The sequence below is a fragment of the Pseudohoeflea suaedae genome, from assembly GCF_004354915.1.
Taxonomy (GTDB): domain Bacteria; phylum Pseudomonadota; class Alphaproteobacteria; order Rhizobiales; family Rhizobiaceae; genus Pseudohoeflea; species Pseudohoeflea suaedae.
This window is the reverse complement of sequence record NZ_SMSI01000003.1, coordinates 417,517-474,868: the sequence shown is the minus strand read 5'-3', so window position 1 is coordinate 474,868 and position 57,352 is coordinate 417,517. Positions and strand designations below refer to the sequence as shown.

General features: G+C 61.7%; 49 protein-coding genes, 1 tRNA gene and 1 pseudogene (1 of these 51 cut by a window edge). 15 read left to right on the top strand and 36 right to left on the bottom strand.

Annotation, left to right across the window (positions count from 1 at the left end; all coding sequences use genetic code 11):
- Positions 1-45: 45 nt before the first annotated feature.
- From E2A64_RS15825 to E2A64_RS15780, 10 genes are all read right to left on the bottom strand, one after another.
- Positions 46-1,557 (bottom strand): pyridoxal-phosphate dependent enzyme, encoded by a 1,512-nt coding sequence (locus E2A64_RS15825; RefSeq protein ID WP_133285457.1) that lies wholly within the window; start codon positions 1,555-1,557, stop codon positions 46-48.
- 105 nt (positions 1,558-1,662) lie between these two features.
- Complete coding sequence (gene cofH, locus E2A64_RS15820; protein ID WP_133285456.1) at positions 1,663-4,083, bottom strand: 5-amino-6-(D-ribitylamino)uracil--L-tyrosine 4-hydroxyphenyl transferase CofH; 2,421 nt, start codon at positions 4,081-4,083, stop codon at positions 1,663-1,665.
- Positions 4,080-4,766 carry a 2-phospho-L-lactate guanylyltransferase gene (gene cofC / locus E2A64_RS15815; RefSeq protein ID WP_133285455.1) on the bottom strand — a complete coding sequence of 229 codons (687 nt, stop codon included), beginning with the start codon at positions 4,764-4,766 and terminating at the stop codon, positions 4,080-4,082. Before cofC ends, cofH begins: the two co-directional genes overlap by 4 nt.
- Positions 4,763-5,752 (bottom strand): 2-phospho-L-lactate transferase, encoded by a 990-nt coding sequence (gene cofD / locus E2A64_RS15810; protein WP_133285454.1) that lies wholly within the window; start codon positions 5,750-5,752, stop codon positions 4,763-4,765. Before cofD ends, cofC begins: the two co-directional genes overlap by 4 nt.
- Positions 5,749-6,519, bottom strand: a complete 771-nt coding sequence (gene cofE, locus E2A64_RS15805; RefSeq protein ID WP_133285453.1) for a coenzyme F420-0:L-glutamate ligase — start codon at positions 6,517-6,519, stop codon at positions 5,749-5,751. The genes cofD and cofE overlap by 4 nt, the downstream gene beginning before the upstream one ends.
- Positions 6,520-6,523: 4 nt before the next feature.
- The gene (npdG, locus tag E2A64_RS15800) at positions 6,524-7,189 is read right to left on the bottom strand and encodes an NADPH-dependent F420 reductase (protein WP_133285452.1); all 666 of its coding nucleotides are present in this window, start codon (positions 7,187-7,189) and stop codon (positions 6,524-6,526) included.
- A 142-nt stretch (positions 7,190-7,331) separates the two neighbouring features.
- Positions 7,332-8,048: an ABC transporter ATP-binding protein gene (locus tag E2A64_RS15795; RefSeq protein WP_133285451.1), complete on the bottom strand. Its 717-nt coding sequence runs from the start codon at positions 8,046-8,048 to the stop codon at positions 7,332-7,334.
- Positions 8,041-8,841 (bottom strand): ABC transporter ATP-binding protein, encoded by an 801-nt coding sequence (locus E2A64_RS15790; RefSeq protein WP_133285450.1) that lies wholly within the window; start codon positions 8,839-8,841, stop codon positions 8,041-8,043. The genes E2A64_RS15795 and E2A64_RS15790 overlap by 8 nt, the downstream gene beginning before the upstream one ends.
- Positions 8,841-9,920 (bottom strand): branched-chain amino acid ABC transporter permease, encoded by a 1,080-nt coding sequence (locus tag E2A64_RS15785; RefSeq protein ID WP_133285449.1) that lies wholly within the window; start codon positions 9,918-9,920, stop codon positions 8,841-8,843. The genes E2A64_RS15790 and E2A64_RS15785 overlap by 1 nt, the downstream gene beginning before the upstream one ends.
- On the bottom strand, positions 9,917-10,789 hold the full coding sequence (locus tag E2A64_RS15780; RefSeq protein WP_133285448.1) for a branched-chain amino acid ABC transporter permease: 873 nt from the start codon (positions 10,787-10,789) through the stop codon (positions 9,917-9,919). Before E2A64_RS15780 ends, E2A64_RS15785 begins: the two co-directional genes overlap by 4 nt.
- A 507-nt stretch (positions 10,790-11,296) precedes the next feature.
- Here E2A64_RS15780 and E2A64_RS15775 point away from each other — a divergent pair.
- Positions 11,297-11,788 carry an Lrp/AsnC family transcriptional regulator gene (locus tag E2A64_RS15775; RefSeq protein ID WP_133285447.1) on the top strand — a complete coding sequence of 164 codons (492 nt, stop codon included), beginning with the start codon at positions 11,297-11,299 and terminating at the stop codon, positions 11,786-11,788.
- 54 nt (positions 11,789-11,842) lie between these two features.
- Here the strand turns inward: E2A64_RS15775 and E2A64_RS15770 are convergent, their stop codons facing one another.
- Positions 11,843-12,997: an ABC transporter substrate-binding protein gene (locus E2A64_RS15770; protein WP_428977493.1), complete on the bottom strand. Its 1,155-nt coding sequence runs from the start codon at positions 12,995-12,997 to the stop codon at positions 11,843-11,845.
- Between the two features lie 265 nt (positions 12,998-13,262).
- On the opposite strand from E2A64_RS15770, the gene pyrC reads away from it, so the two are divergent.
- Positions 13,263-14,300: a dihydroorotase gene (pyrC, locus tag E2A64_RS15765; protein ID WP_133285534.1), complete on the top strand. Its 1,038-nt coding sequence runs from the start codon at positions 13,263-13,265 to the stop codon at positions 14,298-14,300.
- A 328-nt stretch (positions 14,301-14,628) separates the two neighbouring features.
- On the opposite strand, the pseudogene E2A64_RS18070 reads toward pyrC, so the two are convergent.
- The 11 genes and pseudogenes from E2A64_RS18070 to E2A64_RS15715 all read right to left on the bottom strand — a co-directional run.
- Positions 14,629-14,983 (bottom strand): annotated as a pseudogene (locus tag E2A64_RS18070) (IS3 family transposase); the annotation flags it as partial.
- Between the two features lie 208 nt (positions 14,984-15,191).
- Positions 15,192-16,706 carry a siroheme synthase CysG gene (gene cysG / locus E2A64_RS15760; RefSeq protein WP_133285445.1) on the bottom strand — a complete coding sequence of 505 codons (1,515 nt, stop codon included), beginning with the start codon at positions 16,704-16,706 and terminating at the stop codon, positions 15,192-15,194.
- Complete coding sequence (locus E2A64_RS15755; protein WP_133285444.1) at positions 16,678-19,335, bottom strand: nitrate reductase; 2,658 nt, start codon at positions 19,333-19,335, stop codon at positions 16,678-16,680. Before E2A64_RS15755 ends, cysG begins: the two co-directional genes overlap by 29 nt.
- Positions 19,336-19,340: 5 nt before the next feature.
- Positions 19,341-19,673, bottom strand: a complete 333-nt coding sequence (gene nirD, locus E2A64_RS15750; RefSeq protein ID WP_133285443.1) for a nitrite reductase small subunit NirD — start codon at positions 19,671-19,673, stop codon at positions 19,341-19,343.
- A 9-nt stretch (positions 19,674-19,682) separates the two neighbouring features.
- Entirely contained in the window at positions 19,683-22,139 is a 2,457-nt protein-coding gene (gene nirB, locus E2A64_RS15745) for a nitrite reductase large subunit NirB (protein WP_133285442.1), read from the bottom strand.
- 5 nt (positions 22,140-22,144) lie between these two features.
- On the bottom strand, positions 22,145-23,923 hold the full coding sequence (locus tag E2A64_RS15740; protein ID WP_133285441.1) for an ABC transporter ATP-binding protein: 1,779 nt from the start codon (positions 23,921-23,923) through the stop codon (positions 22,145-22,147).
- A 23-nt stretch (positions 23,924-23,946) separates the two neighbouring features.
- A complete protein-coding gene (locus tag E2A64_RS15735) occupies positions 23,947-25,032 on the bottom strand; it encodes an ABC transporter permease (protein WP_133285440.1) in 1,086 nt (361 codons plus the stop codon).
- A gap of 109 nt (positions 25,033-25,141) precedes the next feature.
- Positions 25,142-26,482, bottom strand: a complete 1,341-nt coding sequence (locus E2A64_RS15730) for a CmpA/NrtA family ABC transporter substrate-binding protein (RefSeq protein WP_244598332.1) — start codon at positions 26,480-26,482, stop codon at positions 25,142-25,144.
- A 353-nt stretch (positions 26,483-26,835) separates the two neighbouring features.
- Complete coding sequence (locus tag E2A64_RS15725; protein WP_133285438.1) at positions 26,836-28,017, bottom strand: CmpA/NrtA family ABC transporter substrate-binding protein; 1,182 nt, start codon at positions 28,015-28,017, stop codon at positions 26,836-26,838.
- The gene (locus tag E2A64_RS15720) at positions 28,014-28,622 is read right to left on the bottom strand and encodes an ANTAR domain-containing response regulator (RefSeq protein WP_133285437.1); all 609 of its coding nucleotides are present in this window, start codon (positions 28,620-28,622) and stop codon (positions 28,014-28,016) included. Before E2A64_RS15720 ends, E2A64_RS15725 begins: the two co-directional genes overlap by 4 nt.
- 481 nt (positions 28,623-29,103) lie before the next feature.
- Positions 29,104-29,180 (bottom strand) — tRNA-Met (locus tag E2A64_RS15715).
- 273 nt (positions 29,181-29,453) lie between these two features.
- Between E2A64_RS15715 and E2A64_RS15710 the strand changes: the two genes are divergently transcribed.
- Positions 29,454-30,431, top strand: a complete 978-nt coding sequence (locus E2A64_RS15710; protein WP_133285436.1) for a Gfo/Idh/MocA family protein — start codon at positions 29,454-29,456, stop codon at positions 30,429-30,431.
- 195 nt (positions 30,432-30,626) lie between these two features.
- Positions 30,627-31,721: an AAA family ATPase gene (locus E2A64_RS15705; RefSeq protein ID WP_133285435.1), complete on the top strand. Its 1,095-nt coding sequence runs from the start codon at positions 30,627-30,629 to the stop codon at positions 31,719-31,721.
- Positions 31,722-31,762: 41 nt separating this feature from the next.
- Here E2A64_RS15705 and rpoH read toward each other — a convergent pair whose 3' ends face one another.
- On the bottom strand, positions 31,763-32,674 hold the full coding sequence (rpoH, locus tag E2A64_RS15700; RefSeq protein WP_133285434.1) for an RNA polymerase sigma factor RpoH: 912 nt from the start codon (positions 32,672-32,674) through the stop codon (positions 31,763-31,765).
- A 388-nt stretch (positions 32,675-33,062) separates the two neighbouring features.
- On the opposite strand from rpoH, the gene E2A64_RS15695 reads away from it, so the two are divergent.
- From E2A64_RS15695 to E2A64_RS15685, 3 genes are all read left to right on the top strand, one after another.
- Positions 33,063-33,797 carry a class I SAM-dependent methyltransferase gene (locus E2A64_RS15695; protein ID WP_133285433.1) on the top strand — a complete coding sequence of 245 codons (735 nt, stop codon included), beginning with the start codon at positions 33,063-33,065 and terminating at the stop codon, positions 33,795-33,797.
- A gap of 2 nt (positions 33,798-33,799) precedes the next feature.
- Complete coding sequence (locus tag E2A64_RS15690; protein WP_133285432.1) at positions 33,800-34,375, top strand: alpha-ketoglutarate-dependent dioxygenase AlkB; 576 nt, start codon at positions 33,800-33,802, stop codon at positions 34,373-34,375.
- A gap of 103 nt (positions 34,376-34,478) precedes the next feature.
- A complete protein-coding gene (locus E2A64_RS15685; protein WP_206662460.1) occupies positions 34,479-35,687 on the top strand; it encodes a cation:proton antiporter in 1,209 nt (402 codons plus the stop codon).
- A 5-nt stretch (positions 35,688-35,692) separates the two neighbouring features.
- On the opposite strand, the gene E2A64_RS15680 is transcribed toward E2A64_RS15685, so the two are convergent.
- Positions 35,693-36,571: a bile acid:sodium symporter family protein gene (locus tag E2A64_RS15680; protein WP_206662459.1), complete on the bottom strand. Its 879-nt coding sequence runs from the start codon at positions 36,569-36,571 to the stop codon at positions 35,693-35,695.
- A gap of 301 nt (positions 36,572-36,872) precedes the next feature.
- Positions 36,873-37,919, bottom strand: a complete 1,047-nt coding sequence (locus E2A64_RS15675; protein ID WP_133285430.1) for an RluA family pseudouridine synthase — start codon at positions 37,917-37,919, stop codon at positions 36,873-36,875.
- A 29-nt stretch (positions 37,920-37,948) separates the two neighbouring features.
- Here E2A64_RS15675 and E2A64_RS15670 point away from each other — a divergent pair, with 29 nt between their 5' ends.
- A complete protein-coding gene (locus E2A64_RS15670; RefSeq protein WP_133285429.1) occupies positions 37,949-38,338 on the top strand; it encodes a DUF6476 family protein in 390 nt (129 codons plus the stop codon).
- Between the two features lie 3 nt (positions 38,339-38,341).
- Positions 38,342-39,175: a TrmH family RNA methyltransferase gene (locus E2A64_RS15665; protein ID WP_244598320.1), complete on the top strand. Its 834-nt coding sequence runs from the start codon at positions 38,342-38,344 to the stop codon at positions 39,173-39,175.
- Positions 39,176-39,197: 22 nt separating this feature from the next.
- Here E2A64_RS15665 and E2A64_RS15660 read toward each other — a convergent pair whose 3' ends face one another.
- Entirely contained in the window at positions 39,198-40,556 is a 1,359-nt protein-coding gene (locus E2A64_RS15660) for a coiled-coil domain-containing protein (RefSeq protein WP_133285428.1), read from the bottom strand.
- Between the two features lie 146 nt (positions 40,557-40,702).
- Complete coding sequence (locus E2A64_RS15655; protein ID WP_133285427.1) at positions 40,703-41,287, bottom strand: DUF1134 domain-containing protein; 585 nt, start codon at positions 41,285-41,287, stop codon at positions 40,703-40,705.
- Between the two features lie 237 nt (positions 41,288-41,524).
- Between E2A64_RS15655 and chpT the strand changes: the two genes are divergently transcribed.
- Both chpT and E2A64_RS15645 read left to right on the top strand, forming a co-directional pair.
- On the top strand, positions 41,525-42,166 hold the full coding sequence (gene chpT, locus E2A64_RS15650; protein WP_133285426.1) for a histidine phosphotransferase ChpT: 642 nt from the start codon (positions 41,525-41,527) through the stop codon (positions 42,164-42,166).
- Positions 42,167-42,328: 162 nt separating this feature from the next.
- Positions 42,329-42,694 (top strand): response regulator, encoded by a 366-nt coding sequence (locus tag E2A64_RS15645; RefSeq protein WP_244598319.1) that lies wholly within the window; start codon positions 42,329-42,331, stop codon positions 42,692-42,694.
- Between the two features lie 108 nt (positions 42,695-42,802).
- Here E2A64_RS15645 and ctrA read toward each other — a convergent pair whose 3' ends face one another.
- A complete protein-coding gene (gene ctrA / locus E2A64_RS15640) occupies positions 42,803-43,504 on the bottom strand; it encodes a response regulator transcription factor CtrA (protein WP_133285425.1) in 702 nt (233 codons plus the stop codon).
- Between the two features lie 441 nt (positions 43,505-43,945).
- On the opposite strand from ctrA, the gene E2A64_RS15635 reads away from it, so the two are divergent.
- Both E2A64_RS15635 and E2A64_RS15630 read left to right on the top strand, forming a co-directional pair.
- Entirely contained in the window at positions 43,946-44,296 is a 351-nt protein-coding gene (locus tag E2A64_RS15635) for a flagellar export protein FliJ (protein WP_133285424.1), read from the top strand.
- A gap of 199 nt (positions 44,297-44,495) precedes the next feature.
- Complete coding sequence (locus E2A64_RS15630; protein WP_133285423.1) at positions 44,496-44,969, top strand: paraquat-inducible protein A; 474 nt, start codon at positions 44,496-44,498, stop codon at positions 44,967-44,969.
- A gap of 180 nt (positions 44,970-45,149) precedes the next feature.
- On the opposite strand, the gene sciP is transcribed toward E2A64_RS15630, so the two are convergent.
- Positions 45,150-45,425 carry a CtrA inhibitor SciP gene (gene sciP / locus E2A64_RS15625; RefSeq protein ID WP_133285422.1) on the bottom strand — a complete coding sequence of 92 codons (276 nt, stop codon included), beginning with the start codon at positions 45,423-45,425 and terminating at the stop codon, positions 45,150-45,152.
- A 225-nt stretch (positions 45,426-45,650) separates the two neighbouring features.
- Here sciP and mnmA point away from each other — a divergent pair, with 225 nt between their 5' ends.
- The gene (gene mnmA, locus E2A64_RS15620) at positions 45,651-46,859 is read left to right on the top strand and encodes a tRNA 2-thiouridine(34) synthase MnmA (RefSeq protein ID WP_133285421.1); all 1,209 of its coding nucleotides are present in this window, start codon (positions 45,651-45,653) and stop codon (positions 46,857-46,859) included.
- Between the two features lie 51 nt (positions 46,860-46,910).
- On the opposite strand, the gene E2A64_RS15615 is transcribed toward mnmA, so the two are convergent.
- Together E2A64_RS15615 and E2A64_RS15610 are read right to left on the bottom strand one after the other, a co-directional pair.
- Positions 46,911-48,779, bottom strand: a complete 1,869-nt coding sequence (locus tag E2A64_RS15615) for a hypothetical protein (protein ID WP_133285420.1) — start codon at positions 48,777-48,779, stop codon at positions 46,911-46,913.
- 53 nt (positions 48,780-48,832) lie between these two features.
- Entirely contained in the window at positions 48,833-50,131 is a 1,299-nt protein-coding gene (locus tag E2A64_RS15610) for an adenylosuccinate synthase (RefSeq protein WP_133285419.1), read from the bottom strand.
- Positions 50,132-50,383: 252 nt separating this feature from the next.
- On the opposite strand from E2A64_RS15610, the gene E2A64_RS15605 reads away from it, so the two are divergent.
- Complete coding sequence (locus E2A64_RS15605) at positions 50,384-51,268, top strand: DMT family transporter (protein WP_133285418.1); 885 nt, start codon at positions 50,384-50,386, stop codon at positions 51,266-51,268.
- 84 nt (positions 51,269-51,352) lie between these two features.
- Here E2A64_RS15605 and serA read toward each other — a convergent pair whose 3' ends face one another.
- The 5 genes from serA to glmM all read right to left on the bottom strand — a co-directional run.
- Positions 51,353-52,948, bottom strand: a complete 1,596-nt coding sequence (serA, locus tag E2A64_RS15600; RefSeq protein ID WP_133285417.1) for a phosphoglycerate dehydrogenase — start codon at positions 52,946-52,948, stop codon at positions 51,353-51,355.
- A 69-nt stretch (positions 52,949-53,017) separates the two neighbouring features.
- The gene (locus E2A64_RS15595; RefSeq protein ID WP_133285416.1) at positions 53,018-54,193 is read right to left on the bottom strand and encodes a phosphoserine transaminase; all 1,176 of its coding nucleotides are present in this window, start codon (positions 54,191-54,193) and stop codon (positions 53,018-53,020) included.
- Positions 54,194-54,355: 162 nt separating this feature from the next.
- Positions 54,356-55,201 carry an outer membrane protein gene (locus E2A64_RS15590; RefSeq protein WP_133285415.1) on the bottom strand — a complete coding sequence of 282 codons (846 nt, stop codon included), beginning with the start codon at positions 55,199-55,201 and terminating at the stop codon, positions 54,356-54,358.
- A 187-nt stretch (positions 55,202-55,388) separates the two neighbouring features.
- Positions 55,389-56,270: an outer membrane protein gene (locus E2A64_RS15585; protein ID WP_244598318.1), complete on the bottom strand. Its 882-nt coding sequence runs from the start codon at positions 56,268-56,270 to the stop codon at positions 55,389-55,391.
- 550 nt (positions 56,271-56,820) lie between these two features.
- Positions 56,821-57,352 carry the 3' end of a phosphoglucosamine mutase gene (gene glmM, locus E2A64_RS15580; RefSeq protein WP_133285413.1) on the bottom strand. 821 nt of this gene lie beyond the right edge of the window, so only the last 532 of its 1,353 coding nucleotides appear in the window; its start codon lies beyond the right edge, outside the window; its stop codon occupies positions 56,821-56,823.

Genomic DNA, 57,352 nt, shown 5'->3' with positions numbered 1-57,352 from the left:
CAAGCACAAACTTTCTCCTTCTCAACAGCGGACAGACGCCACCGTTCAGTTCAATTGGACCTCTGCATTGAAGTCGGAAATCATCGCGTCCCAGAGGGGGGCCGAAGCGGCCACGCCCTTCCAGAAGGCCTGATCCTTGCGGGCGTCGAAATCCTCGACATCCACGCCCTGCTGCTCCACCCAGGTGTAGTAGCCGAGGTTGAAGATGCGCCGGCGGTCGGGCTGGCCGAGTTCCAGAACGTGTTCCGGCGTCAACTCGGCCAGATCGCTCAGGAACACCCTGTCCGCTTCCGCGGGCCCGAAACCTTCCGGGAATAACTTCTGCCGGGCACCGTCTGCCTCCGTGGCGTAAAGCCGGGCACTGTCGGTGGCGATGGTCATCACCACGTCGTCGGGACCGTAATTCATGTAGCGGGCAAGCTTGATGGCCGCAGCGATATTGGCGAAGCCGGAAATCCCGATCTCCGAAAAAATCTCGAGCGCTTCCGCATCGAGCCCGGTGTGGCGGCGAACGGCCGCACGCCCTTCCTCTGTGGAAAAGAGAAGGTTGAGCCGGTCGGTGACCCGGTCCGAAATCCCGATGACGAAATCCATGTTCATCACGTTCTGGATCAACGGAACATGCTTGTCGCCAATGCCCTGGATGTTGTGCTCGCCATAGCCGTTCTCGAGCATGGTCGGACATTCCAGCGCCTCGACCGCGGCAATTCGCGTGCCATAGCGCTCCTTGAGCCTGTCGCCGGCAGCGATCGTTCCCGCCGACCCTGTGGCCGAGACGAAGGCTGCAAGCCGCGTCTTCTCCGTCATGCCCGGCATCGATGTAAAAACCCGCTCGCAGGCGCGGCCGGTGCAGACATTGTGGGCCATGTAATTGGAGAACGACGAGAACTGGTTGAGGATCACGTTTTGCGCCTCACGCGCCAGCTCGGCGCATTTGTCGTAGATTTCCTTGACGTTGCTCTCGGTCCCGACCGTGCGCACGATATGCGATGGATCGGCAACCCAGCGCCCGAGCCAATCGTAGCGCTCGCGGCTCATTCCCTCAGGCAGCACGGCCACGCCGTCGCAGCCGAGAATGCGGGAAATCGCAACCCCGCCGCGGCAGTAATTTCCCGTCGAGGGCCAGACCGCGCGATGATGGGTGGGGTCAAACTGCCCCGTGAGCAAGCGACATACGAGTCCGGCATAGGCGGGAAGCACCTTGTGGGCGCCGATCATCGGAAAGCGAGAGCCGAGAAGCACGACGATCGGAGCATCGACCCCGGTGAGCGCCTTTGGCAGGGTGACGCTTTGCGGGATTTCCACCCGCGACTTGCGGTCCGCGCCGTTGAACCAGTGGACGCGCCACAGATTGGCGGCATCCGCGGTATCGGGATCGGTGACCGCCAGGCGCTCGGCGACACCCTCCGGCAGGGGCGCTTCGCCGGCCAGCTGCGCGAATGTCGGCAGCAAGGTGCCGCGCTCCCGGGCGCGCCCGACTGCTGCTGCGCGAGCCCGGGCGTCGACCAGCTCCGCCTTCTCCAGAATTCCCGAACCTGCTCCGTCCACGCCACTCATTCCAATCGTCCGTGTCACTATTCAAAATCAAAGTATGATTATCATACTAACAATAGTATGTCTACAAGATGGAATGAATCATCGACATCATCGGCGTGATGCTCCTCAGCGCGCGTTTTCGGTGTGAACGAGCCTTGATGCGCTCTCGGTGCGGATACCCGCGGCAAACGCCGTCGTCCGCCGCTCCGCCGGGGCGTTGTCGTAGAGCGTGGTGCGAAGACGGGGCAGCCGGCCGGTCGAGACGATGATCCGCTCCATCTCCTGAGGGGTCATCTCCTGGCCGAAGCTCGCACCGGCGGAGCGGGAGATGCTCTCGTCCATCAGCGTGCCGCCGAGGTCGTTGACGCCGGCATCGAGGCAGTGCCGCACGCCGTCCGGCCCAAGCTTGACCCAGGAGGCCTGGATGTTGGTGATGTGCGGGTGCAGCACCAGGCGCGCGACGGCATGCATGAGGATCGTCTCGCGGAAGGTCGGACCGGGCCGCGACCGACCCTTGAGATAGATCGGCGCCTCCATGTGGACGAACGGCAGCGGCACGAATTCGGTAAAGCCGCCTGTCTCGATCTGGAGATCGCGGACCCGGACCAGATGGCGGGCCCAGTGATCGTAGCGATCCACATGGCCGAACATGATCGTCGCGGTCGAACGCAGTTTCAGTGCGTGCGCTGCCCGCATCACCTCGATCCATTCGCGAGTGTTGATCTTGTCGGAACAAAGGATGGCGCGCACCTCGTCGTCCAGCACTTCCGCTGCGGTTCCGGGCAGGCTCTTGAGCCCCGCATCCTTCAGCCGCGCAAGAAATTCGGGCACACTGATGCCCAGCGTCTGCGCACCCTGGGTGACCTCGAGCGGTGAGAAGGCATGAAGGTGCATGTTGGGTTGAGCCCCGGCGACGGCCTCGCAGATGTCGAGATATTTCTGCCCCGTATAGGCGGGATGGATACCTCCCTGCATGCAGACTTCGGTCGCGCCGCGGTCCCACGCCTCGCGCACCCGGCCCGCAATCTCGTCCATCCCGATATCATAGGGCCGGCCGCGCAGGTTCTCACTCAGCTTGCCCTTCGAGAATGCGCAGAACTGGCACTTGAAGTAGCAGATGTTGGTATAGTTGATGTTGCGGGTAACCACATAGCTCACGACATCCCCGTTGACGCGCCGGCGCAACTCGTCGGCGGCCCGGCAGACGGCCGAAAACTCGTCGCCGCGGGCCCTGAAGAGATGGACGATGTCATCGGTGTCGAGCAGCTGGCCGTTGTCCACGCGACCGAGGATTGCCTGCAATCGCGCGCTCGCCTGGACGGGACGCTTCGGCTTGACCAGGACGGCATCGGCTTCCGGCGGCAGGTCCTGGCGGCCCGGGCACCAGCTGTCGCGGCGCGGCCATCCGTCGCCGTCGACAAGATTGTACAACGAGGTGCGCATCGCCGGATCGACCCATTTGAGAGCATCGCGGGCATGCGAGGGGTAGATCGCGAGCCTTTCCGTCAGCACCTTCCCCGCCTTCGCGGTCTCCGTCGCCAGCTCCTCGAGATGCGGCCAAGGCGCTTCCGGATTGACGTGGTCGGGGGTCACCGGGGACACCCCGCCCCAGTCGTTGATACCCGCATCGACAAGCTGCCGCAGCGCGCCGGGGCTCAGATTGGGCGGAGCCTGGATGTTCATCGCCGGCTCGAACAGCAGACGCGCGACGGCAATTGTCCAGAGGTGATCGTCCGTCGCAGGCGCGGCGACATCCTTCATCAGCGTACCCGGCTTCGGCCGGAAGTTCTGGACGATGATTTCCTGGATATGCCCATGGGCATCGTTGATATCCCGCAGCGCCAGCAGCGAATCGATCCGCTCCTCGCGGGTCTCCCCGATGCCGATCAGAATGCCGGAGGTGAAGGGAACCGCCTGCTCACCGGCAAGCCTGAGCGTCTGCAGCCGGGCGGCGGGCACCTTGTCGGGCGAGCCGTAGTGAGCCATCCCCTTGCCGCAGAGACGGTCGGAGACGGTCTCGAGCATGATCCCTTGCGAGATCGAGAGGGGACGCAGCGCCCGGAAATCCTCCTCGGAAAGCAGCCCGGGATTGAGGTGCGGCAGCAGCCCTGTTTCCTTCCAGACGAGTTCCGCCATCTCCGCAAGGTAGGATAGCGTGGAGGCATGGCCCAGTGCAGCGAGTTCCTCGCGCGCGAGGCGGTACCGAGCCTCGGGACGATCTCCCAGCGTGAAGAGCGCTTCCTTGCACCCCGCCTCGCGACCCGCGCGGGCAATGGCCAGAACCTCGTCCCGGTTGAGATAGGCGCGCTGTCCCTTGCGCGGCGGATGGGCGAAGGTGCAGTAGTGGCAGACATCCCGACAGAGCTGCGTGAGCGGGATGAAAACCTTGCGCGAATAGGAGACAACGTCACCGTGGGCGACGTCCCGCCGCCTTCCGGCCGCAGCGAGCAACGGCGTCAGGTCTTCCAGCCCGATCAGGCTGACGGCTTCCTCGCGGGTCAATCGCTTGTTCAGCGGAAACGTCTCGAGAAAAAGCTGTTCTGTCATGATTCCAACTCCTCATTCATCCAGACCGCCACAGGCACGGGATTGCCGCACGACAGCTGCGAAAGCACCGCACGTGTGCGTGCGCCCCCTTCTCCGCCGGAGCTGTGGAAGAGGTCCGTGGGAACGTCGATATCGTGTCCCGCGCCATCGAGATCGAGGATCGCGGGGGTGATGGCGGCCGCGCGTGCCGCCGCCAGATGCCGGGCGAAACTTTCCTCGCCGAAGGCGGCTTCTATGCGCGCCGGACAACGCAGCCCCAGTATGTTCGTGCCACCGTCGCGAAGCGCGGGCACCAGCGCGACGTCATGACTGCGCAGCGACGAAATGACGTTGGCGACCTCTCCCGGCGTCAGAAACGGGATGTCGGCCGGCATGATCAGCCGGCACCCGTTTTGTTGCGACCCGAGCCAGGCAAGGCCCTGCCGCACGGCTTCGTTGGTTCCTGCTTCACGAATGTCCGGCACGAGGTGCGCCCCGGCCTGCCGTGCAAGGCGCGAAACCTCGCCGTCGCTGGTGACGACGACAATTCCATCGAGCTGGCTCACCCGAAGCAGCGTATCGAGAACGTCGCTAAGCATCGCGCGGACAAGTTGGCGCCGCTCCTGCGCATCGAGCACCAATGCCAACCGCGATTTGGCGTGCTCGAGCCGCTTGACCGGCACGATGGCCCAGTTGCCGCTCATGGACGCCTCCCTGATCCCGTCTCGGCCAGGGTCTCGGCAAAAGCCAGAACGTCCTCCGCCAGACGGCACCTGTCGTCGTCGGTGCGCATCAATGTGGCGGATATTGTCGCGCGAACAGCGAGCTGTCCGATCTCCGCCGCGTCGGCCTCATCGATCATGAGGCCGTCAATGAGATCGCCGTAGTGATCGGCGATTGTCGCGTTCGTCGCGGGTATCCCGAGTTCGCTCATGATTTTCGCGGTCGGGCCCTTCACCGCCTGCCCGCCAATGATGGGCGACACCGCGACGACCGGAGCGGACGCATCGGCGAGAAGCTGGCTGATGCCCGGCACCGAGAGCAGAGGATCGATGCTCAGATAGGGGTTCGACGGACAAACGATCACCGCCCGCAGATCGGCCGAAGACAGGGCTGCCTCCACCTCCGCCGACATCCGGGCGGAATCTGCTCCTTGGAATTGGACCTCCTCGACAACCGGCTGGCAGCGCCGTTCTACGAAATAGCGCTGGAACGGCAGCACCCCTTCGTCCCGCGTCACCACACTGGTGCGGACCGCATCATCGCTCATCGGCAGAATGCGCGAGGGAATGGCAAAGCGCCGCGCAAAATCCACGACGATATCAGTCAGCCGGTCGCCGGCACGCATCCGCCGGGTCCGCTCGACATGCAGGGCGAGGTCACGGTCGCCGAGCTGAAACCAGCCCTCGCCGCCGATTTCCGCGAGCGCCTTCATGAAATTCCAGCTCTCGTCCTTCCGTCCCCAGCCGAGTTCGCGGTTGGCACGGTCCGAAAGCGTGTAGAGCACGGTGTCGATGTCCGGCGAGATATGCAGGCCGAGATGTTCGAAGTCGTCGCCGGTATTGACGATCACCGTCAACCGCTCGCCGAGCAGGTGCGACAGGCCGAAGGCGAGCTTGGCGCCGCCCACGCCACCGCAAAGGGCGACGACCGTACCCTGCTCTCCAAGGGCTTTCGCGGGCGCACTCATCGGAACATGTCCCGGGCCCGGTCACGCACAAGGGCGGAGGCGGGCTTCGGCGGCGCGGGCGATGCAAATCCGCGTACCAGCACGGCAGGCAGCCCCTGCCCGGCCTGCCCCATCAGCAGGGAGGCCGCGGAAGCCAGTTCGTCGGCGGCAGCCACTTCGGTAACCCGCAATTCGCGGCCGAACAGATCCTTCACTCCCGCCTCGTCGATCACCGAGGGAACGCCGGCCGCGCCGATCGCCACGCCGACAATGCCATTGCGCCACGGCCTGCCGAAACTGTCGGCGATGATGATGCCGAGCGAAACGCCGAAGGCCGCATCCAGCCGTGCCTTCAGAGCTTGCGCCGAAGCGTCGGGATCGCGCGGCAGAAGCAGCACGCGCGCGCCCTTCTCATGACTGATGTTGGATTCGTCGATACCGGCATTGGCCATGACGAAGCCCAGTCGATGGGCAACGACGATAACCTGCGGCCCCACCTTGACCACTTCGGAGGATTCCGAAAGCACGACCTCGACATGGCGCGGATCCTTGCCGAGACGTTCGGCGAGTTCCACCGCCCGCTCGGAAGGCGTGACCGTATCGAGGCTCACATAGCGCCCCTCCGCCTTGGAGACGATCTTCTGGGCGATGACCAGAATGTCGCCGTCCATCGGCACTTGCCCGCTGTCCCGCAACGCTGCGATCAGGCAGTCCGCGAGATCGTCGCCGGGCTCCACCAGCGGAATATCCCGCAGGGCATGAAGAGAGAGAGACTGGGGCGCGCGCATGGAATCAGGCCTGCGCCGCGTCGTCCAGACCGGTAATGGCGATGCCGGCACCCAGAACCTTGTAGTTCCGGTTGATCCAGATGAGCACGGATGTCAGCGCTTCCGCCGCCGCCGAGTTGGCCAGCACGCCGCCGCCAACGCCGCGGTTGGCAACAGCCCCGGCAAGTTTGATGACCAGATTGCGGGCATCCTTGTCATCGCTGAAGACGAGAACGTCGCAATCGGCGCGGCCGCCCTTGTGAAGCTTTGCCGCGCCGACATTGTGAAACGCCGAGACGACCTTCACACCTTCACCCAGCAGATCCTGTGCGATCTGGGCGGCCGATCCTTCAGCGGGAAGCTGGACACGGGAAACCTTCGGTGGCACGAGGGGAACGGCGGCATCCACCAGGATCTTGCCCTGTACGGCCTCGCGGATTTCGCTCAGCGTCGAATTGTGATTGGCAAAGGGAACAGCGAGCACCACCACGTCCGCGCCTTCGGCGGCACCGAGATTGTCGCGGCCGGTGACCCCCTCACCCAATTCGGCGGCAACCGCCTGAGCCTTGTCGGCAGTACGCGAGCCGATGATCACGGCATACCCGGCTTTCGCCCAGGCCCGTGCCAGTCCGGAACCGAGGTCGCCGGTTCCACCGATGATGCCGATGACGGGTGATGAAGTGTGAGTCATGTCTGTCCTACCTGTTGCCTCGAGTGCAGCGACTGCCTGTATCCGGCGACGACAAACTCGACCGCCGCGCGAGGCCATATTGATACTATCTTTAGAATGATAGTGCAAATACTATCTCGCGCGGCGGTGCACTCGGCAGGGCTCAGGCGTGAACGCCCGCCCCCAGATAGGCCTCCCGCACATGCGGGTTGGAGATGAGGTCCTGCCCCTCTCCCTCGAGCACCATGGAGCCTGCCTCCAGGAGGTAGGCGTAGCTGCACATGTCGAGTGCGGCGAACGCGTTTTGCTCCACCATCATCACCGTTGTCCCGGAATCCCGGATTTCCTGGATGATGTGGAAGGTCTGCTCGACGATGTTCGGCGCAAGCCCAAGCGAGGGCTCGTCGAACATGATCAGCTTCGGCCGGGACATCATTGCCCGCCCGATCGCCAACATCTGCTGTTCGCCGCCCGAAAGCGTGCCGGCCACCTGCGCCCGCCGTTCGGCGAGGCGCGGAAACAGGTGGAAGATCCGGTCGACATCGCTCTGGATGGCTTTGGCATCGTGGCGCAGATAGGCCCCGATCTCCAGATTTTCCAGCACCGACATCTCACCGAAGACGCGTCGGCCTTCGGGGCAGTGAGCAATTCCCTTGGCGAGGATTTTTCCGGCTGCCATTCCGGTGATGTCCTCACCGTCGAAGATGATCTGGCCCGAAGCTGCCGGTACCAGACCGGAAATCGCGCGCAACGTCGTGCTCTTGCCGGCGCCATTGGCGCCCACCAGCACGACCAGTTGCTTGGCCGGCACCTTGAGAGAGATTCCGTCGAGCGCGGTGACCTTTCCGTAACGGCAGACGAGGTTTTTGATCTCAAGCATTCTTGACGCCTCCGCCCAGGTAAGCGGCAATCACTTCCGGGTTGTTCTGGATTTCGGTTGGGGTACCGTTGGCGATGATGCGCCCATAATTGAGCACCACGATCCGGTCGGATATCTTCATCACCATCGGCATGTCGTGCTCGACCAAAAGGATCGTCTTCCCCATCTTGCGCAGGCGCATGAGGAGCTCGATGAAACGACTGGTCTCCGAAGCGTTCATGCCGGAGACCGGCTCATCGAGAAGGAGCGCGCTTGGATTGGCCGCAAGCGCCAGCGCGACGCCCAGCAAACGCTGGTCCCCATAGGGCAGGCTCCCGCCCGCTTCGTTCGCCTGATGTTCGATTCCGACGAGGCGCAGCGTTTCCCACGCCTCTTCGCGCAATGCCTCTTCGGCGCGGCGCTCCCTCGGCAAGCCCAGCAACGTTCCGAAGAGACTCGGGGACGTCCGCCGATGAAGGCCAATGAGAACGTTGTCGAAGACGGAAATCTTCTCGAACAAGCTGGTGCGCTGGAATGTCCGTACGAGGCCGAGTCCCGTCACCTCGTGGGGCTTGAGCCCCTCGAGGCTGGTGCCGCGGAACGTGACGGTGCCCCGTGTGGGACGCTGAAACCCGGTGATGACGTTGAAGGCCGTCGTCTTGCCGGCTCCGTTGGGGCCGATCAGGCTGACGAGTTCTCCCTCGTGCACATCGAAGCACATGTCCGAGATCGCGACCAGCCCGCCGAATTGCACGGCGACATGGTCGACCGACAGGATCGGCTTGGACGCGGATGTTGCTACACTGGTGTCCATCACGAATTCCCCTTTCCTGAACCAGACAGCGCGAGAGCCGAGCCGTCGCCGCTCGAACCGCCGCTGGAGGCGCCCCGTCCGGTCGGCGAGCGCGATGCGCCGCCGCGGTTGAACCAGCGCTCGATCGCCGGGACGATGCCTTCCGGCAGGACGAAGACGATCAGGATCATCAGCACGCCGTAGAGGATCCACTGGACCTCGGGCCCGACATAGCTGCGCAGCACGACCGGCGCGATGCCGAAGATCAGCCCGCCGACAACCGGCCCGGCCAGCGTGCCCTTGCCGCCGGTGATGACCATGATGACCATGGTGACGGTGTTGAGAAACATGAAGATCATCGGATCGATGATCTGGATGTAGTGGGCGTAGAGACCGCCGGCGAGACCGGCCAGCGCGCCCGAGAAGACCGCGGCGAGCACCAGATATTTGGTCACGCTGATGCCAACGGAGACGGCGAGGGTTTCATTCTCGCGAAGGGCGATCATCGCCCGGCCATAGGGCGAGTAGACCAGCCGACGGATCAGCACATAGGTCAGCACGATCACAGCGAGAACGAAGTAGTAGTTCTGCGCCTTGCCCCAGAGCGTCAGGTAGCCGCTCCATTCGAAACCGAGGGTCATCGGCGGAATTCCCGGCAGCGCAAGCGGTCCGTTGGTCAACTCGACCCAGTTGAGCGAAACGAGACGGACCACCTCGGCGAAACTGATCGTCACGATGACGAAGTAGGCGCCGCGCACCCGGAAGGCGAGCTTGCCGATCAGGTAGCCGCACAGGCCTGCCGCCAGCGCACCGAAGATCAACCCGACGAAGGGCGGCCATGGCTCGTGGACGATCGGCATGCCGAATATGGTCACGCTGAAGCCGAGCGAGGTCAGCGCGCTGACATAAGCGCCGATGCCGAAGAAGGCAACGTGGCCGAGGCTGAGCTGCCCGGTGAAACCGAGCAGCAGGTTGAGGCTCATGGCGGCAAGCATGAAGATGCCCGTCACGACCAGCGTATGAAGGTAGTACTGATCCTGCAGCCACAGCGGCACGGTCGCGAAGAAGGCAAGGATCAAGAGAGAGGCTATCAGTTTCATCCGACACGCTCCGCCTTGGCGAATAGACCTGTCGGCCTAAACAGAAGTACGATGATGATGATGACGAAGCCCATCGCGTCGCGGTAACCCGACGAGATGTAGCCGGCCCCGATTTCCTCGGCAAAAGCCAGGATGAAGCCGCCGATGGCCGCCCCCGTGATATTGCCGAGACCGCCGAGAATGACGATCGCAAAGGCCTTGAGCGACGCCAGATCGCCCATCGTCGGAGTGACGACGAAGACCGGACCGAGCAGCGCGCCGGCAGCGGCGGCGAGCGCCGAACCGAAGCCGAAGGTCATGGTGTAGATGGAGTTGATGTTGATCCCCATCAGTGCCGCGGTATCGCTGTCTTGGAAGGTCGCGCGCATCGCCTTGCCGAGTTTGGTGCGATTGATCACCATGTAGCTGGCCGCGATCAACGCCAGCGCGATCACCAGAACCATGACGCGCAGCCACGAAACGGAGACCGGACCGATGACGAGCGGCGCTTCCGGAAGCGGCGACGTGATCGACTTGGCAATGCCGCCCCAAGCCAGATGCTCGGTGTTCTGCATCACGATCCAGGCGCCGATCATGATCAGCATTGTGGTGTCGATGTCGGCGCCCCGCTTGGGCCGCAGAAGAAGAAATTCGATGATGGCGCCGAGCAGCATTCCCGCCGCGATCGCGAAGGCGATCGACACGAAGAAGTTCATGCCGAGAATGGTCGCGAAAAAGTACATCATGTACGCGCCGAAAGCGTAAAGCTCGCCATGCGTGAAATTGACAATCCTCATAATACCGAAGATCAGGGTAAGGCCGATGCCGAGAAGAGCATAAGTCCCGCCCATGATGATGGTGTTTACGAGGTGCTGAAGTAGTTGATCCAACTCTTCATCTCCCTTTCGAAGTCTATCGAAATGCTGCACCTGGCACTGCACGGCAGCGTCCGGGGACAAGACCCGCCGCCAACTTCTCCGTTCAGTACCGCCATACCAACAGCTACAAATTCCCCGCAGTCCTCTCTTGGATAGCAGGCCTGCTTCCCATCTGTTGACCTTCGCACCCAGAACACGGCAGTTTGGCTTCTACGTTCTGCGCATCAACATCGTTGACGGGTAAATTCATCCTATCTTTATATCCTACCAATGACAATACCATTTTGCGGAGCGAGTGATATCTCCACCCCGGCCATTTGCAGCTTGATCCCTGTCTGTCGGGGTGCGCTTCCTTCCGCTTCGACGAAAGGCGAGCGAGATGCGACGCCACCCACCCCACTGCGGAATGGCGAGGAAGGCTCTCGTCGTTTAGGAAATGAAATTTACTTTCATCAGCCAGGCTGACGGCAGACGATTCAGAGCGAGTATTGAAATTTTCTTCGAACAAGGGAGGCTTTCTTGGCCACACTCGGGAAATCCGTCGGCAAGCTCGATTCATTTGATCTTGCCATTCTGGAGATACTGCAGAGGGACAATACGACGCCGCAGCGGACTATTGGCGAGGAGGTCAATCTGTCGCCCGCGGCTGTGCACCGGCGCATTCGGCAGATGCAGAAAACGGGCGTGATCGTCGGAAATTATTCCGCCATTGACCCTCAGAGGGTGGGCCGCCCGCTGACGATCGTCGTTGAAGTGGACATCGAGAGCGAGCGGATCGATCTGCTCGACGCGGCGAAGCGGAGCTTCACGAACGATCCGGCCGTTCAGCAGTGCTATTACGTGACCGGAGAGGCAGACTTCGTGCTCATCGTCATAGTACCGTCCATGACCGATTACGAAGCCCTCACCCGCCGGCTGTTTTTCGTCAACAACAATGTCAAGAAGTTCCGCACGCTGGTGGTCATGGAGCGGGTCAAGACCGGCGTTGCGATCGATCTGACCGATTCATGAGAAAGGCCCGCCTCGAGAAGGCGGGCCTTATTCATTCAACGCTTCATTGCCAGATCAGGACTTCGGGATCTCGATCTTTCCGTCGACAATCTTGATGAGGGTGCCGTTGGTCATGTACTGGCCGCTTTCGCGCCCTTCCGGACCATCCTTGGTGAAGCTGACCATGCCGTTAAGCGCGGGAACTTCGACTTCCCACATGGCGTCCTTGATTGCCGCGGGGTCGGCCTTGCCTGCCTTTTCGATCGCCGCCGCAATAACCTTGATGCCGTCATAGCCGCGATAGCTCTCGGTCAGGCCGGCCTTGGCATATCCCGCGTCTTCCCAGGCCTTGATAAAGGCTTCCGCTTGATCCGGATGGGCCGTCATTTCCGGCTTCCAAGGCGCAAAGAACACCATATGGGAGGTGCCGTTGGCGGCGGATCCGGCTTGATCGATGAGCTGGTCCGGGTTCTGCGAGCCGCCGGTCGTCACGATTTGCTTCGTGATCCCGAGCGAGGCGGCCTGCTTGAGAAGAAGCGTGAGCTGTTCGACCGCGGTGGTCACGATGATGGTGTCGGAGTCCGACGCCTTGATCTTGGAAAGCTGGGCGCTGAGGTCCTGCGCACCCTGATCCATCATTTCCTTGAGCCCGACCTCGATACCTTCCTTGCCGAGAGCTTCCGAAAAGTCATTGATCGTGCCGATGCCCCAGTCGTTGTTGATCGCCAGGAAGTCGACCTTCTTTATGTTGAGCTGCGGCAGGTATGTCTTGAACAGCTGCGCTTCCACCCAAGACGGGGGCGAGATGCGGAATACATAGGGATTTCCCTGGCGGGTGATCTTCGAGGAAGACGAAGTCTCGACGAGCATGGGGACTTCGTATTGCATCAGCTTCGGCATGGCCGCCAATGTCAGGCTCGACCCCCAGGCACCCATCATCACCGGAACCTTGTCGCTGACGATGAGCTTCTCGGCCACCGCAGCCGCCTCGGTTGGGTTGCTCTTGTTGTCCTCGATGACGAGTTCGATCTGCTCTCCCAACACGCCGCCGTTCTCGTTGATTTCCTTGGCCGCCAGTTCGGCGCCCTCTACGATATAGTTGCCGGACGCTGCGAAAGGACCTGTCAGCGGCTGGTTGACGCCGATCTTGATCACGTCCGCATTGGCGATCGAGCTTGTCGCAAGCAATACGGAAGCGACAAATGTGCAAATTTGCGTTGTGTTCCTCAAAATTCTCTCCTCCCTTGGTGACCGCCTCAACTGCCGAGACGAGACGATCTGCAAACTCATCCAACAAGTGGGTTGGCATGCGGCAGTCTTCATATCATACTATCTATAGAATGATAATTCAATTACATTTCGCCGACTCGCCATATGCGTACTTCCCTGATGGTGAGCCTGCCACTTGAATATCAAAATTTGGCGATATTTCAGTATGCTGCGGCTGCACGGGCCAACAAGCAGATGTCGCGAGCCACCGGAAACGAGGAAGATGTTGAGCACGATCGAAATAACACGGCCCGACGATTGGCACCTCCATCTGCGCGATGGCGCAGTGATGGAAGCGGTAACGCCTGAAAGCGCGCATCATTTTGCCCGCGCCATCATCATGCCCAATCTGGTGCCACCAGTCGTCACCAAGGCTGATGCGGAGGCTTATCGAGATCGCATCCGCGCCTGCATTCCGCCAGGCGCTGATTTCACCCCTCTGATGACGCTGTATCTCACCGAGAGCACGGATGCCGCCGATGTCGCGGAAGCATTCAATTCCAACACGGCCCTCGCCGTGAAACTCTATCCGGCAGGCGCGACCACCAATTCGCATTCCGGGGTGCGCAATCTCGATAACGTCATGGGCGTTTTGGAAACCATGGCGAAGATCGGCATGACGCTCTGTATGCACGGCGAAGTGACCAGCAGCGACGTTGATATCTTCGACCGCGAGAAGGTGTTTATCGAGACCGTGCTCGATCCTCTAAGGAACCGCCTTCCAGAACTTCGCATCACCATGGAACACATAACGACCAAGGATAGTGTCGAATACGTGCGCGGTTCAGAGAAAAATCTGGCAGCTTCCATCACCCCGCATCACCTGATGATCAACCGCAATGCCATTCTGGCGGGAGGCATTCGCCCGCACTATTATTGTCTGCCGGTTGCCAAGCGCGAACTCCACCGGCTGGCGCTCCGCAAGGCTGCGACCTCGGGGGATCCGCGCTTCTTCCTTGGTACCGATTCAGCACCGCACGTCGATCCGATGAAGGAATGCGGATGCGGATGTGCCGGCCTTTTCACGGCATCCAACGCCATAGCTTGCCTGGCTCAGATATTTGAAGACGAGGGCGCGCTCGACAAGCTCTCCGGCTTCACATCACATAACGGCAGCATCTGGTATGGCCTCGACATCAACAAGGGAACGCTTACCCTCACTCGCAGCGAGAAAGCCGTTTCGTTTCCAACTCGAATTCAAACGCGCGACGGCAATATTACCGTATTCGATCCGCAAACTTCGGTTTACTGGACTGCAATTTAGGCGAAGAATTATTTATTCCGAATATGTAATTCATCCATGATCGAATTATCTGCGCCTGGATCGCCAGCCGGAAAATCCCATGATCCGGCGGTCCGGCATCGGGTCTCGGAGCGCAAGACAGAAGACGCTCCCGAAGACCGGAGGGAAATCGGTCTCAGGCCGGCCTGTCACACTTCCAAAACCGCGCGTCCTGCTACTCGGCTATACAGTCAATTCTCATCTTCGGTGGAAAATTTGGTAGCGGAGGCCCGCTTTAGACAATCACCCCACCTTAAGATGCAGTGTTTCTCGGTGTCTCGTTTTGTTGCAAGTGGGTGGGCAATTGGAAGACAGCGGCCAGGCATCCCCGACTGAAGTCATTAATCACACTCAGGATGCGAAACCAGAGACCACACGACAGGTTGTCTGATACGAAGTCCACAATCCACCGCTGGATCGGGCCTTGCGGCATTGCCGTAGGCTTTCTGGTACCCATGGCTCCTTCCTGTCACCACGTTTGCGCACGGTGAGCCCTTCCAGTTTGCAGAGGCTATACGGTTTCTTCCAATTCACCTGCCACCCTCTCGCTTCAGTTGGACCTGATGAGGCCGAAAACCCAACCACCGGCGACCAGACAAATACTTCACCCGTGCTTGCAGATCAGCATCTTGCGACCGCGCGGAAAATCTCCGGCTGTAAAAACGCAATGGCTCGTGCGCTCACTTGCCGCCTGCGAAAATGACGACGTCCGCCGCCTCCGCAAACACCTCGAAAGCCGTGGTCACGACCGCAAGCACATGTATATGGCCTATTATTGGGAAAAGCAGCGAGCGGACAACAATAACGGCGCCTGCGACCGTGTCAACGATGCAACTAAAATGGCTCGCGGGTAGTGCGTTGAGGATATCGACTTTAGGAGCGTGCACCTAAATAAATACTACATAGGCCGGACGATAGTTCGGTGCATCGACTTGCACTCCTGCTTACGCTTGCAAAGACGGAGCCAATTCCAATCAGGACAGGGTTGTCCAGACCAAGTTCGGCCGCCCCGTAGGAAAGTGCCGAAAGCTTCCCACTCCATCGCCGTTCATCAGGGCGTGCTATTCCCGACATCATGACCACCGGAAGGTCGGCCGGCAGACCCTCTTCAATCAATCGCTTGCTGATCTCTGCGGCGGTCCTTCCGCCCATGTAGAAAATCGTAGTGGTGCGCAGGTCGGCGACGGCAGACCAGTCGACATCCGAAGGCAAGACACCCTTGCGGCTATGACCGGTAATGAAACGCACCGACTGCGCATGATCGCGATGGGTGAGTGAAACGCCAAGCGTCGATGCCATCGCAAGTGCCGAAGTTATGCCCGGAACAACTGAAACCGGGATGTTTTCAGCATCAAGCCTCGCGATTTCCTCCCCTGCCCGGCCGAAGATCATCGGGTCGCCGCCCTTGAGCCGCACGACATGCTTTCCGGCCTTGGCGAGCTTGACCATCATCTCGTTGATGTCTTCCTGGCGGCAGCTTTCGCGGCCGCCGCGTTTGCCCACCAACATGCGTCTTGCTTCCCGTCGCGCAAGTTCGAGCACGTCGGCAGAAACGAGATCGTCGAACAAGATCACGTCGGCAGCCTGAAGCGCGCGCACGGCCTTTAGCGTCAACAGCTCCGCATCACCCGGACCGGCACCCACCAGCGTCACGCGTCCGCCATGCATGCCCGACGCGATCCGGTTGCAGTCTCCAAGAATTTGGCTCGAGGCGGCGTCGGGGACGTCGCCGGAGAAGGCCCGATCGACGAAGCGTTCCCAGAACAGGCGCCGCTCAGGTCCCGGCTTCAGCCGTTCGCAGATCACGCCACGCATCGTCTGCGCCAGTCCCGCCCACCGCGCCAGAGACTGCGGCAGAAGCGCCTCGATGCGGCGACGGATCGCCTGGCCGAGCACCGGCGCAGCGCCATCGGTCGAAATGGAGACGACCGCCGGAGAACGATTGACGATCGAACCGAAACGGAAATCGCAGAACGGCGGATTGTCGATCACGTTCACAGGAACCCCGGACGCCTTGCCAGCTCGATGAAACTCTGCGGCCTCATTATCGTCTTCCGCTTCACAGATGGCGATCTCGACGCTTTTAAAATCCTCTCCCATCCAGCTTCGGCGGATCAGCTCATAGCTCTCATGATCCGGTGCGTTGGCAATGATATCGAGCAACAGATCGCATGGCACGTCGGCGACGACCAGGACATGCGCGCCGGTTGCCGCGATCAACTGCGCTTTCCAGGCGGCCGCCTCGCCGCCGCCGGCGACCAGCACCCGGCGTCCCTCGAGCTTGAAGAACACGGGCAATACAGCCAGCGGAGCGACACGGGCATGCGCCTTGTCGCGCGAGCGAGCGCGCGTTGAAACTTCATTCGGCTGCAGCAACGAGACATCCATTGATGATCCTCCCGATTTCCGCGCGGCAGGAGCCGCAATTGGTTCCGGCGCCGAGCGTATCGCCCACCGCGTTGACACTGTGGCAACCGCCGTGGACGGCGTCGACGATCTGGTTGATGCCGATCCCGTAACAGGCACATACGGTCGCTCCGGGGTCTTTCTGTCCGCCGCCCGGGCGACCGGCGGAAAGGCTCAGCCGCTCGGCCACGCCGAGACCATCGGAGGCGAGCTGGCTCACGATCCAGTTGCGGGCAACGGCCACGGGTTCACACGCGAGATAAAGGGCGGCGACCAGCTTGTCGCCATTGAAGAAGACATGACGCTCGACGCCCGCGACCCTGTCGGAGTAGCTGGAAACGGTCAGCTCATCGCGCAGAGCAAGTGAATCACGCAGCCATTGCGCCCAGTCCTCCACCGCCGCATCGGCAGCGATCTCACTGCGCCAGCCGCCTGCTGTCCGCGCGGTTGCCCAATAGGCGAGATCGCCGAAATCCGGTTTGTCACGCGAGACCATGAACCCGTAGGTCGTGACCTTGAAACAGCGGATCGTGGCGCGCGACTGTTTCGAAGCTGGCTGGCCGGACACCGGATCGACAACCGGCGGCACCAGCGCATCGACGCGCGCATGGCCGGAAAATTCTCCGCTCCAATGCATCGGGACGAAGAGCGACCCTCGCGCCTGGCGGTTGGTGACAAGCGCCCGCAGGATCACATCGCCCTTCTCGCCCGAAACACGCACGAGGCCCGCCGGAGAAATCCCGTTTTCGGAAGCGTCGGACGGATGAATTTCCACAAAGGGTTCGGCGAGATGGGCCGACAGTGTGGCACTGCGACCGGTACGCGTCATCGTATGCCACTGGTCGCGCACGCGACCGGTATTGAGCGTGAAGGCGCCCTTGCCGAGCGGTTTGGCGGCAAGTGCCGAGGTCACATCGACGAAGCGCGCCTTGCGATCGGCGGTATAAAATCCGCCTTCGGAGAAGAAGCGCGCATTGCCTTCGCCATCTGCAGGTCGCGGCCAACTGAACGGGGTCATCGCAGCGTAGGCTTCGGCGTCGACCCCTGCGTAGGCGCCGATATCAAAATCGCGCGCACCATCGTTCTCGAAAGTCGATAGCGCAGCGTGTTCGGCGAAGATATCCGCAGGGCTTTCGTAGGAAAACGCTGTTGCGAAACCCATGCGCCTGCCGACTTCGGCCAACTGCCACCAATCGGGCCGCGCCTGACCGGGTACAGGCAGGAACGCCCGCTGGCGTGAAATCCGGCGTTCGGAATTGGTCACCGTCCCATTCTTTTCTCCCCAGCCCGTGGCCGGCAGGAAGACATCGGCGAGCCGAGCTGTTTCCGTCGTGGCAAAGAGATCGGAAACGACGACGAAGGGACAGGCTGTAATCGCTTCGCGCACCCGGTCGGCGTCAGGCATGGAGACCACCGGGTTGGTCGACATGATCCACAGCGCCTTGATCCGCCCCGAGGCCACGGCCTCGAACAGGTCGACGGCCTTGAGGCCCGGCCGGTCGGCCACACGCGGCGCGTTCCAGAAGCGCTGGACGCGGTCGCGGTCTTGCGGTTTGTCGAGCGACATGTGCGCGGCCAGCATGTTGGCCAGACCGCCGACCTCACGACCGCCCATCGCGTTTGGTTGTCCCGTCAGCGAAAACGGCCCCATGCCGGGCCGTCCGATACGTCCCGTCGCAAGATGGCAATTGATGATCGCGTTCACCTTGTCTGTGCCGACGGAAGACTGATTCACGCCTTGCGAATAGCAGGTCACGGTCTTCGCCGTTCGCGTGAACAGCGCATAGAACGCCTCGACTTCCGCCGACGTCAGCCCGGTGCGCATGGCCACGGCGGAGCGCGACCAGCTTCGCGCTGCATCGAGCGCTGCCGGAAAGCCGGAGGTGTGGCGGGCCACGTAATCGCAATCGACCGCTCCGGCATTTCCCAGATAGGCGAGGAGGCCGAGGAACAGCGGAACGTCACTGTCAGGGCGTATGGCGAGGTGCGTGTCGGCGATGTCGCAAGTCGCGGTTCGGCGTGGGTCGATCACGACGATATTCATGGCTGACCCACGCCGTTCCTTCGCGGCGGCGATGCGCTGATAGAGAACCGGATGACACCAGGCGAGATTGGAGCCGGTCAGAACGACGAGATCCGCGTCCTCGAGATCCTCATAGGTTCCGGGTACCGTGTCGGATCCGAAGGCGCGGACGTGACCGGCAACCGAGGATGACATGCAGAGCCTGGAATTGGTGTCGATATTGGCTGAGCCGATAAAGCCCTTCATCAGCTTGTTGGCGACGTAATAGTCCTCGGTCAGAAGCTGGCCCGAGACGTAGAGGGCGACGGAATCCGGCCCATGCTCGGCGATTGCCGTCGAAAAGGCGTTCGCCACACGGTCCAGCGCGTCGTCCCATTCTGCGCTTTTGCCGGTGATGGTCGGCTCGAGCGCACGACCTTCAAGGCTGATGGTTTCAGCCAGCGCCGAACCTTTGGAACAGAGACGACCAAAATTGGCCGGATGGTCCGGATCGCCCTTGATCTCGACTGATCCGTCGGCGGACCGCCGCGCGATAACGCCACAGCCGACACCGCAATAGGGGCAGGTTGTGCGGACCACATCGCCCATAGTCCCTACTCCGCGGCCATCAGGCCGGAAGCCGCGAGGCCGATATAGAGAACGCCGTTGTCGTTCCGCACAGGTATGGTCGGTACGAAGCCTTGGTCCGCCCCCATCGCCTGACCGGTTTCAAGATCGATGACCATGTTGTGGAGCGGACAGGTCACTGCCCCGCCATGGACGATCCCCTGGCTCAACGGCCCGCCCTTGTGCGGGCAATGATCCTCCAGCGCGAAGACCTGATCCTCGGCGGTACGGAAAATGCCGATCTTGCCAGCCGGCGTCTTGATGCATCGCGCACCGCGGCGCGGAATGTCCTCGATACGGCCGATTTCGTGCCAGTCCATGACGCTCTCCTATTCCGCGGCTTCGGGAAAGCCGATGGTCGCCATCGGCCGGAACTCATGCTTGTCCTTGCCCGAGACACGCTCGGACCAGGGATCGACCTGTGCGAATTTCTGACTGAAGACGAAGCGGTCGAAATAGGCTTTGCGCTTGTCCGCATCGTCCATGATCTGGCGACGGACCTCGTCGTAGCCGATGCGCTTGGCCCACTTGTAGATGCGCTCGAGATAGCGGCCCTGCTCGCGGTACATCTGGGTGAGCGCGACGATGTATTCGAGCGCTTCCTCCTCGGTCTTGACGAGGCCCAGAACCTCGGTCCCCTTGATGTCGAGACCGGCGGCTCCGGCGAAGTGGATCTCGAAACCGGAATCCACACAGACGACGCCGACATCCTTGCAGGTCGCCTCAGCGCAGTTGCGGGGACAGCCGGAGACGGCAAGCTTCACCTTGGCTGGCGTCCAGGAACCCCACATGAACTTCTCGAGCTTGATGCCGAGACCGGTGGAATCCTGCGTGCCAAAGCGGCACCAGTCGGTTCCCACACATGTCTTCACCGTGCGAAGGCCCTTGGCGTAGGCCTGACCGGACACGAATCCGGCCTTGCCGAGATCGGCCCAGACGGCAGGCAGATCTTCCTTCTTGATACCAAGCATGTCGATGCGCTGGCCGCCGGTGCACTTGACGGTGGGGATGTTGAACTTGTCGACCACGTCGGCAATCGCACGCAGTTCCTTTGACGAGGTCACCCCGCCCCACATGCGCGGCACCACCGAATAGGTCCCATCCTTCTGGATGTTGGCGTGCACGCGCTCGTTGATGAAACGCGACTGGTAGTCGTCGGCATATTCATCCGGCCAGTCGCACACGAGGTAGTAGTTGAGTGCCGGGCGGCATTTGGCGCAGCCGCAGGACGACTTCCACTCCAGTTCCTGCATGACGGCGGGAATGGACTTGAGTTCCTTCGCCTTGATCAGCCGGCGAACGTCGTCGTGGCCCAGATCGGTGCAGCCGCACATTGGCTGGACGGCGGCGGGGTTGTAGGTGTCACCCAGCGTCAACGCCATCAGCTGTTCTACGAGCCCGGTACAGGTGCCACAGGAGGCAGACGCCTTGGTATGGGCGCGCACATCGTCGAGCGACGTGAGGCCCTTTTCGGTGATCGCGCCGGTGATCTTTCCCTTGCAAATGCCGTTGCAGCCGCAGATCTCTGCGTCATCCGGTAAGGCTGCAACGGCCGCCATAGGGTCCAGCGGGGCACCCCCCTGGTAGCTCTGGCCGAATATCAGCGTCTCCCGCATCTCGGAGATGTCGGTCGCCTTCTTCTTCAGGTCGTTGAACCATGCGCCATCGGCGACGTCGCCGAAGAGCACCGTTCCGATGATGCGGTTGTCCTTGAGGATGAGGCGCTTGTAGACCCCGGACGTGGCGTCACGGAGTACGATCTCCTCGCGGTCGTCGCCCTCGCCGAAATCACCCAGTGAGAACAGGTTGATGCCTGTCACCTTCAGCTTGGTCGGTGTGTCGGCATGGACAAAAACGGAGGACGTATCATCGCACAGATGCGCGGCGAGAACGCGGGCCATCTCGTAGAGTGGCGCGACGATGCCGTAGACCTGACCGTCCACTTCCGCGCATTCGCCAAGTGAGAAAATCACACCATCGGACGTCTGCATGGCGTTGTTGACGACGATGCCGCGATTGCAGGCAAGGCCGGCCTCTTGCGCAAGCCCCGTATTCGGTCGGATACCGACCGCCATGACCACGATGTCTGCCGGAATGATCTCGCCGCTGGCAAGCTCGATGCCCTCAACGTGACCATCGCCGATGATTGCCTTGGTGTTGGCCTTGGTGCGGACCTCGATGCCGCGGTCTTCCATCGCCTTTTGCAGCAGATAACCACCGGCGGGATCGAGCTGGCGCTCCATCAAGGTTGGCATGACGTGGATGACGGTGACATCCATGCCCTGCATCTTGAGCCCCGCGGCAGCCTCGAGGCCGAGTAGCCCGCCGCCAATGACGATGGCCCGCTTTCTGGTGCGGCTCGCTTCCAGCATCTTTTCGACGTCATCGAGATCGCGATAGGTGATCACGCCTGGAAGATCTGCGCCCGGAACGGGGATGATGAAGGGGTTGGAGCCGGTGGCAATCACCAGCTTGTCGTAGGCGGCGACCGTGCCCTTGTCCGAGGTGACAGTCTTTGCAGTTCGATCGATCGTAACGATTTTCTCGCCCCGGTGCAGGGTCACGCCGTGATCGGCGTACCACTGGTCACCGTGGATGATGATGTCCTCGTATGCCTTTTCACCCGACAGGACCGGAGAGAGCATGATGCGGTCGTAGTTCACCCGCGGCTCGGCATTAAACACCGTAACCTCGTAGCGGCCCGGAGCACGCTCGAACAGTTCATCCATCATCCTGCCCGGCGCCATGCCATTGCCTATGATGACCAGTCTTTCCTTGCTCGTCATGACATTCACTCCGCTGCCAGAAGGGAATTGCGTGTCTGGCGGGCAATGCGCGCCGCGCGCTTCTCTGAAATGGACTTGAGCTGTTCCTCGCTGGGGTTCGCCCCACCCTCATAGGCTTCGAGGAATTCCATCAGCTCTTCGCGATAGGCGTAGTAATCGGGGTGCGAAAGCAGCGCCTTGCGCGACCGCGGGCGGGGCAAGTCGACCTCCATGATGTTGCCGATCCGGGCATTCGGGCCGTTCGACATCATCACCACCCGGTCGGCGAGAAGGATTGCCTCGTCGACATCGTGGGTGACGCAGATCGTGGTCACCTCGGTGCGCTTCCAGACATCCATCAGCACTTCCTGGAGCTCCCAGCGCGTCAGGCTGTCGAGCATCCCGAATGGCTCGTCGAGAAGCAGCAGTTTAGGCGACAGGGCGAAGGCGCGCGCGATGCCGACACGCTGTTTCATGCCGTTCGACAGATCGGCGGCATGGCGATGCATCGAATCGGCAAGCCCGACACGCGAGAGATAATATTCGACGATATCCTTTCGCTCTGCGGCGGATGCTGCCGGGTAAACGCGATCGACGCCCAGTGCGACGTTCTCGCGCGCCGTCAGCCAGGGCATGAGCGATGGCGCCTGAAAAACGACCGCGCGTTCTGGACCGGCACCTGACACTTCCTTGCCGTCGAGAATGATGCCGCCGCCCGAGATCGGGTTCAGGCCGGCAGCCATCGACAGCACCGTCGACTTGCCGCAGCCCGAGTGCCCGATGATCGAGATGAACTCACCCTTCTTCATCTTGAGGTCGAAACCGTCGACAACGGTCAGCGGACCTTTTGGTGTCGGATAGACCTTCTTGACCTCGAAGAACTCGACGAAGCCCTTCTCGATCGGAGAACTCGCGGCCTTGAGATAGGCTTCCGGCAGTTTCCCGGTGTCGCCGGGAGCCTGCGTGATCGGCACCACGTCGGGCAGTTCGATCCCGATATCATCAGAGCCCTTGCGGCCCTCGCCCAAGTTCATCAGATACTCGGTGATCTCGCCACGCAGCCGTATGAATTCCGCATCATGGTTCATGTCGGCACGGTCGCGCGGCCGGGCGATGTCGACGGCGAAACTCTGCCCGAGTGTCGCCTTGGGGCCCGGTGTGAGCGGTATGATGCGATCGGCGAGCAGAATCGCCTCATCTACATCATTGGTAATGAGAACGATGGTCTTCTTCTCTGTCTCGCAGATTGCCGCGAACTCGTCTTGAAGCTTGGAACGGGTCAGCGCATCGAGCGCTGACAGCGGCTCATCGAGGAGAAGAAGGTCGGGCTGCATGGCGAGAGCGCGGGCGACAGAGACACGCTGGCGCATGCCACCGGACAGTTCCGCCGGCTTGCGATCGGCTGCGTGGGAGAGCCCGACCATATCGATATAGCGCCAGGTCAGTTCCTTGCGGACCTCTTTAACAACCGTCTTGTGAACGGCGTTGGTCGCGAGCGCGACGTTGTCGTAGACGGAGAGCCACGGCATCAGCGAATAGTTCTGGAACACCACCCCGCGCTTCGGGTCGGTTCCATGCACCGGCTCGCCCTTGAAGAGGATCTCGCCCTTCTCCGGAGTGGCGAGACCGGCAAGCAAGGAGATCAGCGTCGACTTGCCCGAGCCGGAGAACCCGACGATGGCGATGAACTCGCCCTCCCCGACCTCAAGATTGACGTCATCGAGGATCTCTTCACGCGACGCGCCCTCCCCGAAGCCCTTGGCTAGGCCCCTTGTCGAAAGAATATTCACGCCGGAATTGCCCATGGCTTTTCTCCCTGTCCCGTCGATCAGCGGTTGGCCGAGAAGGTGAAGGCTTGCTGGAGCGCAAACATGATGCGGTCGAGCACGAAGCCGATGATGCCGATGGTGAAGACGGCGACCATAATGCGGGCGAGCGAGTCCGACGATCCGTTCTGGAATTCATCCCACACGAACTTTCCGAGTCCGGGATTCTGGGCGAGCATCTCGGCGGCGATCAGCACCATCCAGCCCACACCGAGAGCAAGTCGAAGGCCGGTAAAGATCAGCGGCAGCGCGGACGGCAGCACCAGCTTGCGTACGGTGGTCGCGGTCGACAACTGAAGCACCTTGCCGACGTTGACGAGATCCTTGTCGATCGAGGCCACGCCAAGCGCGGTGTTAATCAATGTCGGCCAGAGCGAGCAGAGAGTGACGGTAATCGCCGAGATCAACATCGATTTCGGCAGCCAGTCCATCGGGTTTGCATAGAGCGCCGACACCACCATGGTGACAATCGGCAGCCAGGCGAGCGGAGAGACAGGCTTGAAGATCTGAACCAGCGGATTGATGGCGCCGTTGAAGGTCTTCGACAGGCCGGACGCGATGCCTAGCGGCACGGCGATGAGGGTGCCAAAGACGAAACCGAGCGCAACCGTCAGAAGTGAAGTCCCGATCTGGTCGATATAGGTGGGCTTGCCGGTATAGGCGCGCTCCTTGACCTTGTCTGTCTGCCCCTGGGCGGTGAGCTTCTGGTTGCGCGCCTCAAGGCGCTCGTAGAACTTCGTCGCCTTCTCGCGTTCGGCGAGATGGTCCTTCCAAAGGGCACCCGCCTGTTCCGCCACTTCAATTGGCCCCGGAATGGCTCCGAGCGACGTGTTGATCCGCGGTGCGAGCGTGCCCCAAAGAAGCAGGAAGGCGAGGATGCCGACCATCGGGATGACGAGCACACGCTTGAGGATGCCGAGTTGCTCGCGAACGTCATCACCGGCAGCCATACGCATCAGGGGCGGGATGAAACCGAGCCCCAGCGCGTTGAGCCAGACGGCGATACGGTTGATCCGCTGGAACAGCCTCTCGCGCCGTTCAGCCTTTGCCGGGTCTTCCGTTCCGTAGGTGTCGGTGACGTTCGTCATGGACTTGCCCTTCCGCTTGAAACATCCGGCGACCCGCGCCGCGTTTCGAAAGTCATTGAGGAGATTCGGGAGGCGGTCAGCGCCTTCCGCTTGTCGCTTTCGTCGGTCCTTATCCGCCGACGACTTCGCTGCCTTCGACCTTCTGTTCACCCTTCAGGCCGATCGGAAGCGCGTCGAGATAGGCGTTTGGCGTGCGGCCGTCATAGGCGATCCCGTCTATGATATCGGCGGCCGGCGTCGGCTCGCGGTAGCCGTCCGTGTCCCAGGGGAAATCGGCTTCATCGACCAGACCTTCCTCAACCAGCATCTTTGCGGCCTTGAGGTAGATGTCAGGGCGATAGACGGACTTGGCGGTCTCGTCGTACCAGCTGTCCGGCTTGGCGTCCGGGATCTGGCCCCAGCGGCGCATCTGCGTGAGATACCAGACAGCATCCGAGTAATAGGGGTAGGCCGCGAAATAGCGGTAGAAGACGTTGAAGTCCGGAACGTCGCGCTTGTCGCCCTTTTCGTATTCGAAGGTGCCGGTCATCGAGTTGGCGATGACCTCGGCGTCCGCACCGACATATTCCGAGCGCGACAGGATCTCGACCGCTTCCTCGCGGTTGGCGTTGTCGTTCTCGTCGAGCCACTTGGCTGCGCGGATCAGCGCCTTGGTGAGCGCCAGCGTCGTGTTCGGGTTTTCCTCGGTGAATTCCTTGGTCAGGCCGAAAACCTTCTCAGGATTGTTCTTCCATATCTCGTAGTCGGTGATCACCGGCACCCCGATACCCTTGAAGACGGCAGCCTGGTTCCAGGGTTCACCCACGCAATAGCCATAGATGGTGCCGGCTTCGAGCGTTGCCGGCATCTGCGGTGGCGGGGTGACAGAGAGAAGCGCATCGGCCTGGATCTGGCCGGAGACGTCCGATGGCGAGTAGTAGCCGGGGTTGATGTCCCCCGAGGCCAGCCAGTAGCGAAGTTCGTAATTGTGGGTCGAGACCGGGAAGACCATGCCCATGTTGAATGGCTTGCCCTCCGCCTTGAACTTGTCAATGACCGGCTTCAGTGCCGACGCCTTGATCGGGTGGACCGGCTTGCCTTCGGCATCCATCTCCACACGCGGCTTCATCATTTCCCAGATCTCGTTGGAAACGGTGATGCCGTTTCCGTTCAGGTCCATCGAGAAGGGCGTGACGATATGCGCCTTTGTTCCGAAGCCGATCGTTGCGGCAAGCGGCTGACCGGCCAACATGTGGGCGCCGTCGAGCTCGCCGGTGATCACACGGTCAAGCAGCACCTTCCAGTTGGCCTGCGGCTCGAGGGTGACGTAAAGCCCCTCATCCTCGAAATAGCCCATCTCCTTGGCGACGGCGAGCGGCGCCATGTCGGTCAGCTTGATGAAGCCGAAGGTCAGCTCGTCCTTCTCGACATCGAGCATTTCGGCATTGGCTGTCAGAGCGGACACGCTCATGAAACCGGCGACCAGCGCTGCAAGGCGCGACGACTTGAAACCCTTCATTCCCCGTACTCCCTCTCGGACCGCTTCCGGTCAAAAAAATGGGCGCCCAAACAGAAAAGCTGCCAAACCGCACTGGTCCGCCTCTCGTCGAAGCAGGTTGAGTGTGGTTTGGCAGCTTTGCCTGAAAGGGCGCCCGCCGTTGGACGCGAATGACCGGCGACCTTTTGCCGGTTCACAGACACGCTCAATTGCGCGCTGCGGGATAATTCATAGTGCGACGCACTCTGCAATGCAACTGGAAAATGACTCTTTTCCGCGCAAATGCTCCAATTGCCTATTTCATAATCAGAACGCCGATCGTTTGACTAGTTTCGCGCCCGCCTCTGCTCACTGATATAGCGATCAAGCGCCTCCGGATCGAAAATGCGCCCGTCGAAGAAACCGTCCGGACCAAGTATGAGTCGCGCCTGCCCCGCCCCGACAGGAGTCGGCTCGAGCAACGCCCCCTCCACCTTGGCATTGGCCGACGGAACAGGGGCGCCCGTCGGCGCAAGCACGTCGCGATAGATATCGGGACGAAAGCTCCGGCTTGCGGTCGATGCATGTTCCACAGTGTGCTCAACCTGCCCCCAGCGCACCATCTGGGAGTAGAACCACAAAGCGTGGCTCTGCCAGGGATAGGTCGCCACATGAGCGAACGGCTCGAACCCGGCAGGGCCGGCCAGCGCAGCTTCGAGCAGCTCGGCCGAAGCGTTGAGGTACTGGCCTGAGGAAAGGATGGTGGCGAGTTCGCGCCTGTTGGCAACGGTCCCGCACCATTCCGCCGAGCGGTAGAGCGCGCGAAGGAGATCGCCGAGCATTTCCGGATTGTCGTCCGCCCAGTCTTCTCGCACGCCCAGCACCTTTTCGGGACTGTTGCGCCAGATCGCGTTCTTGGTGGTAAGCAACACGCCGTCTCCCGCCTCGAGCGCAGCGGTATTGTAGGGCTCACCCACACAATAACCGTCGATCGTCCCCCGCTTCAGCGCATCAGCCATGTAGGGCGGTGGAAGCACGATCGTGTCGATCTCGGTTTCGGGATCGATCCCGCAGGCAGCCAGCCAGTAGCGAAGCTCGAAGAAATGCGAGGAATGCGGATGCACCACGCCGAAGCGCAATGGCGCGTCCCCGTTCGACTGCCGGGCAGCTATCAATCTACGCAGAGATCTGCCTGCTTCCGCCGGATCGTCGAGGGATACCGGAAGGTCGAGCGCTTCACTCAGCGCTTTTGAAACCGTCACGGCATTACCGCCGGAGCCCAAAGCCATCGGCGCGATGATCCTCTCCGAAATCGGCGTCAGGCCCAGATTGGAGGCAAGCGGCATCGGCGCGAGCATGTGAGCCACGTCGAAATGGCCGATCGCCATCCGGTCGCGCACATTGGCCCACGATACCTCGCGGCTGAGACGCAGATCGATTCCCTCACCTTCGGCAAAGCCCTTCTCGCGTGCGGCGATGAGGATCGAGGCATCAAGGAGCGGGAGAAAGGAGGCGGTTACCAGCTTCATGGCGTATTCTCCTCGTCGCCGCCCAGGAGGCTCGCCGACATCAACAGGCTTTCAGCCACATCGACCATCTTGCGGTTCTGGTTCATCGCCGTCTTGCGCAAGAGGTTGTAGGCCTCCGTCTCGTCCATGCCGCGCGTCTTCATGATAAGCCTCTTGGCCTTGTCTATGGTGGCGCGCGCGGCAAGCGCACCCTTGGCATTTTCGAGCTCCCGCTCGAGCCGAGAGAACGCATTGAAGCGGCTGATCGCCATTTCCATGATCGACCGCACGCGGTCGGCGCGCAGCCCGTCTACCACATAGGCTGAGACGCCTGCTTCGATGGCGCGCTCCATCGATTCCCGATCAGACTTGTCGACGAACATCGCAATCGGTTTGCGGATGGCACGCGCGAGCTGAAGCATGCTTTCGAGCATGTCGCGATTGGGGTTGCCGAGATCCATGACGATCACATCGGGCTCGAGCGCGGCGATATGGCCGGCCAGTCCGTGCATTTCGACGACGAGCGTCACACGTCCATACCCCTCCGCGCGCAGCCCTTCCTCAATGATAGCCGCACGGGCAGGGTTGGTATCGACGACCAGAACGGAGGGTTCGGGGGAATTCATGCACTCATTTTGCCGAAATTCATGAATTGTGCAATGCACAATATTCTATGCCGGAGGCAAATGGCCGGCGCATTTTCGCTGATACGAATCCGGCCAGGCAGTTCCCTCCGGTGAGGGACCCAGCAGTGACTTTCTGGCGCGGTCAGTTTGGGGTTGCGTGCTTAGCAGCGAGTGACTTCTTTCAGGAGTCAGGCTCGAGATCGCACTCTTCTGACTTGAGAGCACATTTGGGGCTGGCAGCTTCGCGCGCCCATTTCGGCCGTTGGAGGGTTCAGTGATGAGCGCCGAATGCGGACGCTGCCGTTAAGCTGGAAAAGTCCGCACAAGACAACACGCAAGCACGCTGGAGAACGGCATGCTGTCGACTGATCAACAAGATCACGGTCACCCCCACGGAAACGGGCACGGACATCAAAATCGACGGCTTGCTCGGCCTTCTAGGCGACCAAGGGCAACTTTCATCATCGTCGTCAACAATTTTTGGTAGCGGAGGAGGGATTCGAACCCCCGACACAAGGATTATGATTCCTCTGCTCTAACCTACTGAGCTACTCCGCCAGGAGACTGCGGGGCGGCGTGGTGCCCCGGTCGGTCGGGCGGGATATAAGGGGCGGGCCTGCCGGGTGTCAAGCGCGGTCTGGCTGCAAAATCACATGATTGTCAATTCTGCCGCCGAAGGGATCCGCCCCGCCCCTTGCCATGCGGGGTTTGCGGGTCTAGTCATCGCCCCGAAACGGCGGACGCGCTCGCCGGCGGCCTGATCGAAGGCACTGCGAAGGCGAGCGGCAGGCGTCCCCAACATGCGACCAGACAAGCTCGGACAGAAAATTCATGACGGATCGTGCAGCCCTCACCCCTGATCTCAAAATCGCGGTCGTCGGCTGCGGCGTCTGGGGCGGCAACCATATCCGAACGCTCGCGGGCCTCGGCGCGCTCGGCGCGGTCTGCGACCGCAATCCGGATAAGGCCAACGCCATGGTCGAGGCCAATGGCGGCGTCGCGCTTTCCTTCGAGGACATGCTGGCCGACGAGACGATCGACGGCGTCGTCCTCGCCCTGCCCCCGCACGAGCATGCCGAAGCCGCTCTCGCCGTTATTGCGGCCGGCAAGCACCTGTTCGTCGAAAAGCCCATCGCGCTGTCGGTGGAGGACGCCCGGCGCGTGGTCGATGCCGCCGAAGCTTCAAGGCTGACCGCCATGACCGGCCATGTGCTGCGCTACCACCCTGCCTTCGAGGCGCTTGCCGATCTGGTGGCCGGCGGACAGCTGGGCGAGATCCGCTACATCCACTCGCACCGCCTCGGCCTTGGGCGCTTCCATTCCGAGAACGACGCGCTGTGGGACATCGCCCCGCACGATCTTTCGCTCATCATGGCGCTGACCGGCGAGCGCCCCGTCGAGGTCCATGGCGAGGGCTCGGCCGTGCTCAACCATCTGAGCGATTTCGCCCATCTGCACCTGCGCTTTCCCTCCGGCGTGAAGAGCCACGTCTTCACCTCGCGGCTCAACCCCTATCGCGAACGCCGGCTGACGGTGATCGGTTCGAAGGCCATGGCCGTGTTCGAGGACATGGAGCCCTGGGACAGGAAACTCGCCGTCTACCACCACGAGGTCTGGGAAGACGAGAACGGCTTCCAGTCGAAGATGGTCGACCCGGAATATATCGCCATCGACGAGGGCATGCCGCTGGCCAGCGAGCTGAGACATTTCCTGCACTGCATCGAGACCGGCGAGACACCGCGCACGCCGGTGGCCGACGGCCTGGCCGTGATCGAGATCCTGTCGCAAGGCACCGTCCGCCACGACTGAGGGCGCGGAAGGCGTGCGACGGCGGCGGATCCCGAATTGGCCCGGCCGCCAAGCGAGCCGCCCCCTCTTACCCGGACGTGATCCCGGCATGACGATGAGCTGCGGATTCCAGAAACGCACTACCCACAATCCGGCAGAAAGCTATAAGGGCGGTGTGGATTTCGCACCGCCTTTCAATCCTGGACTCGATGGACCATGCGTCTCGTTTCGTTTGCAGCCAAAGGCTATCGCTCATTGCGGTCCGTCCGGTTCGATCTCGGACAGGTGACGGTCTTCGTCGGCGAGAACGGCGCCGGAAAATCCAATCTCTACCGAGCGCTGCAACTGGTCAAAGCCGCCGCCGAGGGCCATTTCTCGACGGAGGTGGTGCGCGAGGGCGGAATGCAATCGGCCATGTGGAGCGGCAATCGCCGCAAGCACGAATCGGCGCGCATCATCCTGGAGGCGGATTTCGAGGACGCGCAGCTCGCCACGCGTCTTGCCTATCGTGTCGAGGCAGGTTTGCCGCCACCGGTATCCGGCGCGTTTCCCTTCGAACCCCAGATCAAGGAAGAACACCTCACTCTCGATACCGGACGTCGTCCGGTAAATCTGATGGACCGGCGCGGACCCGCGGTTTTCGCGCGCGATGGGGAAGGACGGCGCATGGAGCACCCGGCGCTGCTGCTGACTTCGGAAAGCGGACTGGCGGTGCTCGGTCAATCGGGCCATTACCCGGAAATAGGCGATCTTTCAGCGCAGATACGCAGCTGGCGCTTTTACCATGGGTTCCGAAGCGATCGTGATGCGCCGGTACGCCAGCCCTCCATTGCCGCGACTGCCGCGATGCTGGACGAGGACGGCGGCAACCTTGCCTCCGTCTTCGCCACGCTCGCCCATATCCGGCAGGATACGGTCGATCTCGATCGTCTGGTTGCCGATGCGCTGGAAGGCGGCAGGCTGGTCATCCCCTACCCGGACGAGACGGCGACTTTCGGCCTGAACTTCCCGGCCTTCCCGCCGCGAACTTTCCGCCCCGGAGAATTGTCCGACGGACAGATCCGCCTGCTGGCTCTGGCGGGAGCGCTGCTCTCCTATCGCCTTCCGCCGCTGATCGCCCTCAACGAACCGGAGGCGAGCCTCCATCCCGACATGATCCCCTCACTTGCCGGAATGATCGCACAGGCATCCGAACGCAGCCAGATTTGGGTGGTGACCCATTCGACCGGCCTTGCCAGCGCGATTGCCGCGCACTGCGGCACGCGGCCGATCCGTGTGAGGAAACAGGACGGGGAAACGGTGCTGGAATAAAAAAGGCAGGCGTGACGCCTGCCTTCCTGCCGGTGCCGCGCTCAGTGCGCGGCGAGCAGGTTGTCGCGGGTTTCGGCACGCTGCTCCGCAGCGGCCTTCTGAACGGCTCCCTGAACCTTCTCGAAGGCGCGCACCTCGATCTGGCGCACGCGCTCGCGGGAGATGTCGAACTCACCGGAGAGCTCCTCCAGCGTGATCGGATCCTCGCGAAGCCGGCGGGCTTCGAAGATGCGGCGTTCGCGCTCGTTGAGCACGTCCATGGCATCCGACAGCATCGAGCGGCGGTTTTCCAGTTCGTCCTGCTCAACGAGCATGTCTTCCTGGTTGTCGGAATCGTCGACGAGCCAGTCCTGCCACTGTCCGCTCTCGCCTTCGCTCGCCTTGATCGGGGCGTTCAGCGAAGCATCGCCCGACAGCCGGCGGTTCATCGAGATGACCTCTTCCTCCGACACGTTGAGCGTGGTGGCGATTTCAGAAACCTGCTCGGGCTTGAGATCGCCCTCCTCAAGCGCCTGGATGCGGCCCTTGACCTTGCGCAGATTGAAGAACAGCCGCTTCTGGTTGGCGGTGGTGCCCATCTTCACGAGCGACCAGGAGCGCAGGATATATTCCTGGATCGAGGCCTTGATCCACCACATCGCATAGGTCGCCAGACGGAAACCGCGCTCGGGATCGAATTTCTTCACTGCCTGCATGAGGCCGACATTGCCCTCGGAGATAACTTCCCCGATCGGCAGGCCGTAGCCGCGATAGCCCATGGCGATCTTGGCAACCAGACGCAGATGGCTCGTCACCAGCTTGTGGGCAGCCTGGGTGTCCTCATGCTCGGCATAGCGCTTGGCGAGCATGTATTCTTCCTGCGGTTCCAGCATGGGAAACCGCCGGACCTCGGCGAGATAGCGATTAAGACCGTTTTCGCCACTGGAAACGGTCGGCAATGTTGCCTGGGCCATGTCAGCACCCTCCAAAAAATCATCGGCTCCCTGAAGGCGAGCCTTTACCCCCGGCCGGATACGCGCCGGGTTTGTCCATGTGACAGATAATAATGGCCATTTGGAGGTTCAAGAGCGCGGGCGGTCACATGGGCGTGAGGGAAGGATAACCAACCGACCGAAACCCCGTCCGCCTGTATCATCACGCGCCTCCACCCTTACGTGGAGGGAAGATAGAGTAGGATAAATTACTCAACACAAGGATATGAAAACGTCAAATTAAATTCAATAGATTAATTTCAAAACGTCAACTCGCCACGACACTGCAGCGACCTAAGGATCCAGTTATTCTCCACTCGCAATCGCAGTGTGAGATCATTTTTCGGCTATTCCAACGGAGCTGAAACATATGGCGACAGCAACTGAATACTGGCATAATGAACAGGCAGCTTTACAAGCCTATGCGGATACCCTGAGCTCGGCTTTAGAACTAAAGCGCGTGCTGGATTCCCGCACCCCATTCAATTTTGTTCATGCAGTCAGAAGTGGACCCGCTTTGTTGGTCGGGGAAGGGAACATGAGCTTCTCTCTTTCGCTAGCGCAGATGAGCGGCAGCGCCGCCCGGAGCATGACCGCGACAGTTTTCAAGGTACCACCCGTTCAAGACGCACTAATGAGGCAAAACGCCAAGAAACTAATAAGCTTAGGCGTCACTGTAAGAGCAGGCGTCGATGCAACACGACTGTCAAATTGGTTTGGTAGGCAGAAGTTTAAACTTATTGTATTTCAATTTCCCAATGTCGGAAGCAGGATTCCTATTTATGGACGCAATCCCAATCACGTACTTATCCGTAGATTTCTGGGTAGCGCTGCAAATCATCTCCAACCCAATGGCAAGGTAGCAATTACCACACTTAATAGTGGACACTATGATGGGGCCTTTGATGTCGACGGAGCAGCCGCGCGCAACAGTTACGAGGCACCCTTCGCGCATCCCTTCAAATTTTCCAACTTCCCGGGTTATATCCACGTCAAGACAAAGGATGACGGGACAAGTGTTGCAAGCAACGACAGAGAATGCGTTACGTATATATTCTCCCTCAAGAGAAATACTAATCGAAAATGTTTGAGCGGGCACAGATAGATATGACGTTACCACAGGGCGCCAGCTATCATCACGACTTTCTCGACCCCGAAGAGGAAGCCGACATCACGCGCCTGCTTGACGAAGGCCTGTGGGACGGCGGCCTCAGGCGCCGTGTCCAGCATTTCGGTTATCGCTACGACTACAAGGCGCGGACCGTCACGCGGGAGACCCGTCTGGGACCGTTGCCGGCCTGGCTCGCGACGCTCGGGCAGCGCCTGGTCGCGGCCGGCCATTTCGAGGCTCCGCCGGATCAGGTTATCGCCAACGAATACCTGCCGGGACAGGGCATCAGCGCCCACATCGATTGCGAGCCCTGCTTTGACGGCACGATCGTCTCGGTCAGCCTGCTCTCCCGTTGCGAGATGATCTTCCGCCCAAGGGGCATCGCGGGGAGAACAGGCGGGGGATCCTCGGTCATTCTCGAACCGCGCTCGGCCCTCGTGCTGAAGGACGAGGCACGCTACCTCTGGACCCATGAAATTCCGGCGCGCAAGAGCGACAATATCCGGGGAGAACGCGTCGCGCGATCGCGCCGCATTTCGCTGACCTTTCGGAAGGTCGTCCTCACCCGCTAGCGCGCCGCCCTCCCCTTTCCCTGTTCCTGCCCTAATTTCCGGTCAACGCTTGCTTACATAACCGGAGACAAGGCCGCTGTTTTCGTTCGAGACCTATCACGTCGTGCTCGCCGCGCTCGGCGTCATCATCATCGCCGCGCGCTGGTTGCCGCGACTGGTGTCCGACCGCGAGCCTGCCTCCGCGCCGCTGATGATCATCTTCGGCGTGATTGCCGGGCTGGTCATCGCGCCCCTGCCGGACTTCGCCGATCCCCGTTCCAACCCGCTGCCCTGGGAAGTGGTGAGCGAACTGACCGTCATCATCGCGTTGTTCGGCGCCGGCATGCGGATCGACAAGCTGGGACCGATCTCCAAATGGGGGCCGACGGCGCGGCTTCTGGGTATCTCCATGCCGGTCACCATCGCGGCGGTGGCGCTTCTGGGCGTCTGGGCCGGCGGATTGACGATCGCGGGCGCGATCCTGCTCGGCGCGGTGCTCGCCCCCACCGATCCGGTGCTTGCGGCCGATGTGCAGGTGGGGCCCCCGCAGGAGGGCGCCGAGCATCCCGTCCGCTTCACCCTGACGACGGAAGCCGCGCTCAATGACGGGCTCGCCTTCCCCTTCGTCTATCTCGGGTTGCTGGTTGCCGCCGAAGGCTTTTCGCCGGGCATATGGGGGCTCGAATGGGTGGGTGTCGATATCGTCTACCGCATCTTCATGGGCGCGCTGATGGGCTGGGGCGGCGGAAAGCTGCTCGGCATCCTGCTGTTTTCGTTTCCGCGCCGCTCGGCGGTTGCCGACACGAGTTCCGGCGTCATCTCGCTGGCCGGCGTGCTGCTCTGCTACGGTTCCACCGAGATGGTCCACGGCTACGGCTTCATCGCCGTCGCGGTGATGGGGCTGACGCTGCGCCGGCAGGAGGCCGACCACGAATTCCACCGCCGGCTCCACGATTTCTCCGAATCGCTCGAACATGCACTGACCGCCGTGCTGCTCGTCGCGCTCGGCGTGGTGCTGCCGCTGCTCTTCCAGGACCTGCAATGGTCGCATGTGCTGATCGCCCTGGTGCTGATCTTCGGCATCCGGCCGCTTGCCGGCGCATTGGGACTGATCCGCGCCGATTTCTCACGCAACGACTGCATGGTCACCGCCTTCTACGGCGTGCGCGGTATCGGCTCGATCTATTACCTGTGCTATGCCGGACGGCACATGGAGTTCATCAACGAGGGCCAGCTCTGGTCGCTCGTCGGCCTCACGATCCTGCTGTCGACCATGTTCCACGGCTTTTCCGTCGGCTGGGCCATGGACAAGGTGAGCGACGAGACGGTTTAGGGCCTTCAGGCAGGCCGGGCGACCAGCTTCGGCTGGCGCATCAGCAGGAAGATCGCCGGCAGCGTGACCAGATACATCGTGATCCCGTAGACCGCCGAGGGCAGCGCGTAATCCGGCATCGCCGTGCCCGCGATCATCGAGGCGACGGTAATGCCGAGCGTGCTGTTCTGCACGCCGCCCTCGATCGCGATGGTCGCGGCCTGCGCGCCGCCGAGTTTCAGCCCGCGCGCGAGATACCAGCCGACAGCCAGAAGAACCACGTTGAAAAGGATGAGGATCGGGCCGAGGATCGTGACGTTCGCGATGAAGAGCGCCCAGTTGCTCGCCAGGGCGCCTGCGAGAACGATGACGAAGATCACCGTCGAAGCGCCGAAGAAATACCGTTCGGCGCGAAGAGTGAAGGCGCTCGCGAAGCGGCGCGTGATCATGCCGAGCGCCACCGGAACGATGGTGATGACGGCGAGGCTGATCGCCAGGCCGGTAATATCGATCGCCTGCTCGCCCAGATCGAGGAAATAGCTCGAGGTCGCAGCAATGAGAAGCGGCACGGTGATCACCGACAGCAGGCTGACGAAAGCCGTCAGCGTGACCGACAGCGCCACGTCCGCGCGCGCGAAACGGCTCAGCATGTTGGTGGTAGCCCCGCCCGGACAGAAAGCCAGGATCATCACCCCAAAGGCGAGATGTGGCGGCAGGTCGGTCAATGCAAGAAGACCGAATGCGATGATCGGCAGCAGCACCACCTGCGCGACCAACCCCGTGACGAAGGCCTTGGGCGCGGCCGCAATACGGGTGAAATCGGCAATCGTCAGGCCCAGACCGAGCGAGAACATGATGATTGCCAGTGAAACCGGCAGGCCTATGCTGATGAATGTCGATTCCACGGCTTGGCTCCTTCCACCGTTCCGTATCTTGATAGCACGCCCCGCGCGGCGGCGCCTCGATCAGGCTCTTGCGGCACGGCAATTCAGCATCTTACCGCAACTATCGTCCCCAGACAGCATGCATTACAGGGCCTTCCACAATCTGCTTATAAAGCAATTCCAGGGTTGTGGCGAGATTTGCAATTCCTGACCGCAGCGGTGGCGCAGGTGCGCGATCCCGACAGACGCGCGGATGACACGATGGATGAAGCGCAGGCGAAAGCGGGATGCGCCAGGCAGGCGAACTGCCGGGTGGCCCGGCCTAGCCGGCCTGCCCGGCGTCGAGACCGGCGAGAGCCGCACGCACCGTTTCGATGTCCTCGGGCATGTCCGCCTCGAAACGCATGACTTCGCCGGTGGATGGATGCTCGAAAGCCAGCAGCCAGGCGTGAAGCGCCTGGCGGGGAAAACGGTCGATGACCTTCGCCACCTCCTCCGGCAGTTTCTTCGTCTTGGTGCGGAAGGACATGCCGTAATCCCGGTCGCCGATCAGCGGATGGCCGATATGGGACATGTGAACACGGATCTGGTGCGTGCGACCGGTTTCCAGACGGCATTCGACAAGGCTTGCCAGCGATGTCGCGTCCGACTGCTCGCAATAGCGCTCGGTCACCGTGTAATGCGTCACCGCGTGGCGTACGTCGTCGCCATTGTCGGTGCGGACGGCGCGCTTGAGCCGGTCGCGGGCGCGCCCGAGCGGCGCATCGATCGTGCCGTTGAGCGGATCGGGACGCCCCCAGACGATCGCCTTGTAGGCGCGCTCGAGGTCGCCCGTGCGGCCGTGATCGGCAAACTGATCGGCAAGATGGCGATGGGAGAGATCGTTCTTGGCGACGACCATCACACCCGACGTATCCTTGTCGAGCCGATGCACGATACCGGGACGCTTCACCCCGCCTATTCCGGACAGGCTGTCGCCGCAATGGTGGATGAGCGCATTGACGAGCGTGCCGGTCCAGTTGCCCGCGGCCGGATGGACGACGAGCCCCGGAGGCTTGTTGATGACAATGAGATCGGCGTCCTCGTAGAGAACCTCGAGCGGGATATCCTCCCCTTGCGGAACCGGATCCGCGGCTTCCGGCAGCATGATCTCGACACGGTCGCCGTCATGCAGCTTGCGATTGGGCTCGGTGGCGGGCGTGCCGTTGATGGACACGTGACCGTCCTTCACCAGCGTCTTGATCCGCGAGCGCGAGAAATCGGGAGCGAGGGCTGCCGCGATCCATGCGTCAAGACGCCCCCCCGCACCTTCGACAACCAAGGCTTTCAACTCGCCCGCGCTTTCGTTAAAGGGAGACGCACCGTGCAACTGACCGACCTGCCTTTCAGGGATTGAGAATGACCAGACCGATGACCGACGAACTCGAGGAAAAGCCGCTCGACCCCGAAATGGAGAAAGTGCGGCGCAAGATGGTCCGGCTGCTCGCCGTATCGATCGGCATCATGTTTGTCGGTGTTATGGCCGTGCTGGCCGCCATTGTCTACAAGTTCACGCGCCCCGCCGAAGATGTCGCGGCTGTTCCCGCTGCGTCCGGCAACGCTCCGGCGGCCCCCAGCAGCACCCCGCTGGTCGATCGCATCGACCTGCCGCCGGGTTTCGAGGTGGTGTCGATGTCGGTCGACGGCGACCGCATCGCCTTTTTCGGCACCGCCAACGGCGCAAGCCAGGTTCTCGTCTATGACGCCTCCTCCGGCACCCGCCTCGGCACGATCGAGGTCGGCCGTTAAGGCATGGGCGACCCGATCATCCCGATCCGCATCAGCGACCCGGACGATCCGCGCATCGCGGAATTCGTCTCGCTGAAGGAGAAGGATATCGCCGGACGCGGTGACCGTTTCATCGCGGAAGGCAAGGTGGTGCTCAACGCGCTTCTGTCTCTCGGGGCAACCGAACGTTTTTCCGTCGAGAAACTTCTGGTGCTCGAAAACCGGCTCGAGGGCGCGGGCGAGATCATCGACAAGCTCGATGCCGGCATACCGGTCTATGTCGCCGACCGCGCGGTCATGGACGCGATCACCGGCTTTGCCATGCACCGCGGCGTACTGGCGCTCGGGCGGCATGCCCCTCCCCCGGATCTCGCGGGCTTCCTCGATCGATTGCCAGGCAACGCCCTGGTCGTCGCCTGCTGCGGGATTTCCAACCACGACAATATGGGTGCGATCTTCCGCAATGCCGGCGTCTTCGGCGCCGACGGGGTGGTGATCGACGAAACCTGCTGCGCGCCGCTCTACCGCAAGGCGATCCGCGTTTCGGTGGGCGCGGCGCTGCGCGTGCCCTTCTGCAAGGGCGGCGAAGCGAGCGACATTCTCGCAGCGCTCGACAAGGCGGGCTTTGCGACGATCGCGCTTTCTCCCGGCGGCAAGACTGACATCGCGGATATACGGCCCGCGGGACGGACCGCGCTCGTGGTCGGGGCGGAAGGCCCCGGCCTGCCGGCCGACATATTGGCGCGCACCACGACCGTCCGCATTCCGCAGGCGCCGGGAATGGATTCCCTCAACGTAGCCACCGCCACGGGCCTTGCGCTCTGGCAGGTCGCCCGCGCCATGGGACGGCTGAGCTGATTTCACGCTCGCGCCTGGCCGCTCAGTTCGAAGAGGCTTCCATCCGGGCCCTGGCCCGTGCGGCGAGGCTCATGCCGGCTCCATCGATCTGGTCCTCATTGCCCGAAAGGATGCGGGTGATCGGGCCATTCTTGCCGTCACGGCGCACCGTGAGGTCGATCATCAGAGCGGCAATCTCGGCAATCTCGTTGCGAAGCGCGGCATCGCCACCTGGCTTGTCCGCCTTCTTCAGCTGCTCTGCAAGAGCGGTCTGGCGCAGACGCAGATGCTCGATCAGCTCCTCGTCGCTGCGGGCCTCATCGGCCTCGCGCAGCTTGCCTTTGGCCGGAGATGTGCGTTCGGCCGGCCGCATGTTGTCGGCTTGCGGCCTGGCGGGCCTGTTTTCCGAAGCCTCCGCCTCCGGCGTGCCCTGAGATTTCCTGATCGGCGTCACCGATGCAGCGTCGCGCGTCGCATCTTTCTCCGCCTGGGCCTCGGCCTTCGCGACAGCCCTCTCATTCGCCTTGCGCTCCCGCTCGCTTGCGGCTTCGGCCTTGGCGATATCCTTTTCCAGCGCCTTGCGCTGCTTTTCCGCCGCCTTCAGATCATCCGTGACTTCCTTCAGGTCGATCGAAAGCCTGGCCTTCTCCTCCTGCAGGCGCGCCACTTCGGCGCTGCGGTTTTCCAGCGACTGCTCGCGGTCGGACAGTGTCGCGATCGCCTTTGCCAGACGCGCGTCGAGATCGTTGGCGCGCTCGGTTTCCTGCTTGAGGCGGATTTCCGCCTCGCGCCCCGAAGCGGTGCGGCTGCGCAGGTCGTCGCGCAGCCGGGCGCGCTCGTCGCGCAGTGCCTGGATCTGCGATTTGAAGTTCTCGATCTCCGTATCGCGGGTGGCGACGTCGATCTTCATCTCTTCGATCCCGCCTTCCAGACGATTGATCTGGTGGCGCAGATTGTCGATCTCGCTGCTGCGCTCCTTGACCTCGCGGGTTGCCTTCGCAGCTTCACCCGTCAGCGTTTCGAGCCTTGTATCGCGTTCGCGGATCTGGGAGCGCAGCTGACCGGCCTGCTCGGACGCTTCGGAATTCTTCTGCGTCAAGGCGAGCACTTCCTCACGCGCCTCGGCGAGCTTTTCCTCGAGCCTGATGTTCTTTTTCAACTGGACGGAGGTGCGATCGCGCTCGCTGCGCAGATCGACTGCGAGCTTGGCCTTTTCGGCCGCGAATGCCGCGCGGGCGAAATCCTTTTCCGCCTTCACCTCGGCGGCAGACAGGGGAACGCTGGCGCGCATGCGCCTCTCGGTAAGCGTGACGATGCGGCGATGAATGACGGGCGCCAGCAGCAAGGCGATAAGAGCGGCGGCGAGAAACCCAAGCGCGAATTGCAGCAGAAACCCGATCACGATCGAAATTGTCCCGTTAGTTTGCGCCCCGCGCCAGCTTTAAACACGGTTCCGCCATGGCGGGCAAGTAAAGACCTCTTGCGCAGCCCCGGAAAAAGAAAGGGCGGCCACAGGGGCCGCCCGGTGTTCAGACATTTCGGGAGGGATCAGAAGGGATTCCAGGTCGGCCGCGGCGTCATTTTCAGATAACCGACATTGATGCCGAGGCGGGCGCCGACACCGGTGCGGATCGGCACGACCAGCATGCCGTCGCGCTGGAGCACCGTCATGCCGAGGCCGGCGACGATGAAGGCCGAGCCGCTGACGCCGCCGAAACGCCCGTACATGCTCTCGATCGCCGGCAGATTATAGACGAGCATCATGGTGCGGTTGCCGTCGCCGCCGTAATCGATACCGAGCGAGGGGCCCTGCCAGAAAACTTCGTGCTGGCCGGCATTCTTGGTGTAGAGGTCGCCCTCGCCATAGGTCAGGCCGCCGATGAAGGCGCCGGAAGCTTCCTGCCCGAGAATATAGCCGTTGGGCAGGCCGTAATCCTGGAAAGCCTTCTCGACCAGCTTGGCGAGACCGCCCGAGGTCGATCCGAAGAAGCCGTGGCCGGCATCGACGATCTCCTGGGCCGTGTAATTCGAACTGGCCTGCTGGGCCTGCGCCGAAACGGACAGGCCGGTCACGATGAAAAGGGCCGCGATCAGCCGCAAGGCAATCATCAGGTTCGAGGTGATACGCTTCATAGTCGAACTCCTGGTAGAGACGTGACGGCGCGCGCCGTCCGGTTCTGTTCCATTTTGCAACCAGGGTATTAATAAGCGGTTTACCAAATGTGGTGTCATTATGGCTCGAGCCATCCCGCATCCGACGGGCGCTCGACTGCGACCCGAATCCGGGCTTTCGCTTGCGAAAGACGCGGCTCCGGTGCAGTTTCGGCCTCGATCGGCGATTCGGGACACCAAAGGGACAGGAGACGGCACATGTCGAAGAACCCCAATCTGACACTTTCGGGACCCGACCTCGCAGCGTTGCTGTGCAGCCGTGTCTGCCACGACGTCATCTCGCCGGTCGGCGCGATCAACAATGGTCTTGAACTGCTCGACGAGGGCGGTGCCGACGAAGACGCGATGGACCTGATCCGCACGAGCGCGCTCAACGCCTCGGTGCGCCTCAAATTCGCCCGCCTCGCCTTCGGCGCATCCGGCTCTGTCGGTGCATCGATCGATACCGGGGAAGCCGAGAAGGCGGTCATCGACTTCGTTTCGGCCGACGCCAAGACGGAAGTCACCTGGACCGGTCCGCGCGCCATCATTCCGAAGAACAAGGTGAAGCTGCTGCTCAACCTTTTCCTCGTCGCCTACGGTGCAATCCCGCGTGGCGGCACAGTCGACATCACCCTCGAAGAACTGGAAACCAATCCCCAGTTCAAGCTGGTCTGCAAGGGCCGCATGGTCCGCGTTCCGCCGAAATTCCTCGAAATCCACTCGGGTCAGGTCGAGGAAGCCATCGACGCACACGCGATCCAGCCCTATTACACCGTGCTTCTGGCGGATGAGGCCGGAATGAAGATCAACTGCTCGGCGAATGCCGAAGAGGTCGTCTTCACCGCCCAACCCGCCTGATCCCGGCCGAAGGCGGGCCGCCTTGGCCCGCGCGCCGCTCAACCAACTGTTAAGCGTGTCTGCTTACCGAATGTTCGCTGGTTTCGCATAACCTTGACCAAATCCGGTCGGAATAAACTCCGGCCGGATGGGGAAGCCCGCGAAGGGTCAAGGAGTGAAGAGATGCAACAACGGTTGATGATCGCAGACGATTCGGCAGTGATCTGCAAAGTGGCGAAGCGGATCCTGGGCGGCATGAACTTCCAGGTGGTGGAAGCTTCGAACAGCAGCGAAGCGCTGATGATGTGCGAAGCGCAACTGCCCGCAATCCTGATCGTCGATGCCGGAATGCCCGATGCGCTGAGCGTCATTCACACCGTGCGCCAGATGCAGGGTGGCGAGAAGGTGCGGATCTACTACTGCACCATCGAAACCGACATCAAGGTCCTGATGATCGGCAAGCGAGCCGGTGCCGACGATTTTCTCACCAAGCCTTTCGACCGCCAGGTCCTCGAAGCGGCATTCGCCAAATATTCGCTGGCTGCCTGAGCCGTTAGCCCGCGGCGATACGCCCAACGAAATAAGCCCGCCATGCAAGGCGGGCTCATTCTTACCAGGCTCATGCTGACGGGGATGGTCAGCTTGATTTCATGCAGATCAGGCGCTTTCGCGGATCTCGCCCTCATCCGGCTCGCGCAGCACGTAACCGCGACCCCAGACGGTTTCGATATAATTCTTGCCGCCGGCAGCCGTGGCGAGCTTCTTGCGCAGCTTGCAGATGAACACGTCGATGATCTTGAGTTCCGGCTCGTCCATACCGCCATAGAGGTGGTTGAGGAACATTTCCTTGGTCAGCGTGGTGCCCTTGCGGAGCGAGAGCAGCTCCAGCATCTGGTATTCCTTGCCGGTCAGGTGAACGCGCTGGGCGCCCACTTCAACGGTCTTGGCGTCGAGGTTGACGACCAGATCGCCGGTGGTGATGACCGACTGTGCATGGCCCTTCGAGCGACGGACGATGGCGTGGATACGGGCAACCAGCTCGTCCTTGTGGAACGGCTTGGTCATGTAATCGTCGGCGCCGAAGCCGAGGCCCCGGACCTTGTCCTCGATGCCGGCCATGCCGGAGAGGATCAGAATGGGTGTCTTGACCTTCGACAGACGAAGCGTGCGGAGCACTTCGTAACCGGACATGTCCGGCAGGTTCAGGTCCAGGAGGATAATGTCATAGTCGTAGAGCTTGCCCAGATCGACACCTTCCTCACCGAGGTCGGTGGTGTAGACATTAAAACTCTCGGACTTGAGCATCAATTCGATGCTCTGCGCCGTGGCGCTGTCATCCTCAATCAGTAGTACGCGCATATTTATCCCCTTTTCCGCCGCCGCAGAGCCGTGGTCAACGTCATCTACACGGTACGGTCCAGTCGTTGCCTGATTTGGAGGCTGCCATGGAATGGTTAACAAATTCTGATGCCGTTAGGCAACCGTTCAGTTGGTGTTAATTTCCATGGACAGCTTCCTGATTCAAAATCACAAATGGCGATCATTCGAATTGAGAAATCACTTTAAGATTCTCCTGTAATCGACTCATTCGACTCCGGAAAGGCTTACGAAAAATCCGTCTTCTCGTTTACCTGCCCTTAAACCATGTCACTTAGTATTAACGATGCCCGTAAACGAATGGTTACCAGATGGACAATTGGTTAACGCCAGCGCGTGTTGGTAATGATTCGAAAAGGGACGCCGGAGGGGTATCGCCGGTGCAGCGTCGTAAATGGGTTTCTCTTCACGGGAGTATTGCGTATGAAATCGCGTGAGAGCCTTGTTCGCCTGAAGCAGTTTCAGGTGACTGAAAAGTCCCGCCAGTTGAACCAGATTCAGCTCATGATGGCGGAAATGCAGAAGATGGCGGCCGAACTGGAATACCAGATCGTCGCCGAGGAAAAGAAGGCGGGTATCAACGATCCGTCGCACTTTGCCTATCCTACTTTCGCCAAGGCGGCGCGCCAGCGTGCCGACAATCTTTCCAATTCGATCCGCGAACTCCAGGTTCAGCTCGATGCGGCCGAAATCGCTCTCGAGGAAGCCCAGGCAGAACACGCCAAGGCAGCAGCCCTGGAAGAGCGCGACAACAAATCCAGCCGCGCCGGCTGACGACGCGACGACGCGATATTGACGCTGCACATTTGTGCCGACGGAAGGGAAACGACTCCCTTCCGTCGGCTTTTCGCATCCTGATGACGAATGTCATGTTTCCCGCCGCGAAAAAAAATGAACGGACGGATGTGAATGATCCCGCCTTGCATTGGCCCCGAAGCTGTGGTGCCTGGGATGCGCCGTTAACGCCGACCTGATGGAAAAGATTGGTTTGAGACTGGTTTTGATCGCCTGCCTCGTGCTGGCGCCCTTCTGCCTGGCGCTCGGGGTGACGCTGCCACTGATCCGGTTCGAGACACTTTACGTGTTCGACAGCGCACCGTCCCTGGTCGACATCGTTTCAAGCCTCGCACTTGACGGCGATTTCGCCCTCGCCGTCATTGTCGCTTTGGTCTCGATCCTGTTTCCGCTCGTCAAAATTTTCGTCATCGCGGCCGAAGTGACCGACCTTCCGCTCGCCCCGAAGGGGCGTTTCGCGCGCACCCTCCCCCAGCTCGCCCGATGGTCGCTGATGGACGTTCTCATTGTTGCCGTGGTGATCGTGGCCGCCAAGACCGGCGGGATCGCCACTGCCTTGTCGCAGCCGGGCCTGTGGTTTTACCTGGCCTCGGCAAGTCTCGCCCTCATCGCCCACATGATATGCGGGCGCTTGCGACGGGAAACCGAATAAAGCTGTGGAAATGACCGGAGCACACCTCCGGAGGCAGGCAGGTGCCAGAGGCTACGGCGGCGAACCGCCGCAACCTGTCCCATGCCGTTTCGCCGTAGCGCGAAACGGGCAGTTTCGAAATGCGGGAAAATTCCCGGATGCAGTCCGATTTGCGCCGCTCCCGTCCGAGACGGGACGGTTCTAGTGGCGGTACTGCTGAATCCGCGTGGTGCGCAGGCCGGCCAGACCGTAGTCATTGATCGAGGACTGCCAGGAGAGGAACTCCTCCACTGTGAGCGTGTAGCGCTCACAAGCCTCTTCAAGGCTCAGCAACCCGCCGCGAACCGCAGCGACCACTTCCGCCTTGCGTCGGATGACCCAGCGCCGCGTATTGGCGGGGGGCAGATCTGCAATCGTAAGCGGACTACCATCGGGTCCGATTACATACTTAACTCGGGGGCGAACCATATCGGTCATTGGACACTCTTACAAACTCAAGACCTAGTGGGATGTAAGCTACCGTTTCCGCTTTAAAATTTGCTAAAGGCGCGACTAAGCTTTTGGTAACGTTTCGGCACACATTGCCGGCTTTCCCGGCGCGGCCTTGTTGCCGCCGCTCTCGATCTGTATATGTGCGCTCGAAAATGATGAACTTGTCAGCTTGATCGGCGCCTTGAACGCCTTTGAATGCCGGGGTTTGAAGTGAATAGTCTCGATATCGCCAAGCCGCCGCGCGACACGCGCGTGGTGGTTGCAATGTCCGGTGGCGTGGACAGCTCAGTGGTTGCAGGTCTTCTGAAAAGAGAAGGGTATGACGTCATCGGCGTCACCCTGCAGCTTTACGACCATGGTGCCGCTGTCCACAGGGCAGGCTCCTGTTGCGCAGGTCAGGACATCGACGATGCCCGCCGCGTCTCCGAAGCCATCGGCATCCCCCATTACGTGCTCGATTACGAACAGCGCTTCCGCGAAGCCGTGATCAATCCGTTCGCGGAAAGCTATGTCATGGGTGAAACCCCGATACCCTGCGTGGCCTGCAACCAGACGGTGAAATTCGCCGATCTTCTGGCCACCGCCCGTGACCTGGGTGCCGATTGCCTTGCCACCGGCCACTATATCCGCTCGCGTCATGAGCCGACCGCGGACAATCCCGACCGCCGCACGCTCTACCGGCCGATCGATTCGGATCGCGATCAGAGCTATTTCCTCTTCGCCACGACACAGGAGCAGCTCGACTTCCTGCGCTTTCCGCTCGGCGAGCTGCCCAAGGCGCGCACCCGCGAACTGGCCGAGGAAATGGGAATGGTCGTCGCCCAGAAGGCAGACAGCCAGGACATATGCTTCGTTCCGCAAGGCAAATATGCCGACGTGATTGGCAAGCTTCGCCCGGATTCGCAGCTCGCGGGCGATATCGTCCATATCGACGGCCGCGTGCTCGGCAGCCACCCGGGCATCGTCAACTACACGATCGGCCAGCGGAAGGGCCTGGGCGTGGCCACCGGCGATCCGCTCTACGTGGTGCATCTCGATGCCCGCTCGAAGCGCGTCGTCGTCGGTCCGCGCGAGGCACTGGAAACCAGCAAGGTGATCCTGCGCGACGTGAACTGGCTCAGCGACACGCCGCTCGAAGCCATCGGCGAAAACGGCGTGTCATGCTTTGCCAAGCTCCGCTCGACCCGCCCGCCGAAACCGGCGACGCTCCGCGTGATCGACGGTGTGGCGGAAGTCGAGCTTGATGAAGGCGAAGCCGGTATTGCCGCCGGTCAGGCTTGCGTTCTCTATTCCTCGCCCGACGACGAGGCCCGCGTCTATGGCGGCGGCTTCATCGAGCGCTCGGAGCGCAGCCCGCAGGCGGAAGCACTGCTCAGCCAGCTCCTGAACGCCACGCCGACGACCGCGCCTGCGGCCTGATCGGCTGGAAATTCCTCGCGAAATCGAAGAGACGGCCGGGCGGCCGGGAGCTTATCCCGCCGCCCAGACGTCGAGTGCCTGGTTGAACACTTCCGTGCCGCTGGTGCCCTTCTCGAGCGTGATCAGCGCGCGACGGCCATTGGTGTAGATCACCGGAATATCGATCCAGCTGCGGGTACGCAGAAGCTGCGTATTGGTCTGCACCGCTTCCGTCAGATCGTTGAGCGCGATCATGTAGAAATCCTCGGTGATCTTGGCCGGTACGGCGATCAGCGGATTGCCCTGATCCTGCTCGGTCTGCTTCATCGAGATGCGTTGCACCTGCTCGATCCCCCCGCCGGTGAAACTTTCCGGCAGCGCGAACACGATCTCGATGATGTGGCTGGCAGGCAGCGACTTGTCGGCGTTGCGCTTGATGGTCACCAGCGCGGAGAGATTGCCGTCGTCCGTGCTGATCTCGCCACGAATGGCGACATTGTTCGGGCCACCGTTTTCCGGATCGTCGATCAGCGACCAGACGACGGAGCCCTCGCTGACAGCAGGACTCTGCTGGTCAAGCCGCTCCTCGTACAGGAACATCTTCTGCTGCACGCCAAGCGCTTCATTGCTCTCGGCGGCAGTCTGCCCGCCGGCCTGCTCGACACCGGAAACCTCGCCCGTCGCCGGCGCCTGCATCGGAGCCTGATCGCCGGCATCGGTCTGCTCGGCAACCGACCGCCCCTCGACCGGCGCGCTGGCCTGAGCGAGTTCCGGCGCGGGACCGGGATTGGACTCGGTGCCATCGGGGTTGAGGCGCTCGGTGAACTTGCGATCCGGATCGTCCGCCGCCTGCTGGCCGGGGGAAAGAGCAGGCGTCTCGGTCGCCGGTGCCCCATTCGTTTCAGCTTCGCCAGCGGGCGAAGTGTCGGACGCGGCTTCGTCCGTTGTCGCGGGCGAGGTATCTGCCGGTGCAGCCGTCTCGACATCTCCGTCGGAGGAGAACATCGCCATCAGCGCGTCTTTCTGCGCCCAAACGGTATAGCCGACGACGGCGAGCAGAAGCAGCGCCGCGACGCCCAGGGCTATCTTGGCCATCCCGCCGCGCTTGCCGGCGGGAACCTGGGTCCTGCGCTTTTCGACGACCGGCGCAGAAGCCGGCTTTCCGGCCGATGCTTCGTATCTTTCGTCACCGCGGCCGCCGAGACCGAAAATCTCGTCATGGGCAACGCCGGTGACGATCTCCGGACGCTCAACCGCCGGTGGCGGAGCATAAGTGGACGCGGCGAATTCCGGTTCGGGCGCTACATCCGGCTCGTCGCGGATCTCGCCCATGGGAGGCTCGAGATGGGTCTCCTCCACCGGCGCTTCCGGGCCCCAGTCTTCGCCTGGCGTCCCAGGCGCGGCCTGCACCTCGTCGGCGTCAGGCGTCCACTGGTGATCCGCCGGGCCGAAAGAGGCCGGCGGCTCGACCGGCTGGGCTTCCTCGTAAACCTCTGGGTCTTCCGGGAAATATTCGGGTTTGGGCTCCGGCTCCACCACCTCTGGCTCAGGCTCGGGCTCTTCCGCCACAGGCGGTTCAGGCTCGGCGACCGGCTCTGCGACTGGCGGCTCGGGTTCAGCCACATAGGTCGGCGTCACCGCGATCGGTGCTGCCGGCGTCGAGCGCTCATCGACCAGCGCCTCGAGCTCGGACATCAGGCGATCGGTCTCGTCCTGGTCTTCTTCGATGGCCGCGACATACTCGCTCTCGACTTCCGAAATGGCGCCTTCGAGCTTCGACATCTGCCGGTTCATGATGTCTTCGGCAGGAGGCGGGTTCATCGCCTCGAGCTGCCGGCGGATGGCCGCACGGGCTTTGGAATAAACCCGTTCCCGGTTCTCCGGCGTATTGTCCGAAAGGTTGTCTACGGCCTTCCGGATGACAGCTACAAAATCCGCCATGGTCTGACTGGTACCTGCTAACTTCGTTTAATCACATTGTTTTGGTGGTTAAACTAGTCTTCAAAGGGGTCGGTAACAAGTATGGTGTCGTCACGCTCCGGACTTGTCGACAGAAGTGCCACCGGCGCGCCGATCAGTTCCTCGATGCGACGGACATATTTGATTGCCTGCGCGGGCAGGTCAGCCCAGCTGCGCGCACCGACCGTCGTGCCTTCCCAGCCCTCGATGGCTTCATAGACCGGCGTGCACCGCGCCTGCGCGCCCTGGCTGGCCGGAAGGTGATCCGTCCGCTCGCCATCGAGCTCGTAGCCGACGCAGATCTTGATCTCCTTGAGACCATCGAGCACGTCGAGCTTGGTCAGCGCGATGCCGCTGATGCCGTTGACGGCGACAGCCTGACGCACGAGCGCGGCGTCGAACCAGCCGCAACGGCGCTTGCGACCCGTCACGGTGCCAAATTCATGCCCGCGCTCGCCGAGAAACTGGCCGATGTCATCGTTGAGCTCAGTCGGGAAAGGCCCCTCACCCACGCGCGTCGTGTAGGCCTTGGTGATGCCGAGCACGTAATCGAGCGAACCCGGTCCGAGCCCCGAACCTGCGGCAGCCTGGCCGGCAACCGTGTTCGACGACGTCACGAACGGATAGGTGCCGTGGTCGATATCGAGAAGCGTGCCCTGCGCGCCTTCGAAGAGAATGCGGCTACCGGAACGGCGCGCCTTGTCGAGCATCAGCCAGATGGTATCGCGGAACGGCAGAATGCGATCGGCGATCGACGTCAGTTCCCCGTGGATCGTGTCGAAAGCGATTTCCGGCTGATCGAGCCCGCGGCGCAGCGCGTTGTGGTGCGTCAGAAGACGATCAATCTTGTCCGGCAGCGTTTCGAGATTGGCGAGATCCATGACGCGGATCGCGCGGCGACCGACCTTGTCCTCATAGGCAGGGCCGATGCCGCGGCGGGTGGTGCCGATCTTGGTGCCGGAGTTCGACGCCGCATCCTCGCGGATGCCGTCGAGTTCGCGGTGCAGCGACAGGATCAGCGTGGCATTGTCGGCAATGCGCAGGTTCTCGGGCCCGACCTTGACGCCCTGCTCGCCCAGACGGTCCATTTCGGCAATCAGCGCATGCGGATCTATGACGACACCATTTCCGATGACGCCCATCTTTCCTTCGCGCACCACGCCCGAAGGCAGCAGCGAGAGCTTGTAGCTGACGCCATCGATGACGAGCGTGTGGCCCGCATTGTGCCCTCCCTGAAAGCGCACCACGATATCCGCGCGCTCGGAAAGCCAGTCAACGATCTTGCCCTTACCTTCGTCGCCCCACTGCGAGCCGACGACAACCACATTGGCCATGTACAGTCCCCTGAATTGCCGGTCGAAGCGACCGGCCGGTAATTTCGAAACTGTTCTATATCGTCATGTGTGCGCGCATGCGACCCCCCGCATGGCGCCATCCGCTGCTCTGTGAAGGGAAATTTTCGTTTTTCGGAGGAAAAGCTGCAGCCGGTGACGAATGGCAGGGATGCGTTGCCGCCATTGCCATGAACAGGCGAGAGGCATAGATGGGAACCCCTCGCCCCGCATTCCCTCCGGCCGGAATTCTCCATGACCCAGCGCGCCTATCTCTACCTCACGCTCACCACCCTGTTCTGGGGCGCGAATGCAGTAGCCGGAAAACTCGCCGTCGGGGTGATTTCGCCGATGCTGCTGACGACGATGCGCTGGTCGCTGGCCGTCATCGTGCTCCTGAGCTTCGCCCTGCCGCAGATCCGGCGGGACATGCCGGCCATCCGCAGGCACTGGCCGGTTCTTGCCGCGCTCGGCGCAGTCGGGTTCGCAGCCTTCAACATCACGCTCTACTCAGCGCTCGAATATACCAGCGCCATCAACGTCGTCATCATGCAGGCCGGCATGCCGCTGGTCATCTTTCTGGCCAATTTCCTGATCTTCCGCGTGCCCATCACGGGCGGGCAGGTGCTGGGCTTCTTCCTGACCGTCGCAGGCGTGATGACGGTGGCATCCGGCGGCAGCATCGCCCAGCTCCTGTCGCTCACGCTCAACCGCGGCGATGCCATCATGCTGGTCGCGGTGCTCGTCTATGGCGGCTACACCGTGGCGCTGCGCTACCGCCCGGTCATGCACTGGCAGAGCATGATGGCCGTCATGGCGACCGCTGCCATCGTCGCCTCGATCCCTTTCACCCTATGGGAAATCGCCGTCGACCGCGTGGTCTGGCCGGGAATTGACGGTTTCGGCATCGCGCTCTTTACCGCCATCTTCCCGTCGCTGATTTCCCAGGTTCTCTACATTCAGGCCAACGGCATGATCGGATCGAACCGCGCCGGGCTCTTCGTCAACCTGGTTCCGATCTTCGGCACCATCCTCTCGGTCGTGATCCTGCGTGAAACGCTGCACATCTACCACGTCGTGGCACTGGTGCTGGTGATGGGCGGAATTTGGCTGGCGGAGCGGGTGAAGCGGGACAAGTAAAGGCCCGCGCCCCGTCCGACGCCAGCCGACAAAAAAGCCCGCCCCTTTCGGAGCGGGCTTTTCAGCCTTGGGAGGGCTTGTTGCCTAGTCGACGTTGAAGATGAGAGACTTGGCCTGGCGGATCGCCTCATTGGCGGTCAGCTTGTCGAGCACCGCCTGGTCGACGAGACCGTCGACATAAAGCAGCGCGATGGCGTCGCCGCCGTCCTTGTCGCGGCCGAGATGGAAGTTGGCGATGTTGACGCCGGCATCACCCAGCGTGGTGCCCATGAAGCCGATCATGCCCGGAACGTCGGTATTGGCGATGTAGATCATGTGCTCGCCGACATCGGCATCCATGTTGATGCCCTTGATCTGGATGAAGCGCGGCTTGCCGTCGGAGAAGACGGTACCGGCAACCGAGCGGGTCTGGCGCTCGGTCGTGATGGTCAGCTTGATATAGCCGTCATAGACGCCGGTCTTGTCGCGCTTGACCTCGGAGAGAACGATGCCCTTCTCCTTCACCATGATCGGAGCCGAAACCATGTTGACGTCGGCCACCTGCGGGCGGATGAGGCCGGCGAGCAGCGCGCTGGTGAGCGCGCGGGTGTTCATGCCGGCGGTCGCGCCGTCATAAAGTATCTCGATCGACTTGATCGGGCTTTCGGTGACCTGACCGGCAAAGCTGCCGAGCACGTCGGCAAGCCGGATGAACGGCTTGAGGATCGGCGCTTCCTCGGCCGTGATCGACGGCATGTTGATGGCGTTGGAGACCGCACCCTTGACCAGATAGTCCGACATCTGCTCGGCAACCTGGAGGGCGACGTTTTCCTGCGCTTCCGTCGTGGATGCCCCCAGATGCGGGGTGCAGACGACGTTGTCGAGACCGAAGAGCGGGCTCTCGGTGGCGGGCTCGGTCTCGAACACGTCGAAGCCGGCGCCGGCGACATGGCCGGACTTGATGGCCGCGGCAAGGGCTGCCTCGTCGACCAGGCCGCCGCGGGCGCAATTGACGATGCGCACGCCCTTCTTGGTCTTGGCCAACGCCTCGGCATTGATGATGCCGCGGGTCTTGTCCGTCATCGGGACGTGAAGCGTGATGAAATCGGCGCGGGCCAGAAGCTCATCGAGCTCGACCTTGGTCACACCCATTTCCTCGGCGCGCTCCTTGGACAGGAACGGGTCATAGGCGATGACCTGCATCTTGAGACCGATGGCGCGCGAGCATACGATGGAACCGATATTGCCGGCGCCGATCACACCGAGCGTCTTGCCGGTGATCTCGACGCCCATGAATTTCGACTTTTCCCACTTGCCGGCCTGGGTGGAGGTGTCGGCGGCAGGCAGCTGGCGGGCGACGGCGAACATCAGCGCGATGGCGTGCTCGGCGGTGGTGATCGAATTGCCGAAAGGCGTGTTCATCACGATGATGCCGCGCTTGGAAGCGGCCGGGATATCGACATTGTCGACGCCGATACCGGCGCGTCCGACGACCTTGAGGTTTTCGGCAGCAGCGATCAGCTTCTCCGTGACCTTGGTCGCCGAGCGGATCGCGAGACCGTCATACTGGCCGATGACTTCGGCGAGCTTGTCCTTATCCTTGCCGAGATCCGGCAGGTAATCGACTTCGACGCCGCGATCCTTGAAGATCTGCACGGCGGTAGGGGAGAGTTTGTCGGATACGAGTACGCGAGGTGCCATTCTGGCCTCCGTCAGATTTGGGAAAATTGAGTAGTGAGGGGCTGCGGCTTCGACGCCGCAGCCGCCCGATCAAGCAGCCTTGGAAAGCGCGGCCTTTTCGGCCTCGAAAGCCCAGCCGAGCCAGGGCATCAGCGCCTTGAGGTCCGAGGTTTCGACGGTCGCGCCGCACCAGATGCGAAGACCCGCGGGGGCATCGCGATAGGCACCGATGTCCAGAGCCACGCCTTCCTTGTCGAGCCGCGAAACGATCGCCTTCGCAAAGGCTGCCTGCGCATCGGCTTCAAGTGCCGTGACCGCCGGATCCTTGATGGTCAGGCAGACCGAGGTGTTGGAGCGCGTTTCAGCCTTCTCGGCCAGATTGGCGAGCCAGGCATTGGCGTCGCAATAGTCGAAGATCACCTGCGCATTGGCGTCCGCCCGGGCAACCAGGCCGTCGAGACCGCCGACCGTCTCGGCCCAGTTCAGGGCATCGAGATAGTCCTCCACGCAGAGCATCGAAGGCGTGTTGATGGTTTCGCCGACGAAGATGCCCTCGATCAGCTTGCCGCCCTTGGTCATGCGGAAGATCTTCGGCAGCGGCCAGGCCGGCGTGTAGCTTTCCAGGCGCTCGACGGCGCGCGGGCTGAGGATCAGAACGCCATGGCCGCCCTCGCCGCCCAGCACCTTCTGCCAGGAGAAGGTGACGACATCGAGCTTGGAAAAATCGAGCCTCTGCGCGAAAGCCGCCGAGGTGGCATCGCAGATGGTCAGGCCTTCGCGGTCGGCCGGAATGAAATCGGCGTTGGGAACGCGCACGCCCGAGGTGGTGCCGTTCCAGGTGAAGACGACGTCGCGATCGAAATCGATCGACGAAAGGTCGGGAAGCTGGCCGTAAGGCGCCTTGATGGTGCGGGCGTCTTCGAGCTTGAGCTGCTTGACGACATCCGTCACCCAGCCGGCACCGAAGCTTTCCCAGGCGACCATGTCGACGCCGCGTGCGCCGAGCAGCGACCACAGCGCCATCTCGACGGCACCCGTATCGGAGGCCGGCACGATGCCGATGCGGTAATCGTCGGGAACGCCGAGAATTTCGCGGGTGTTGTCGATGGCAGCCTTGAGCTTCGACTTGCCGATCTTGGCGCGGTGGGAACGGCCCACGGCGGCATCGGAAAGTGCTTCGGGCGTCCAACCGGGACGCTTCGCGCAAGGACCAGAAGAAAAACGGGGATTGGCCGGACGCACGTCCGGTTTGGTGGTATCTGTCATGTATCTACCCTCACAGATAGTTGCCTCTCGTTGGGGAGAGGTGTCCCACTGGCGGGGATACGTCCGGACCGGCCTCTAGTCAAGCGGAAGTTCTGCGGAGGCCAGAAACAAAAAGGGGCGGCCCGAGCCACCCCTTTGAGAATATTTGTTTTTCGCCCGGCCCTACCAGAGTTCGTAGCGAAGACCGGCGCGGATTTCATGGGTCTCGATACCGGCATCATGCAGCTGAACACCGGTTGCGCCCTGGCCGGTCTCGTCAGCGCTGTAGCCTGCCATCGGGCCCGAATCGATATTCTGATAGCGATAGCCGAGATCCAGTTTGAGCTGATCCGTGATGTCGTAGGACATGCCGGCCATCAGGGCGTAGGTAAAGCGCCAGTCATTCTCGCCGGTGTGCCTTTCGGACGACACGATCGTCTCGTCGCAGACATCGCCGCCATCGACGCAGCGGTTTGTCCGGCCAAGGTCATCCCAGCGCACGTTGGTCATGCCGACACCGCCACCCACATAGGGGGTGAAACCGGCGAAGGTGCCGAGATCGAAGTAGCCGTTGGCCATGAGTGAATACGTCTTGTAGTCGGCACCGTCCGTGGACATACAGGTCGTGTCTGCGGGGCCGCCGACGCACGGATCGTCCGACATGCTGCTTCCACTGAAACGACCGAAGCCGAAATCGAGCGTGGCGTCTGCGCGGAAATAGTCGGTAAAGGCGTAGCCGACGCCGATCGTACCGGTCCAGTCCGTTTTCAGATCGGAGGAATCGTAGCCGGTGGCGACATATTCATCCGGGGTTCCGTCCACGAAATCCGAGAAGCTCGCAGCCGCGTCGCTGGCAGATTTCGTGTACCCGATATCACCACGGAGATACCAGCCGCTGCCGATTTCCACCGGCTTGGTTTCCGGCAGCATCGGCGCATAGATGATGTTGTCGAGGTCGGCCGACTGGGCCGGAGCGGCAAGCGCCGCGAGAATAGCGATGGCCGGAACCAGTGTGGCGCGCTTGAACATTGTTGACGATCCCTCTGCGATAGGCGAGCGGCGTTAGATCCGCGGATTTCAACCAAGTATTCACCAAACTGGTTAAGCACCGGTTAAGCATGATTGTTAGGGAATATCCGTTTCAGCCGGCGCCCCGGACGAACGAAAACCGCCCGGCGGAACCGGGCGGTCTGAATGATCAAACGTAAGTTGGAACTTACTTGTAGACCGGCGGAGGCGTGAAGACCGGCGGCTCGACCGGAGGCTCGTCGCACCCACCGAAGGTGTAGCGCAGACCGCCGCGAACTTCATGGCTGTGGAAACCGCGGTCGTAGCCCGGACCGCCGGCGGATGCGTATTCGAACATCTTGCCGCCGCGGACGTTGCGGTAGCGGTAGCCGACATCCGCATCCAGTGCGCAGTTGATGTTGATCGTGGTACCGGCCATCAGCGCGTAGGTGAAGCGCCAGTTCGCGGCACCGCCATGCGAAATGGTCGGATCGCAGACACCGGTGCCTGTCGGACAGGACGTGTTGTCCAGGCCGTCCCACTTGACATAGGTCCCACCGAGACCGGCACCTGCATAGAACGAGAAGCGGCCATGGGTGTAGAGGTCTACATAGGCGTTGGCGAGCAGGCTGAGCGCGGTGTACTCGGACAGATCCTCAGAGGTACAGGACGTGGCGCAGGCGCCCGAACCGCTACCGCCGCCGGTCGTCGAACCGCGGAACTTCGTCTTGCCGAAATAATCGAGCGTTGCGTCGAAGCGCATCCGGCTCGACGTCTTGTAACCGACACCACCGCCGATCGAATAACCACCGCGCAATTTCGACGTGGTGAACGGGGAATACAGGTCGTTGCCTCCCTGAAAGAAGTCGACCCCGCGGCTCTTGTTCCAGGCGTAGCCGACGTCGCCACGCAGATACCAGCCGGAAGCCGACGAAACGGTTTCCGACGAAATGGGCTCAAAGGTAGCCGGCGCTTCGTAATAAGGTGCTTCAACGATTGGAGGCAGTGCATCGGCTGCAAGCGCGCTCCCGGTTCCGACAGCGGCGACGACTGCTGCTGCGGCTATGCCTGCGAAGAGATTCGTCTTCATCTCGGTCTCCATGGTGTCACGCCCGAACCGCCCACCCCGGCGACCGTGACGTTTTGTCTGGATCGGACAATGAAGGTTAAAGGTTAAAACACGCTTAACCACGTTTATTTACCAAGTTCTAATGTGCTGATTTCAAAAGTGTATATTCTCCGCACACAACCCGGAAACGGTTGCACGGAGTATTTTGAAAGCAATTTCAGCGTGTAAGCATCCTTATATCTCGCCTCAAGGATACTTCAAAAATCACGGATACGACCTGAATTGCCGCCCAGGCGGACATTGTTTCTCCGCTCGCACGCGCCTGGACCAGTGAAAAAAATTCTTCTTTTTTCCGAGCGCGCATCTCCACGCCCGCTCCGTCATCCGGCTCGCGACAAAAAACGCTCGGAAGGACGGAGACAGGCGGCTTGTATGAGCGAGGTCGTCAGCACCGGCCGTGATGCAAGCAATATTCCGGGGTACAGACCGGGACGCGACGCCGCGGCAAGGCTGTGCCGGGGCACTGGTTCACGTCACGGATTTCGGCAGGTCCACGGGGACTGCAGATACCTCACGCCGCGCTGCGAGCACCCGAAATCACGCCGACGAGACCATCGACGATCGATTCGATCTGGCCCAGATCGTCCCCTTCCGCCATCACGCGGATCAGCGGCTCGGTGCCGGACGGACGGATGACGAGCCGGCCCTTGCCCGCAAGTTCTTCTTCTGCTTCGCGGATGGCTGCCTTGACCTGGCTGTCCTTGAGCGGTTCACCGCCCGAGAAGCGTACATTCTTGAGAAGCTGCGGCACCGGCTCGAAACGCTTGCAGACTTCCGAGACCGGGCGGTCCATGCGCTTGACGCAGGCCAGGACCTGAAGCGCGGCGACGAGCCCGTCTCCGGTGGTGGCGAAATCGGACATCACGATATGGCCCGACTGCTCGCCACCGAGATTGTAGTCGTTCTCGCGCATGTGCTCGACGACGTAACGGTCGCCCACCTTTGTGCGCACGAGTTCCATGCCCTTGTCCTGCATGAAGCGTTCGAGACCGAGATTGGACATGACGGTGGCAACAAGTCCATTGCCGCGCAGGATCCCGTCG

Excerpts from the sequence above, each read along its gene's own strand:
- E2A64_RS15825 (WP_133285457.1), bottom strand. The coding sequence starts at position 1,557 with ATGAGTGGCGTGGACGGAGCAGGTTCGGGAATTCTGGAGAAGGCGGAG.
- cofH (WP_133285456.1), bottom strand. The coding sequence starts at position 4,083 with ATGACAGAACAGCTTTTTCTCGAGACGTTTCCGCTGAACAAGCGATTG.
- cofC (WP_133285455.1), bottom strand. The coding sequence starts at position 4,766 with ATGAGCGGCAACTGGGCCATCGTGCCGGTCAAGCGGCTCGAGCACGCC.
- cofD (WP_133285454.1), bottom strand. The coding sequence starts at position 5,752 with ATGAGTGCGCCCGCGAAAGCCCTTGGAGAGCAGGGTACGGTCGTCGCC.
- cofE (WP_133285453.1), bottom strand. The coding sequence starts at position 6,519 with ATGCGCGCGCCCCAGTCTCTCTCTCTTCATGCCCTGCGGGATATTCCG.
- npdG (WP_133285452.1), bottom strand. The coding sequence starts at position 7,189 with ATGACTCACACTTCATCACCCGTCATCGGCATCATCGGTGGAACCGGC.
- E2A64_RS15795 (WP_133285451.1), bottom strand. The coding sequence starts at position 8,048 with ATGCTTGAGATCAAAAACCTCGTCTGCCGTTACGGAAAGGTCACCGCG.
- E2A64_RS15790 (WP_133285450.1), bottom strand. The coding sequence starts at position 8,841 with ATGGACACCAGTGTAGCAACATCCGCGTCCAAGCCGATCCTGTCGGTC.
- E2A64_RS15785 (WP_133285449.1), bottom strand. The coding sequence starts at position 9,920 with ATGAAACTGATAGCCTCTCTCTTGATCCTTGCCTTCTTCGCGACCGTG.
- cysG (WP_133285445.1), bottom strand. The coding sequence starts at position 16,706 with ATGGATGTCTCGTTGCTGCAGCCGAATGAAGTTTCAACGCGCGCTCGC.
- E2A64_RS15755 (WP_133285444.1), bottom strand. The coding sequence starts at position 19,335 with ATGGGCGATGTGGTCCGCACAACCTGCCCCTATTGCGGTGTCGGCTGT.
- nirD (WP_133285443.1), bottom strand. The coding sequence starts at position 19,673 with ATGGACTGGCACGAAATCGGCCGTATCGAGGACATTCCGCGCCGCGGT.
- nirB (WP_133285442.1), bottom strand. The coding sequence starts at position 22,139 with ATGACGAGCAAGGAAAGACTGGTCATCATAGGCAATGGCATGGCGCCG.
- E2A64_RS15740 (WP_133285441.1), bottom strand. The coding sequence starts at position 23,923 with ATGGGCAATTCCGGCGTGAATATTCTTTCGACAAGGGGCCTAGCCAAG.
- E2A64_RS15735 (WP_133285440.1), bottom strand. The coding sequence starts at position 25,032 with ATGACGAACGTCACCGACACCTACGGAACGGAAGACCCGGCAAAGGCT.
- E2A64_RS15730 (WP_244598332.1), bottom strand. The coding sequence starts at position 26,482 with ATGAGCGTGTCCGCTCTGACAGCCAATGCCGAAATGCTCGATGTCGAG.
- E2A64_RS15725 (WP_133285438.1), bottom strand. The coding sequence starts at position 28,017 with ATGAAGCTGGTAACCGCCTCCTTTCTCCCGCTCCTTGATGCCTCGATC.
- E2A64_RS15720 (WP_133285437.1), bottom strand. The coding sequence starts at position 28,622 with ATGAATTCCCCCGAACCCTCCGTTCTGGTCGTCGATACCAACCCTGCC.
- E2A64_RS15710 (WP_133285436.1), top strand. The coding sequence starts at position 29,454 with ATGACGGATCGTGCAGCCCTCACCCCTGATCTCAAAATCGCGGTCGTC.
- E2A64_RS15705 (WP_133285435.1), top strand. The coding sequence starts at position 30,627 with ATGCGTCTCGTTTCGTTTGCAGCCAAAGGCTATCGCTCATTGCGGTCC.
- rpoH (WP_133285434.1), bottom strand. The coding sequence starts at position 32,674 with ATGGCCCAGGCAACATTGCCGACCGTTTCCAGTGGCGAAAACGGTCTT.
- E2A64_RS15695 (WP_133285433.1), top strand. The coding sequence starts at position 33,063 with ATGGCGACAGCAACTGAATACTGGCATAATGAACAGGCAGCTTTACAA.
- E2A64_RS15690 (WP_133285432.1), top strand. The coding sequence starts at position 33,800 with ATGACGTTACCACAGGGCGCCAGCTATCATCACGACTTTCTCGACCCC.
- E2A64_RS15670 (WP_133285429.1), top strand. The coding sequence starts at position 37,949 with ATGACCAGACCGATGACCGACGAACTCGAGGAAAAGCCGCTCGACCCC.
- E2A64_RS15665 (WP_244598320.1), top strand. The coding sequence starts at position 38,342 with ATGGGCGACCCGATCATCCCGATCCGCATCAGCGACCCGGACGATCCG.
- E2A64_RS15655 (WP_133285427.1), bottom strand. The coding sequence starts at position 41,287 with ATGAAGCGTATCACCTCGAACCTGATGATTGCCTTGCGGCTGATCGCG.
- chpT (WP_133285426.1), top strand. The coding sequence starts at position 41,525 with ATGTCGAAGAACCCCAATCTGACACTTTCGGGACCCGACCTCGCAGCG.
- E2A64_RS15645 (WP_244598319.1), top strand. The coding sequence starts at position 42,329 with ATGCAACAACGGTTGATGATCGCAGACGATTCGGCAGTGATCTGCAAA.
- ctrA (WP_133285425.1), bottom strand. The coding sequence starts at position 43,504 with ATGCGCGTACTACTGATTGAGGATGACAGCGCCACGGCGCAGAGCATC.
- E2A64_RS15635 (WP_133285424.1), top strand. The coding sequence starts at position 43,946 with ATGAAATCGCGTGAGAGCCTTGTTCGCCTGAAGCAGTTTCAGGTGACT.
- E2A64_RS15630 (WP_133285423.1), top strand. The coding sequence starts at position 44,496 with ATGGAAAAGATTGGTTTGAGACTGGTTTTGATCGCCTGCCTCGTGCTG.
- sciP (WP_133285422.1), bottom strand. The coding sequence starts at position 45,425 with ATGACCGATATGGTTCGCCCCCGAGTTAAGTATGTAATCGGACCCGAT.
- E2A64_RS15615 (WP_133285420.1), bottom strand. The coding sequence starts at position 48,779 with ATGGCGGATTTTGTAGCTGTCATCCGGAAGGCCGTAGACAACCTTTCG.
- E2A64_RS15610 (WP_133285419.1), bottom strand. The coding sequence starts at position 50,131 with ATGGCCAATGTGGTTGTCGTCGGCTCGCAGTGGGGCGACGAAGGTAAG.
- E2A64_RS15605 (WP_133285418.1), top strand. The coding sequence starts at position 50,384 with ATGACCCAGCGCGCCTATCTCTACCTCACGCTCACCACCCTGTTCTGG.
- serA (WP_133285417.1), bottom strand. The coding sequence starts at position 52,948 with ATGGCACCTCGCGTACTCGTATCCGACAAACTCTCCCCTACCGCCGTG.
- E2A64_RS15595 (WP_133285416.1), bottom strand. The coding sequence starts at position 54,193 with ATGACAGATACCACCAAACCGGACGTGCGTCCGGCCAATCCCCGTTTT.
- E2A64_RS15590 (WP_133285415.1), bottom strand. The coding sequence starts at position 55,201 with ATGTTCAAGCGCGCCACACTGGTTCCGGCCATCGCTATTCTCGCGGCG.
- E2A64_RS15585 (WP_244598318.1), bottom strand. The coding sequence starts at position 56,270 with ATGAAGACGAATCTCTTCGCAGGCATAGCCGCAGCAGCAGTCGTCGCC.